This is a genomic window from Pantoea osteomyelitidis, from assembly GCF_044342975.1.
GTDB lineage: Bacteria > Pseudomonadota > Gammaproteobacteria > Enterobacterales > Enterobacteriaceae > Pantoea > Pantoea osteomyelitidis.
Map to the genome: position 1 here is coordinate 451,331 of NZ_JBGFSN010000004.1, position 57,671 is coordinate 509,001.

A 57,671-nucleotide genomic window follows, 5' to 3' on the forward strand; every position below is an offset into this window, starting at 1 on the left:
CGCTTCCACCAGACGTTTCGCTTCGTCCAGCACCGAGCCGATCGGACGGCTGTCGAGATCGCCACGCATCGACGGGATAATGCAGAAGGTGCAGCGATGGTTGCAGCCTTCGGAAATTTTCAGATAAGCGTAATGACGCGGCGTCAGCTTCACGCCCTGTTCCGGCACCAGGCTGAGGAACGGGTTGTGCTGCGGCTTCGGCACATAGTGATGCACGTGCGACAGCACCTGCTCGTAACTATGCGGGCCGGTGATCTCCAGCACTTTCGGATGCACTTCGCGGATCTGGTTCTCTTTCGCGCCGAGGCAGCCGGTGACGATCACCTTGCCGTTTTCATTCAGCGCTTCGCCAATGGCTTCCAGTGATTCCTGCACTGCGCTGTCAATAAAACCACAGGTATTAACGATAACGATTTCCGCATCGTCGTAACGCGGCACGACTTCGTAGCCCTCGGTCCGCAGTTCGGTGAGGATTCGCTCAGAGTCGACGAGATTTTTTGGACAGCCCAGTGAGACAAATCCCACGCGCGGCGCCAGTATTGTATTGGTATCAGACATGGCTCAATTTCCGGTTCTGCACAGCTTTGGCGCGCGATTTTACATGCCTTAAGGTGAAAATTATACCGTTATCTGTGCGGGAAAGAGAGGGTCGCGGGTTCCGCATAACATCAGCCTTCGCATACACTTACAGATTATGCAGCGAAAGGGAGCGAAAAATGAATCCGTTAAGTTGGGCAATTGTGGGACCGGGCGCCATCGCGCAGCAGTTTGCAGAGGCGATGACGGCGATGGGGCGGCAGGTCGCGGCGGTCGGCGCGCGTAACCGGGAAAAGGGGGAAGCCTTCGCGCAGCGTTACGGCATTGGGCGGGTCTATGATGATTTTTCCCTGCTGTTTGCTGATCAAGCGATCGACATCGTCTATATCTCTACGCCCCATGCCAGCCACTACGGCCTGATGAAACAGGCGCTGGAAAACGGCAAGCATCTGCTGGTGGAAAAGGCGATTACCGTCAGCAGCGCGGAGTTAGAGGAGATTAATCAACTGGCGCAGGCGAAAAATCTGATCGTTGCCGAAGCGATGACCCTTTTTCATATGCCGCTGTATCACCAGCTTAAGACGCTGGCTGACAGCGGGTGCCTGGGCAAGCTGAAGATGATTCAGGTCTCCTTTGGTTCGCTGAAAGAGGACGATCCGCAGAATCGTTTCTTTAACCCGGCGCTGGCGGGCGGCGCGCTGCTCGATATCGGCACCTATGCGCTTTCGTTTGCCCGGTTTTTTATGAGCGAGCAGCCCACTGAGATACTGACCACAGCAGAGAGATTCGTTACCGGCGTGGATGAGCAGAGCGGCATTGTATTGAAAAACCGCCGGGGTGAGATCGCGACTCTGGCGCTGGCTTTTCGCGCCAGAATGCCCAAGCGTGGCATTGTTGCCTGGGAGAAAGGGTTTATTACCGTTGACGACTTTCCCCGCGCTCAACAGGCGACGCTTACCTGGGCAAGCGGCGAAACCGAGTTAATCGAAGCGGGGGACACGGCGCGCGCGTTGCAATATGAGATTGCGGCGCTGGAGAGCTGGGTCGCGAATGGCGAAAATCCGCTGCACTACCTGACCAATGATGTTGTCGCCATGATGAGCGAAATCCGCCAGCGTTGGGGGATTCATTTCCCATTTGAAAAGTAACGGGATCGCCGTTTGCACTGCTGCAAACCCGCCCGCAGGTAAAGTAAGGTAAAACGCGGCAGCAGAGCGGGGGTAAACACTAACCTTATGGGCAAAACGCCAAAACAGGAGAGAATTATGTCCCCGTTTCCCGCCGCCCTGTTGCTTAGCGGTTCGCTGCTCGGTTCCTTCCCCCTCCTTGCTGCCGACACCAGCGTGCAGGTATTGCAGGATAAGCTCGATCATCCCTGGTCCGTGGCCTTCCTGCCTGATAACCAGACGCTGCTGATTACCGAACGCTCGGGCCAGCTACGCAGCTGGCAACCGGAGCAAGGGCTGTCGCAGCCCATCGCCGGGGTGCCCAAAGTCTGGGCGCAGCGACAGGGCGGGCTGCTGGATGTGGTGCTGGCTCCCGATTTTGCTCAAAGCCGCCGCGTCTGGCTCAGCTATACCGAAGCGGGATCGGACGGCGCGGTAGGCGCGGTAGTGGGCTATGGCCATCTGAGCGCGGATAACCGTCAGCTCAGCGATTTTAAAGTAGCGATCCGTCAGGAGCCGAAACTCTCCAGCGGCGCGAATATCGGTACCCGGCTGGCTTTCGATCGCGACGGCTTTCTCTGGATCGCCTTTGGCGACAGCTTCCACAGCAGCACGGCGCAGGATCTTAACCAGCTGCAGGGAAAAATCCTGCGCCTGAACGCCGACGGTTCAGTGCCGCAGGACAATCCTTTTGTGGGCCAGAAAAATGCCCGCCCTGAAATCTGGACATCAGGCATGCGCAATCCTCAGGGGCTGACGCTGAATCCCTGGACGCATCAGATGTGGGAGAGCGAGCACGGGCCGCGCGGCGGCGATGAGGTCAATATTCCGGAAAAAGGCAAAAACTATGGCTGGCCGCTGGCGACCTGGGGTATCGACTATAGCGGGGAGAAAGTTCCCGAGTCGAAAGGGGGAAAAGTGGAAGGCACCGAGCAGCCGGTGTTTTACTGGAAAAACTCGCCGGCCATCAGCGGCATGGCGTTCTATAACAGCGCCCGCTTTCCACAGTGGAAAAATTCGCTGTTTATCGGCGCGCTGAAGGAGAAAAGCCTGATTCGTCTCAGCATCAACGGCGAGAAAGTGGTAGAGGAACAGCGGCTGCTGACCGACCGCGCTGAACGCATCCGCGATGTGCGTCAGGGGCCGGATGGTTATCTCTACGTGCTGACCGACGAGGCTAACGGCAAATTGCTGAAAGTAGGATTGAAGGAGGGCGCTGACGCCCCCAGGGTTGATTAACGCACCCAGCGGCAAACTTCCCAGCCGCGCCGGGTCGCCTCCTGATGCAATAACGCGTCCGGGTTAATCACATGCGCATGGTCGGCCTGCTCCAGCAAGGGCAGGTCATTCATGGAGTCGCTGTAGACCCAGGTGCGCTGATACTCTTCGCCATATTGCAGCGCCCGCCAGTCGGCCAGGCGCGATACCTTGCCATCTTTATAGGTCATGGTGCCGTAGGTCATGCCGCTGTAGCGGTCATCAACGATCTCTACGCCAATCGCCAGCGCGCCATGCACGCCGAGACGTTCAGCAATGGGGATCACCAGATGTTCGCCGCTGGCGGAGACAATCATCACCTTGTCGCCACGCTGCTGATGCCAGGCGATACGCTCACGCGCGGCGGGGAAAACGCGCGGCATAATGTCCCGATGAATAAAGCGACGCACCCAGCCGCTGACCGTCAGGGTGCCCATACCGGTTAACGGAGAGAGCGTTTTATTCATGTACTCTTCTATTGAGAGCGTGCCGGCATAATACTGCGTCATCAATGCCTGCTCTTCCGCTATTAAATCTGCCGGAGCAAAACCCTGGGATACCAGCCAGCGCAGCCACAGACTGGTGCTGTCTTCGCAAATCAGGGTTTCATCCAGATCGAAAAGGGCTAAATCCATGGTGATTCTCCTCAACTGACTGAATTCAGATTAGCGGATATTTGTGACGGGCTTAACTGTTCTGCGAAAATTCGGAATTTAACGCAAATTTCTGTGCGCGCCGGTGCGCTAAAAGTGGCGTCAGCATGCGGCGAATGCCAGGGTTACTCTAAGAAAACCTGGATAACTTTACGATTGAACGGTTTTTTTCACCGCGCTTAACGGTTAGCGTCGTAGCTTGTGCGCTTTCTGCGTGTGAAGAGCTGCGTTTTTATAAGGACAATCTGGTCGCCTCCATGACAAACAAACCCATTTCATTCCGCCTGCGGCACGCTGCCGCCTCTGGTGCTCTGCTTCTCCTTGTGCCTGCCACCACGTTAGCCGAACAGGCGCCCGCCGCGCCGCAAATCGAGGCGAAAGCCTGGATTCTGATGGATTACGCCAGCGGTAAAGTCCTGACGGAATCTGCTGCGGATGAGCGGCTGGACCCCGCCAGCCTGACCAAAATGATGACCAGCTACGTGGTGGGTCAGGCGATCAAATCGGGCAAGATCACACGCGACGATATGGTGACGGTGGGGCAGGACGCCTGGGCTACGGGCAATCCGAAACTAAAAGGTTCGTCGCTGATGTTCCTTAAGCCCGGCGATCGCATTCCGGTGTCGGAGCTGAATAAGGGCATTGTGATTCAATCCGGCAACGATGCCTGTATCGCGCTGGCCGATTACGTGGCGGGCAGTCAGGAGTCGTTTATCGGTTTGATGAATAATTATGTGAAAGCGCTGGGGCTGAAAAATACCCATTTTATGACGGTACACGGGCTGGACGCCGAAGGGCAATACAGTACCGCGCGTGATATGGCGCTGATTGGCCAGGCGTTGATCCGCGACGTGCCGGAAGAGTATGCGCTAAACAAAGAGAAAGAGTTTACCTTCAATAATATTCGTCAGCACAACCGTAACCGTCTGCTGTGGAGCACCAATCTTAATGTTGACGGCGTGAAAACCGGCCATACCTCCGGCGCCGGCAATAACTTGGTGGCTTCGGCCACGCAGGGCGATATGCGGCTGATCTCCGTGGTTCTGGGCACCCAGAGCGACGCCATTCGCTTTCGCGAAAGCGAAAAGCTGCTGACCTGGGGCTTCCGCTTTTACGAAACGGTGACGCCGATCAAAGCCAACGCGCCCTTTTCTCAGCAGCGCGTCTGGTTTGGCGACAAGCGGGAAGTGAATCTCGGCGTGGAAAAAGATGCCGCTATCACCATCCCGAAAGGGCAGATGAAGAATCTGAAAGCCAGCTTTACCCTTAATTCGCCGCAGCTGGAAGCGCCGTTGAAGAAAAATCAGGTGGTTGGCACTATCGATTTTCAGCTTGACGGTAAAACCGTTGATCAGCGCCCGCTGGTTGTGCTGGAAGAGGTGCAGGAAGGGGGCTTCTTCAGCCGGATTTGGGATTTTGTGATGATGAAGCTTAACGGCCTGTTCGGGAAATGGTTTTGAGGGAGCGACCCGCCAGCTGCCGGGGCTGAATATTTCTGCTCCGCAGGGTTCCGCCAGGCGACAGTCAGTTTCAGGGGCCCCTTTGCAATCCTTGCGACCGGGAGCCCCTGCGGCCAGCGTACCGCCTACCTTTTAACCCATCCCCGCCGAATCGGCAGGGCAAACAGTGCGCGGTAGAGCGAATGCAGCAGCGTCAGCATGCGCTGGCCGTAAATCTGCCAGGCGAGCTGCGAGGCGAGACAGCCCAGCATCCCCACCAGAAAACCGCCCAGCATATCCAGCGGCCAGTGAACGCCAAGGTAAATGCGTGACCAGGCGATAGCGCTGCCCAGCACCATCAGCAGCACGCCGGACCACAGGCGGTGCCAGAAAATAAACGCCAGCGCAAAGGTAAAAATCGTGGTGCCGTGATCGCTGGGATAAGAATCATCAGCGGCATGGTGAAGGAATTGATGACCAAGCCCCACCGCAAACGGGCGCGGATGAGGAATTAACTGGCCTACGCACCAGGAAATCGCGAGCGCGTAGAGCAGGGCCATGCCGGTTTTCAGAACCAACGTCCGCTGCGAGTGCACACGATCGTGCGGTCCCCAGAACCACAGCGCCACAATCAGTAGCGGCACAATAGCAATCAAATCTTTGGCGATAAAGGTCGCCAGGCTGAGCAGCCATGAGGGCGAGTCGGGCGTGGCATTGATCCACAAAAATAACATACGGTTTAACGCATCCATCACGGCGTTCTGTTCCTCGTCTTGTCAACCCACGTCATCACGCAGGTAAAAATAAACACCTCAGCCACACAAAATAGCGGGCTAAATAAGGCTTCCAGCGTAGAAGCGGCACGGCTATGCGTAAATGGCAGCACTCTTAATCCAGGCCGCAATTGTCGATTTGTTTAACTTTAATATCAGCAGCATGACCGTTGCGCGAAAAAAAACCGCGTACAGCATCGCTGACGACGCTTAAGAAATCCTTAATTAAACCAACGAACAGGCATAAAAAAACCCGTCAGTCAGCGACTAACGGGCTCCACAATTTGGGGATTTCAAAGAAAAGCAGTGGCAATTATTGAGACTGACGCATAAAAAAAAAGTTCTGGACGCCGTCAAAAATATTTTATAAAGGCAACGTTGGCCAGATGATAACGATTAAGGTACCGGCAAGCGTCAGCAAAACGTTAGCGATGGCGTAAGTGCCGGCGTAGCCGAGCGCCGGAATATTGCTACGCGCCGTATCGCTGATGATTTCCATCGCAGGTGCGCAGGTGCGCGCGCCCATGATGGCGCCAAACAGCAGGGCGCGGTTCATGCGCAGCACGTAAGCGCCAAACAGATAGCAGATCACTACCGGCAGCAGGCTAACCAGCAGGCCGCTCAGCAGCATCAGCGCGCCGTCGCTGCCCAGACCCTGATTGATGCCGCTGCCAGCGCTCAGACCTACGCCAGCCATAAAGACCATCAGACCGAACTCTTTTACCATCGTCAGCGCGCCCTGCGGGATGTAACCGAAGGTCGGATGATTAGCCCGTAAAAAGCCGAGCATGATCCCGGCAAACAGCAGGCCCGCCGCGTTGCCCATCCCGAAGCTGAAATTGCTGAACTGGAAGGTGATCATGCCGATCATCAACCCCACGATAAAGAACGCGCAGAAGGCCAGCAGATCGGTCATCTGGCTGTGAATCGCGATGAAGCCGATGCGGTCCGCCACGCTTTTTACGCGCCGGGCCTCGCCGCTGACCTGCAGAACATCGCCTTTGTTCAGCATAATGCTGTCATCGATCGGCATCTCAATCTGGCTGCGGATAACCCGATTGAGAAAGCAGCCGTGATCGGTCAGATTAAGCTGGCTGAGGCGTTTGTTTACCGCGTTATGGTTCTTGACCACAATCTCTTCGGTCACAATGCGCATATCCAGCAGATCGCGATCAAACACCTCTTTGCCGTTACGGAAGCTGGGATCGAGGCGCGCATGGGCATCGGGATAGCCCACCAGCGAGATATCGTCGCCCTGCTGCAGCACCGCATCGCCGTCGGGGCTAGCCAGAATACCGTTACGCCGAATCCGCTCAATATAACAACCGGTTTGCCGATAGATGCCCAGCTCGCGCAAATTCTTGCCGCCGCTCCACTCCACCAGCTCAGGGCCGACGCGGTAGGCGCGGATCACGGGCAGAAAAACTTTACGCTGGCTGTCGGCATCAAGGCCGCGCTCGCGGGCGATTTGCTGCGCACAGGTGGGCAGATCCTGATGTTGCAGACGAGGCAGGTAGCGTGCGCCGAAAATCAGACTCACCAGGCCGATCAGATAGGTCAGGGCGTAACCCAGGCTGAGGTGATCCTGCATCAGACTGAGCTGTTTGCTGTCGATGATGCTCTGGCGTAGCGTATCGCCAGCGCCCACCAGCACCGGGGTAGAGGTCATGGAACCCGCCAGCATGCCGGCAGTCAGGCCGATATCCCAGCCAAAAAGTTTGCCCAGTCCCAGCGCCAGCAACAGCGCGCTGAGCACCATTACCAGCGCCAGGATTAAATAATTTTTACCGTCACGAAAGAAAATAGAAAAAAAGTTGGGACCCGCTTCCACGCCGACACAAAAAATAAACAACATAAAGCCAAGACTCAATGCGGCAGTATTAATGGCGAAATGTTGCTGTCCAAGTAATAACGAAACGACTAATACGCCAATGGAATTTCCTAACTGAACAGAACCCAGGCGAAGCTTTCCTAAACAGAGGCCGAGCGCTAAAACGACAAATAATAACAGAACGTCATTCCCGCTTAACAAATCTGCGACGTTAATATTCACTCTTTAACTTCTTTTTTACCAGTAAGCTGTTGATTGGTGGTCTGTTCTTCGCTATCTTTTGCAGACCGTCTGCATCCATGCCGCCAGCGCAGCATTATCGGAATTTGTAAAGCACGGTTATTCTAATCATAAATTTCTCTCCCAGCTATCCGCCCTTTCCATTTTCATCAGTGGGTTAGCTGTTTCTTTTTATTTCCACTTAAACGCACCAGACAATCTGTTGAGTTTCAATAATGTTAATTTTTGATTAGAGGATTGTTATGTCGCAGCGCGGTAAACGCTGGTCAGCGTTAATTATGGGCATATTGCTCTATAGCCTGGTGTTTATTTTCGCGCATCACGCCTGGAGCGTGACCAGTCAACAAAATATGCGGGGGGAACCGGAGTTGCTGCTGTTTTTGCTGCCCGGAATGCTTATGGCGTTATTACGACCCGACAGCCCGTTAAAAAGCACCTTGCTGATGGCGCTGATCGTGACGCTGCCTGCCGTACTGGTGTTGAGCGACTGGCTGCCGTTGCGGCACAGCTTCTTTCTGCTTTGCGCCTGGAGCGTCAGCGCGCTGTTCTGGGCAGGCTGCGGTGCGCTGGCGATCAGGCTGGTACGTCTGCTCTGCTTTACCCGTCTGGGATAATGGCTGTGATAAAAAACGGGCCAGCAAGGCCCGTTTGTCATTCAGACAGCAACAAAATCAGGCTTCAACGTCGAGATTCGCTTTGGTCCAGGCGGCAAACTCGGTGTAACCGCCAACGTGCTGCTGATCGAGGAAAATTTGCGGCACGGTATTTACCGGTTTGCCGGCGGTTTTTTCCAGATCCGCTTTTGTGATGCCTTCCGCCTGAATATCGACGTAACGGTAGTTAAAATCGTCACGTTCTGCGGTCAGTTTATCCGCCAGCTCTTTCGCGCGTACGCAGTAAGGGCAGCCGGAACGTCCAAAAATAACTGCAAACATCGTTTTCTCCTTGCGGAATTGATTATGTGACCTGCGTCACAAATCAGTGTCAATGATGGACAACATGATGCCCGCTCAGAGTGCTTAAAGGAAGCAGGAAATGCCTGTTACTCTAATGCCCGCCGTCTATGCTTTAGCTGCCATTTGGCTATAACAAACGGTTTATCGAACCGCGTTACGCTGGAGATTGCCCGCATGCGAACCCTTGCCACCTTACCGAAGCCGGTGCTGATTCTGGAGGCTATCGGCGGCATTATGCTGCTGCTTTCGATTCTGCTGCTGAACGGTTGGCTGCCGCTGACGGCAAGCTTCGACAGCAAAACCCTGGCCACGGCGCTGCTTATCATCGGCGTTCTGCTGATGTTGCCGGCCGCCTGGCTTATGATGTGGCGCACCGCCAAAGCGATGGCGCCGCAGCTGTTTGGTAACGCGAACAAAAAGAAATAATTTACCCATTGCCGGAGATTGTCATGACGCCGACCATAGATTTACTGCGCAGCCACCGCTCGATTCGTTCTTTTACCGACCAGCCGATGGGTGAAGAGCAGCGTGAAGCCATTATTGCCGCCGCGCAATCGGCCTCCACCTCCAGCTTTTTACAGTGCTCGTCGATTATTCGCATTACCGATAAGGCGAAGCGCGACAAACTGGTGAACCTGACCGGCGGTCAGCCGTGGGTGGCGCAGGCCGCCGAATTTTGGGTGTTTTGCGCTGACTTCAACCGCCATCTGCAAATCTGTCCTGATGCGCAGCTGGGACGTGCCGAACAGCTGCTGCTGGGCTGTGTGGATACCGCGTTGATGGCGCAAAATGCCATGGTGGCCGCTGAATCCCTTGGTCTGGGCGGCGTGTTTATCGGCGGGATCCGCAACAGCATGGCCGAGGTGACCGAACTGCTGGGCCTGCCGAAGTTTGTGCTGCCGCTGTTTGGTTTCTGTATCGGCTACCCGGATTCCGTGCCGGACGTCAAACCGCGTATCCCGCAGGCGATGCTGGTACATGAAAATCAGTATCAGGCGGTGGATCCGGCGGTGCTGGCCGATTACGATAGTCGCACCAGCATCTATTATCAGCAGCGCGACAGCAACCAGCGTTCCGAAACCTGGAGCGAGCTGATTCAGCGTCTGATCATCAAGGAAACGCGTCCGTTTATGCTCGACTATCTGCATCAGCAGGGCTGGGCGACGCGCTAATCCTTTCATTCAGGAGAGGTCAGGGTGAAGATTGCCATCTTGTCGCGTGACGGTTTGCTTTACTCCTGCAGGCGTCTGCGCGAGGTTGCTGAACAACGCGGCCATGACGTGCAAATTCTCGATCCGCTCTCCTGTTATATGAATATCTATCCCGCCTCGCCGGCGGTGCACTACTGCGGCGAGCCGCTGGGACATTTCCATGCGGTTATCCCGCGTATCGGTCCTGCCATCACCTTTTACGGCACGGCGGTGCTGCGCCAGTTTGAAATGTGCGGCAGCTACCCGCTCAACGAGTCGGTAGCGATTATCCGCGCGCGCGACAAGCTGCGCTCGCTGCAGCTGCTGGCGCGCGAAGGTATCGATATGCCGGTGACCGGCTTCGCCTCTTCGCCGGACGACACCCGCGATCTGATTGAGATGGTAGGCGGCGCACCGCTGGTGGTGAAGCTGGTGGAGGGCACGCAGGGCATCGGCGTGGTGCTGGCGGAGACCCGCCAGGCGGCGGAGAGCGTTATCGACGCCTTTCGCGGCCTCAAGGCCCATATCCTTGTCCAGGAGTTCATCAAAGAGGCGCAGGGGCGGGATATCCGCTGCCTGGTGATAGGCGATAACGTGGTGGCCGCGATGGAACGGGAAGCGAAAGAGGGCGATTTTCGCTCTAATCTGCACCGCGGCGGCAAAGCCCACCCGGTGGAGATTACGCCGCAGGAGCGGGAGATTGCGGTAAAGGCCGCCGCCACGCTGGGGCTGGAAGTGGCGGGCGTCGATATTCTGCGCGCGCGCCGTGGTCCGCTGGTGATGGAAGTCAACGCCTCGCCGGGCCTGGAAGGCATTGAAGCCACTACCGGAGTCAACATCGCCGCAATGATGATCGACTGGATCGAGCAGCATGCGCAACCGGGCTTTCGTCTTAAAACCGGGGGCTGAGCGCGGTTTTGGGGCAGTTTTCGTGGCATTGACGCGGTTTTTTCCGTAAGCTAAGGCGCTTATTTCTTCACCCCACGAGACATCATGATGGATTCTCTTGTCGTTCCGGATATCGACGTACTGCGCCGCTGGCTGGATCAACAAAATATCACCTGGTTTGAGTGCGACGCCTGTCAGGCGCTGCATCTTCCGCATATGCAGAATTTTGAAGGCGTATTCGATGCCAAAATCGATCTGGTGGATAACGTCATTCTGTTTTCTGCTCTGGCGGAGGTGAAACCCACCGCGTTGATTCCGTTAGCTGGCGATCTTTCCCAAATCAACGCCAGTTCGCTGACGGTGAAAGCTTTTCTTGATATTCAGGACGACAATCTGCCGAAGCTGATCGTTTGCCAGTCCCTTAGTACCAGCGCCGGTTTGACCTTTGGCCAGTTCGCCAGCTTTATGAAACAGAGCGAAGAGCAGGTATCGATGGTGATCATGGAAGCTTTCGCCAACAATCTGCTGATGATAGGCGAGGAGGAAGAAGAGCGTCAGCCGCCTTTACTCAGCCATCCTATGCTTCACTGATTTCACACCATCATAACTGCCGCTTTTTGCGGCAGTTTTCATTTTCTGACCACCACTTTTTATTCTGCATTTCGCCCGCTGATGCCAGATATTTGTCGTGCTTTATGCCATGTAAGCCGAACCCCATAGCAGAAACATGCATAAAATATCGCTAAAAGGCGTTTTTTACGCTGAGGTATGGTACAGAGGTATCAGGGCGGCTATTCTTGCGGGGCTGCGTAACACAGGCAACGTCAGCGCAGGCATAGGTTTTTTCTATTAAACTCGCAGTGAATATTGATTCATTGTGTGCCTGTACATTTACAGAAAAGCGCAACGTCCCGATCGCTTATTCTGCCGAGTTGTAATGACCCCGCTCAGGAGGAAGGAAGATGTTCAACCAACGTAAAAAATGGTTGTCAGGTGTGGTTGCTGGCGTGCTGATGGCGGTTTCCGCTGGCGCTATGGCAGAAGAGAAGACGGTGCACGTTTATAACTGGTCCGATTATATTTCGCCGGACACCGTGCCCAACTTCCAGAAGCAGACCGGTATTAAAGTGGTCTACGATGTGTTCGATTCCAACGAAGTGCTGGAAGGCAAACTGATGGCGGGCAGCACTGGCTATGACGTGGTGGTGCCATCCTCCAGCTTCCTGGCGCGTCAGCTGCAGTCCGGCGTGTTCCAGCCGCTCGACAAGAGCAAGCTGCCGAACTACAAAAACCTCGATCCGGCGCTGCTGGCAAAGGTGGCGCAGCACGATCCTGGCAACAAATATGCCATTCCCTACCTGTGGGCGACCACCGGCATCGGCTATAACGTCGATAAAGTGAAAGCGGTGCTGGGCAAAGATGCGCCGGTAGACAGCTGGGATCTGGTGCTGAAGCCGGAAAATCTGGAAAAACTCAAAAGCTGCGGCGTTTCCTTCCTCGATGCCCCGGAAGAGATTTTTGCCACCGTGCTGAACTATCTGGGTAAAGATCCTAACAGTTCCGATGCGAAAGATTATTCCGGTGCCGCCACTGATTTGCTGCTGAAGCTGCGTCCGAATATCCGTTATTTCCACTCGTCACAGTACATTAACGACCTGGCGAACGGTAACACCTGCGTGGCGATTGGCTGGGCGGGCGATGTGCTGCAAGCGAAAAATCGTGCTGACGAAGCGAAAAACGGCGTGCATCTGGCCTACAGCATCCCGAAAGAGGGCGCGCTGGCGTTCTTTGACATGATGGCGATTCCGAAAGATGCGAAAAACCTTGATGAAGCCTACCAGTGGCTGAATTACATCATGGATCCGAAAGTGATGGCGGATATCTCAAATAAAGTGTTCTACGCCAGCGGAAACAAAGCGTCGCTGCCGTTGGTTAACGCCGACGTGCGTAACAACCCCGGTATCTTCCCGAATGCGGAAACCATGGCGAAATTGTTTGTGCTGAAAGTGCAGGATCCGAAACTGGATCGTGTGCGTACCCGTGCATGGACTAAAGTAAAAAGTGGTAAGTAGTTCGTCCTGAACGAATTCGCTTCAACAATACGGCAACAGAGGCGCGGTCATGGCCTCTGTTGTGCCATTTTTAGCGGCTGGCCGCTTAGCGCCGGAGATTAATGTTAGTGAACGACCCGATTCCCCGTCCTCAAAATAAAACCGCAAAGGCGTTAACGCCGCTGCTGGAGATCCGCAACCTGACGAAATCCTTTGATGGCCAGCACGCCGTGGATGATGTCAGCCTCACCATTTATAAAGGGGAGATTTTCGCCCTGCTGGGCGCGTCCGGCTGCGGCAAATCGACCCTGTTGCGTATGCTGGCGGGCTTTGAAGCGCCGACCAGCGGCCAGATAGTGCTGGACGGACAGGATCTTTCCCATGTGCCGCCCTATCAGCGTCCCATCAATATGATGTTCCAGAGCTATGCGCTGTTCCCGCACATGACGGTAGAGCAGAACATCGCTTTTGGCCTCAAGCAGGACAAGCTGCCGAAGGATGAGATCGGCAGCCGCGTGCAGGAGATGCTGACGCTGGTGCATATGCAGGAATTTGCTAAACGCAAGCCGCATCAGCTTTCCGGCGGTCAGCGTCAGCGCGTGGCGCTGGCGCGCAGCCTGGCGAAACGGCCCAAGCTGCTGCTGCTGGATGAGCCTATGGGCGCGCTGGACAAAAAGCTGCGCGATCGTATGCAGCTGGAAGTGGTGGATATTCTTGAGCGTGTCGGCGCGACCTGCGTGATGGTGACCCACGATCAGGAAGAGGCGATGACCATGGCGGGCCGTATCGCCATCATGAATCGCGGCAAGTTCGTACAGATTGGCGAGCCGGAAGAGATCTACGAGCATCCGACCAGCCGTTACAGCGCCGAATTTATCGGCTCGGTGAACGTGTTTGAAGGATTGCTGCGCGAGCGTCAGGAAGATGGTCTGGTGATCGACAGCCCCGGACTGATGCATCCGCTCAAGGTGCAGTCCGATATCTCCATAACGGAAAACGTGCCGGTGCATGTCGCCCTGCGTCCGGAAAAAGTGATGCTGTGCGAAGAGGTGCCGGCGGACGGCTGCAACTTTGCCGTAGGCGAAGTGGTGCACATCGCCTATCTCGGCGATCTCTCTATCTATCACGTACGCCTGCATAGCGGTCAGATGATCAGCGCGCAGCTGCAGAATGCTTACCGTTATCGGAAAGGTACGCCAACCTGGGGTGACGAAGTGCGCCTCTGCTGGGATACCGATAGCTGTGTGGTCCTGACGGTTTAAGGAGGCGTGATGAGCCAGATTTCTGAACGCAGCAGCAAACCACCGGAAACTCAGGTGAAAACGCCGCTGCAGCGCTGGGCAACGCGCATAAAAATGCAGCATGGTCGCAAACTGGTGATTGCCTTTCCTTACCTGTGGCTGATGCTGTTTTTCCTGCTGCCTTTTTTGATCGTGCTGAAGATCAGCTTTGCCGACATTGCCCGGGCGATCCCGCCCTATACCGATCTGGTTAGCTGGGCGGACGATCAGCTCAATATTGTGGTAAATTTTGCCAACTATTTGCAGCTCACGGACGATCCGCTCTATGTGGATGCCTATCTGCAGTCGCTGAAGGTCGCAGCGGTCTCGACAATCATCTGTTTGCTGATCGGCTATCCGCTCGCCTGGGCGGTGGCGCACAGCAAGCCATCGATGCGTAACGTTTTGCTGCTGCTGGTGATCCTGCCTTCCTGGACCTCATTTCTGGTGCGCGTCTATGCCTGGATGGGCTTACTGAACAATAACGGCATTCTCAACCGTTTTCTGATGTGGCTCGGTGTGATCGATCACCCGCTGGTGATCCTTTACACCAATACGGCGGTGTATATCGGCATTGTTTACTGCTATTTGCCTTTTATGGTGCTGCCTATCTATACCGCGCTGACGCGTATCGATTACTCGCTGGTAGAGGCGTCGCTGGATCTTGGCGCGCGTCCGCTGAAAACCTTTTTCAGCGTCATCGTGCCGCTGACGAAAGGCGGCATTATCGCCGGGTCGATGCTGGTCTTTATCCCGGCGGTAGGGGAGTACGTAATCCCGGAACTGCTGGGCGGCCCGGACAGCATTATGATCGGCCGTATTTTGTGGCAGGAGTTCTTTAATAACCGCGACTGGCCAGTCGCCTCGGCGCTGGCGGTGATTATCCTGCTGATCCTAATCCTGCCGATCATCTGGTTTCATAAGCAAAATAATAAAGAGACGGGAGAGAAAGGATGAACAATCTGCCGGCGATCCGTTCGCCCTGGCGCACCGCGATTCTGGTGCTCTGCTTCCTGTTTCTTTATGCGCCGATGCTGCTGCTGGTGGTTTACTCCTTCAACAGTTCGCAGCTGGTCACAGTCTGGGAGAGCTTCTCTTTCCACTGGTATCGGGTGCTGTTCCAGGATAACGCGATGATTGATGCGGTGCTGCTCAGCCTGAGCATCGCCGCGCTTTCCGCCTGTATGGCGGTGGTGCTGGGCACCATTGCGGCGGTGATTATCGTGCGCTTTGGTCGCTTTCGCGGCCATAACGGCTTCGCCTTTATGCTGACCGCGCCGCTGGTGATGCCCGATGTGATCACCGGCCTGTCGCTGCTGCTGCTGTTTGTGGCGATGGGGAACACCCTCGGCTGGCCGAGCGATCGCGGCATGCTGACTATCTGGCTGGCGCACGTCACTTTCTGTACCGCTTACGTGGCGGTGGTGATTAACTCGCGACTGCGCGAGCTGGATCGCTCGATAGAAGAGGCCGCGATGGATCTGGGCGCCACGCCGCTGAAGGTGTTCTTCGTGATCACCGTGCCGATGATCGCACCGGCGCTGGTCACCGGCTGGCTGCTGGCGTTCACGCTGTCGCTGGACGATCTGGTGATCGCCAGCTTCGTCACCGGGCCGGGGGCGACCACCTTGCCGATGGCGATTTTTGCTACTGTGCGCCGTGGGGTGAATCCGGAGATCAACGCGCTCGCCTCGCTGATTCTGTTTGTGGTGGGACTGGTGGGTTTTCTCGCCTGGCGCTTTATGGCGCACGAGGAAAAACAGCGCGTGCGGGATATTCAGAAAGCAAAACGTGGCTGAATTCCGTAACTTTTGCCACTATTGGTATGGGCTGGTATTGCCAGCCCAGGTTACGGAGTCAGACCCATGTCGGAAACCCTCAAAAACGTTACTTCACTGTCAGATACGCCGGTTCCGGTCACGGTTGCCGGCGTAGCCATTATTGCCACGCGCTGCCTGAGCGTGCTGATGCTCGCCAATGAGCTGGGCTACGCCGAAATCGTCAATTTTGTTCACCGCAGCGCGCAGTCCTGGGATTCCACGCTAATTTTTATCGCCAGCCAGCTGATCTTCTTCATTGAGCTGCGCTGCGCCATTATCCTGATGCGCGGCGCTAACCGGGGACGCTGGGGCTACGTGATCACCCAGATTCTGGTGTTGGGCTATATGCTGATGGCCTCCATGGGCTGGATCTATCCTGAGATCTTCAGTATCAGCGGCGAAAGCAGCGCGCAGGTGGTGCATCATACGCTGTTGCAGAAACTGCCTGACGCGCTGGTTCTGCTGCTGTTGTTTGTTCCCGCCAGCAGCCGCGCATTTTTTCGGGGGCAATGATACAATCGCCCTCCGCTTGACCCTTCCATCGTTAATACAGGCTCTACCATGCACTGCGCGCTTTATGACGCTAACCGTTGCCGCTCCTGTCAGTGGCTGGAAAAACCCTATTCACAACAGCTCAGCGAGAAGCAGGCGCAGCTGGCGCAGCTTTTAGCAGCGCAGCCGGTAAGCGAATGGCTGCCGCCGGTGACCTCAGTGCCGCAGGCGTTTCGCAACAAGGCCAAGATGGTGGTCAGCGGCAGCGTGGAGCGACCGCTATTCGGCATGGTGCAGCGCGACGGCAGTGCGGTTGATCTCACGGATTGCCCGCTTTATCCCGATTCGTTTGCACCGGTGTTCGCGCAGCTGAAACCTTTTATCGCCCGCGCGGGCCTGACGCCCTACAACATCGAACGCAGGCGCGGCGAACTGAAATTCCTTCTGCTTACCGAAAGCACCCAGGGCGGCATGATGCTGCGTTTTGTGCTGCGCTCCACACAGAAGCTGGAGCAGCTGCGCGCCGCGTTGCCCTGGCTGCAACAACAGCTGCCGCAGCTCAGAGTGATCTCTGTGAATATCCAGCCGGTCCATATGGCGATTCTGGAGGGAGATGAAGAGATTATGCTCACTACAGAGCAGGCGCTGGCAGAAAATTTTAACCATGTGCCGCTCTGGATCCGCCCGCAGAGTTTTTTCCAGACCAACCCGCAGGTCGCTTCCGCGCTCTATGCCACGGCGCGCGACTGGGTGCGGGCGCTGCCGGTGAGCAGCATGTGGGATCTCTTTTGCGGCGTCGGAGGTTTTGGCCTGCATTGCGCAACGCCGGAGATGAGCTTAACCGGCATTGAGATCAGCGCTGAGGCGATTGCCTGCGCCAGCCGTTCGGCGGAGATGCTGGGTCTGACCGACGTGCGCTTTGCCGCGCTGGACTCGACGCAATTCGCCACTTCACGCAGCGATATTCCACAGCTGGTGCTGGTGAATCCGCCACGTCGCGGCATTGGCGAAGCGCTTTGTGATTATCTGAGCCGCATGGCGCCGGATTATATTCTCTATTCCAGCTGCAATGCGCAGACCATGGCGCAGGACATTGCCAGACTACCGGATTACGCTGTGACGCGCGTACAACTGTTCGATATGTTTCCCCATACCGCGCATTTTGAAGTGCTGACGTTGCTGACGCGACGTTAAAAAGGGGTGGGCCAGAAAACCGGCGTTTGAACTGAGGACAGTGCAGAACCAATCAAACGCGGAGATTTCCCGGCCCATTATGCTTATTCAGGAAACCACTTCTGATTGAGCTGCTGCCAGGTGCCGTCAGCCTTGATGGCCGCCAGCGCCGTATTCAGTTGATTACGCAGCGCATCATTGCCCTGACGCACCGCAATGCCGAGGCCGGTGCCGAAATAAGCCGCATCGGTAACGTGCTCACCCACGGCAGCGAGATCGCTGTTGCTTTTCAGCCACTGCGAAACCACTGCGCTGTCGCCAAATACGCCATCCAGACGACCATTTTTCAGATCGAGAATCGCATTCTGGTAGCTGTCATAGGCCACGGCGGTGATCTCCGGGTGCTTCTCCATCAGGTATTTCTGATGAGTGGTGCCGTTTTCCATGCCGATACGCTTGCCTTTCAGCTGCGACAGATCGCTGAATTTGCCTTTGCGGGCTATCACAATCGCCGAGTTGGCGTAGTAGGGCCGGGTAAAATCAACCTGCTTGCTGCGCTCTGCGGTGATATCCATGCCGGAGATAATGGCGTCATAGCGACGAAATTTCAGCGACGGAATCAGGCTGTCAAAGGCGTTATTGGTAAAGGTGCATTCGGCTTTTATCTGCTGGCATAACGCTTTCGCCAGGTCGATGTCGAAGCCGATAATTTGATTTTCGCGATCCAGTGATTCAAAAGGGGGATAAGTGGCGGAGGTGGCGAAACGGATTTTTTCCGCAGCCTGGGCACTCATTGCCAGGGTCGCCACAACGGCGGCAACAATCCATTTTTTCATCGGTAAGGCTCCTGTAGTACGTCATTATTACATCGGTAAGACGCGCAACAAGATGCCAGTAAATGAATCTTTATGCAATATATATGGATAAATAAGTAAAAAGGCGGGAATTACCCGCCTGGATATTAACTTCTGCGTTCAAACGCCAGCGCACGTCTTTCCACCAGGCGCATCAGCAAAGTCAGCAGGCCGTTCACGCACAGATAAATCAGCCCGGCGGCGGCAAAGACCGTGACATCGTAGCTGCGGCCATAGAGCAGTTGACCATGTCCCATCACTTCCATCAGGGTAATGGTGTAGGCCAGCGAGGTGCTTTTAAACACCAGCACTACCTCGTTGGAATAAGAGGAGAGGGCGCGCTTAAAGGCATAGGGCAGCAAAATGCGCAGGGTATGCGCCCGGTTCATGCCCAGCGCCGCGCAGGATTGCCACTGACCCTGCGGAATGGCACGCACCGCTCCGTAAAACAGCTGGGTGGTGTAGGCAGCGCTGTTAAGCGACAGCGCCAGCATGGCGCAGAGCCAGGGCTGCGACAGCAGATGCCAGAGCCACGGGATCTGTTGTATGCTTGGAAATTGTCCCGGTCCGTAATAGATCAGGAAAATCTGTACCAGCAGCGGCGTGCCGGTAAACAGCGTGATATAGCCTTTAACCAGCGCGTTCAGCACCGGCAGCTTCAGCGCCAGCACCACGGTAAACAGCAGCGAGAAAATCAGCGCGGCGATCAGCGAGGCGACAGTCAACGTCAGGCTGGTATGCAATCCTTTCAGCAGCTCAGGTAAATAATCCAGCATCAGCCTTACCCCCGTTCAAAGCGCGTGGTGCGCAGCTCAATGCGTTTTAACACCGCCTGGCTGAACAACGTGATCACCAGATAGATCGCCGCCGCCACCAGATACCAGGTGAAAGGCTCTTGGGTGCGCGCGGCAATGCCTTTGGTTTGCAGCATCACGTCGTTCACGCTAATCAGCGACACCAGCGCAGTATCTTTCAGCAGTACCAGCCACTGATTGCCGAGGCCCGGCAAGGCGTGACGCCACATCTGCGGCATAATCAGGCGCAGGAAAATCGCTGATTTCTTCATGCCCAGCGCCTGACCCGATTCCCACTGGCCAGCCGGCACCGCCTGCAGGGCGCCGCGCAGCGTTTGTGAGGCGTAGGCGGAATAGAGCATCGCCAGCGCGATTACGCCGCAGAGGAACGGGCTGACATCGAAGTTTTCAATATCCACCTGCACCGGCAGGCGAAACAGGCCAAAGTTGATGCTGAAGCCATCCGACAGAATCAACAGCAGCTGCGATGCGCCAAAATAGATAAACAGCACCACCAGAATTTCCGGCAGACCGCGGATCAGCGTTACCAGCCCGGTGCCGATCCACGCCAGGGGTTTCCAGCGCAGCGACTCCCAGCCAGCAAAAATCATCGCCAGCGCAAGGCCGGCGATCAGTGCACAAACAGCAAGGCCGACGGTCATCCCGGCGGCGCTTGCGAGCGGTATCAGTTCATTCATCACAAATTACTGCTGGAACCATTTGTTGTAGATGGTTTTGTAGGTGCCGTCAGCCTTCACTTTATCAAGCGCGGCGTTGAATTTGTTTTGCAAATCGCTATTGCCCATGCGAACGGCGATGCCCAGACCGGTGCCGAAGTAGGCTTTGTCCGTGACTTTTTCTCCTATCGGCGCCAGGCTGGCATTCTGTTTCAGCCACTCATTCACCACCGCCGTATCGCCAAATACCGCATCGATGCGGCCATTTTTCAGATCGAGAATCGCGTTCTGGTAGCTGTCGTAAGAAACGGTAGTGATTTCGCTGTGCTGCTCAGTAAGGTATTTCTGGTGCGTGGTGCCGTTCTGCACCCCGACGCGTTTGCCTTTCAGCGCGGCGGCATCGGCCACTTTGCCTTTCTGCGCGATAAACAGCGCCGAGTTATCATAGTAGGGCTTGCTGAACAGCACCTGCTTTTCACGCTCCGGCGTGATATCCATGCCCGCCATCACCGCATCGAAGCGGCGGAATTTCAGGCTGGGAATCAGACTGTCGAACGCCTGGTTGGTAAAGGTGCAGGTCGCGTCCATCTCTTTACACAGCGCATTCGCCAGATCGACGTCGAAGCCCTGAATTTTGTTGTCAGAATCCACAAACTCAAACGGAGGATAAGAGGCTTCGGTAGCAAAACGGATGGTTTGCGCGGCGGAGGCGCTCAGGCTCAGGCCGGCAAGCAGTGCAGCAAGTACGACTTTTTTCATTAGGGACATCCTGACTTAGTGCGAAAGATAATGTGCAAACGCCTCGGTTTGCGGCTGTGTAAAACGGCTGGCGTCGCCCTGTTCCACGATATGACCGTTTTCCATGTAGACCACGCGGCTGGCGGTCTTGCGCGCCACTTCCACCTCGTGCGTCACGATCACCTGGGTTATCTGCGTCTGCGCCAGCTCGCGAATAATGCTGACAATCTGCGCGGTGATTTCCGGATCGAGCGCCGCGGTGGGTTCGTCGAACAGCAGCACCTGCGGCTCCATCATCAGTGCGCGGGCAATGGCCACGCGCTGCTGTTGGCCGCCGGAAAGATGCAGCGGAAAGCGATCGGCGTAAGGTGTCAGGCGCAGGCGCTCCAGCAGCTTATCGGCGCGAGCCAGCGCTTCCGCTTTGCTCAGACCCAGCACGCGACAGGGCGCTTCAATCAGGTTCTGCGCCACCGTAAGGTGCGGCCAGAGATTATATTGCTGAAACACCATGCCAACGTTCTGTCGCAGCTCGCGAATCGCCGTGTCGGAGGGCGTTTTGCTGAAGTCGAACTGGTTTCCGGCGATCTGCAACGTGCCGGAACGCGGCTTCTCAAGCAGGTTCAGCACGCGCAAGAGTGAGCTTTTTCCGGCTCCGCTGGGACCCAGCAGCACCAGCGTTTCCCCTTGCGGGCACGCCAGATTAATATCGAACAGCGCCTGATGCGCGCCGTAAAAGCAGTTAATAGCGTTTAGTTGAATACTCATGCGCAAAAAATGAATAGCAATTGATGTGGCAAATGGTAACGTGACCAGAATAGTTATGCAATTGAGGTGCGTTAAAATTTATTAATAGTCGGAGAAACAGCTAAAGCGTAGCACAATATCATGCTTTGCCCGGCAGGCCGGAAACGGAAAGACGGATTTTAGACGCGGCTAATAACAGAAACGCGCCGCAATAGCGCGGCGCGTTTCTTAATGCAAATCAACTGCCTGAATCGCGTTCCCGCTTATTTTTCCAGCGTCTGACCCAGGCTGCCGCCAGCCGGATGCGACCAGTCGGCAACGTAACGCACATCATCCACTACCCAGCAGGTGCCCTCATGGATCATCAGCACCTCATCGTGCCACTGTTTGCCGTCGCGGCTCAGGTCAACGCGCAGCGGGATATTGCGTGCGTCACGATTAGGAATCGTTGATGCATCGTACACGCTCGCTTGTGCCGGACCCTGCGGCAGACTGGTAAAGAGGTCGCCGGTGCGCCATTCCGTGGGTTTATCGCTGCGCGTGCTGGCCTTCAACAGGTTCTGATAGAGTTTGTCGCTTAAGTAAGGACGATATTGCGCCAGCGTCTGGCTGTCCGGGATTCCCTGGGTCGGATGGGCAATGCGCAGATCGTAGAACTGCTGCGCTACGCTGTCCGGGCCGCCTTCCACACAGGACGCGGTACGCGGGCCATTATCCTTGATCACCGGCTCAACGGTGGTACAGGCGCTGAGCAGCAACGCGGCGGGAACAAGCAGCGCAAAGGCTTTGTTATTCATCTCGATTTCCTTATTGTTCACTGGCAAAGCGTCATTTTTAGCATAGAGTATAGTCCTGGTTTTTAATCGTACGAGCTAAACCCGTTTTCAGAACAAGGAGATCGGTATGAAATTTTCCACTACCCCCACGCTGGAAGGGCACACCATCACCGACTATTGTGGCGTGGTGACCGGCGAAGCGATCCTTGGCGCCAATATATTCCGCGATTTTTTTGCCGGTATCCGCGATATCGTCGGCGGCCGCTCCGGCGCCTATGAAAAGGAGCTGCGCAAGGCGCGCCAGCTTGCGTTTGAAGAGCTGGAACAGCAGGCAAAAGCGCTGGGTGCCAATGCGGTGGTGGGTATCGATATTGATTACGAAACCGTAGGCAAGGACAGCAGCATGTTGATGGTCAGCGTAAGCGGCACGGCGGTAATCGTTCGCTGATGCGTGGGCTGGTTTTTCTTGTTGCGCTGCTGCTGGCGGGTTGTCAGAACCACGACCCGGAGCGGCGCGACGGCTACCAGGTCGATCATCGCTATACGGCGCAGGGCGCAAGACCGCGCGTCAAGGTGCTGGTGATCCACTATACCGCTGAGGATTTTCCTTCGTCGCTCTCGACCCTGACCGATCGTGACGTCAGCGCGCACTATCTGATTCCCCGACGGCCACACAAGAATACAATCCTGCAGCTGGTGCCGGAAAGCGAGCTGGCCTGGCATGCCGGACCGAGCTTCTGGCGCGGCGCGACGCGCATCAACGATACCTCTATCGGCATTGAGCTGGTTAATCCGGGCTATCGCCGTACCCTGACCGGCCTGCGCTGGACGCCATTCAGCCGCGAACAGATCGGCGTGCTGGAGGCGTTACTCAGGGATGTGACGCAACGCTATCGCATTGCGCCGGAAAATATTGTCGGGCACAGCGATATTGCGCCGCAGCGTAAACAGGATCCGGGACCCCTGTTTCCCTGGCGGCAGCTGGCGCAGGCGGGATTCGGGGCGTGGCCTGACGCGCAGCGGGTGCGGCAGCTGCTGGCGGGGCGTAAACCCGATCAGCCGGTCGCCGTGGAGAAATTACTGACGCTGCTCTGGCGCTACGGCTACGGGGTGACACCAGAAATGACGCTGCAACAACAACAAAAGACAATCGCCGCCTTTCAGATGCATTTTCGACCCACAGATTACCGTGGCCTGGCCGATGCGGAAACCGAAGCGATTGCGCAGGCGCTGCTGGATAAATATGGCGCGGCGTTTTAACGCCGCCCCGTTTTTACTGATTCAGAAAGGCGTTCCAGTGCGTCACCACCTTCTCCAGCGCCGCACGATCCACATCCAGATGAGTGACCAGACGCGTCTGCGGCCCGGCGCTAATCAGTACGCCGCGCGCTTTCATCCAGGCCTGTAACGCTTCGACCTGCTGCGCAGGCACCTTCACAAACAGCATGTTGGTTTGTCGATCCGCGATCTCAACGCCGATTTCAGCCAGCTGCTGCGCCAGCCAGGCGGCGTTATCGTGATCGTCCTGCAGCCGCGTCACGTTGTGCTCCAGCGCATAAAGACCGGCCGCCGCCAGAATGCCGGACTGGCGCATTCCGCCGCCGGTCATTTTGCGCCAGCGACGCGCGCGTTCGATATAGGCCGCATCACCGCACAGCAGCGAACCCACCGGCGTGCCCAGCCCTTTCGACAGGCAGATGGTCAGGGTGTCGCAGTAGCGCGCGATCTCCTCCAGTGTCACCTGCTGCGCCACCACGGCGTTGAAGATGCGCGCGCCGTCAATGTGCAGCCCCAGCTTACGCTCGCGGGTGAATTGCCAGGCGGCAGCGAGGTATTCCAGCGGCAACACTTTGCCGTGATGGGTGTTTTCCAGGCTCAGCAGGCGGGTGCGGGCAAAGTGGATATCGTCCGGTTTGATCGCCGCAGCGACAAGATCGAGCGGTAGCGTACCGTCGTCAGCGGCCTGAATCGGCTGCGGCTGAATACTGCCCAGCACCGCCGCGCCACCCGCTTCGTACTTATAGTTATGCGCCTGCTGACCGACAATGTATTCGTCGCCGCGCTCGCAGTGGCTGAGCAGCGCGACCAGATTCGCCTGGGTGCCGGTCGGAAAGAACATCGCCGCCTGCTTGCCGCTCAGGCGCGCCGCTTCTGCCTCTAGTGCGTTGACTGTGGGATCGTCGCGATAGACATCATCGCCCGTCCTGGCGGCCATCATGGCCTCGAGCATGGCGGCACTTGGCCGGGTTACGGTATCACTGCGTAAATCGATCACGTCGCTCTCCTGAAAAAGAAGCGGGCTGCCTGAGCCCGCATAATGGTTGAGTCAGCGCGACAGCGGCTATTTCTTCTGTCTGCTATGAACGTTTTACCGCAGCCAGTTGGTTTTCGCCAGCTCGACCACTTCATTGCCACGTCCATTCAGAACAGCACGCAGCATATAGAGGCTGAAACCTCTGGCCTGTTCCATTTTGATTTGCGGCGGCATCGCCAGCTCTTCTTTCGCCGTGATCACATCCACCAGCACCGGGCCGTCATGGGCAAACGCCTGCTCCAGCGCGCCAGGCAGCCCGGAGGCTGTTTCCACGCGGATGCCCTTGATGCCGCAGGCTTGCGCAATAGCGGCAAAATCGGGATTCTCCAGCTCGGTGCCGTCGGTAAGGTAGCCGCCCGCCTTCATCTCCATCGCCACAAAGCCCAGCACGCTGTTGTTGAAGATCACCAGCTTCACCGGCAGCTTCAGCTGCGCCAACGAAATAAAATCGCCCATCAGCATACTGAAACCGCCGTCTCCGCACAGCGCCACCACCTGACGCTGGCGATTAAGCGCCTGCGCGCCCAACGCCTGCGGCATGGCGTTCGCCATCGAACCGTGGTTAAACGAACCCAGCAGGCGGCGCTTGCCGTTCATTTTCAGATAGCGCGCGGCCCAGACGGTCGGTGTGCCGACATCACAGGTAAAAATGGCATCCTCGTCAGCCAGCTGGCTGATCTGCTGCGCCACATATTGCGGATGGATCGCCTGCCTGTCATTGGGCCTGGCGAGATCGTCAAGATCCTTGCGCGCATCCGCATAGTGCGCCAGCGCGCTGTCGAGGTGATGGCGATCGCCGCTCTGTTCCAGCCGCGGCAACAGCGCGCGTATCGTGGCTTTGACGTCGCCGATCAGCGCCATGTCCACATGAGAATGGGCGCCCAGGCTGCCGGGATTAATATCGATTTGAATGATTTTTGCCTGCGCCGGATAGAAGGCGCGATAGGGGAACTGCGTGCCCAGCAGCACCAGGGTATCAGCGTTCATCATCGCATGATAACCGGATGAAAAGCCGATCAGGCCGGTCATGCCGACATCATAGGGGTTGTCATACTCCAGATGCTCTTTGCCGCGCAGGGCATGCACGATGGGGGCATTCAGCGTCGCGGCCAGCTGCACCACTTCGTCATGCGCCCCCGCGCAGCCGCTGCCGCACAGCAGGGTGATATTGCTGGCGTCATTGAGCACGCTGGCAAGCTGCGTCAGCTCAGCCTCGCCCGGCTGGATTTGCGGCGGCTGCGGCGGATACCAGTTTGCAAGGGCCGTTTCCGGCGCGGGCTTCAGCGCCACGTCGCCCGGCAGCACGATTACCGATACGCCGCGGTTCAGAATCGCTTTGCGCATCGCAATACCCAGCACCTGCGGCAGCTGCTCCGGATTCGATACCAGTTCGCAATAGTGGCTACATTCGCGAAAAAGCTCCTGCGGATGGGTTTCCTGAAAATAGCCGCTGCCGATTTCGCTGGAGGGAATATGCGCAGCAATCGCCAGCACCGGCACATGGTTGCGATGACAGTCAAACAGGCCGTTGATCAAATGCAGGTTGCCGGGTCCGCAGGAGCCGGCGCAGACCGCCAGCTCGCCACTGATTTGCGCTTCGGCGCCAGCAGCGAAGGCCGCCACTTCCTCATGACGCGTCGGCATCCACTGAATAGTGCCCATACGATTCAGGCTGTCGCTCAGACCGTTAAGAGAATCGCCGGTAACGCCCCAGATTCGTTTCACGCCGGCATTTTCCAGCGTTTTCGCCAGCAGCGCCGCTACGGTTTGCTTCATCCTTTTCTCCTCGCCGTTATCAGGTTATTCTCCCGTTGCCGGGAAGGTAAACTGCCAGAAGCTTAGACGATGAGCACAGAACGCAGCCGTGAAAAAATGCGCTGCGTCTGGCCGGAGAGGATGTTCAGGCGGAAAACAGGGCGATCAGAATCGGCGCCAGCAGGCTCATGATAAAGCCGTGGACGATAGCTGCCGGGACGATTTCCACGCCGCCAGCGCGTTGCAATACCGGCAGGGTAAAATCCATTGAAGTGGCGCCGCACAGTCCCAACGCACTGGAGCGGTGGCGGGCGATCAACACCGGGATCAGCATAATGGCGATCAGCTCGCGCAGCAGGTCGTTAAAAAAGGCCGCGCTGCCGATGACCGGGCCGTACGCCTCGGTCATAAGAATACCGGAGAGCGAATACCAGCCGAAGCCACTGGCGAGCGCCAGTCCGGTTTTCAGCGGCATACCGAGGAGCAGCGCGGCGAGAATGCCGCCCGCCAGCGCGCTGATCAGCACCACGCTGGCGACTACCATGCCGCGACGGTTCAGCATAATCTGGCGCAGCGTCATGCCGCTGCCGCGCAGCTGAAGCCCCACCAGAAACAGCAGGAAAAGCAGCGCATATTCGCTCGCTTCCGAGGCATGGCGCAGCAGCGTCCATTGCGTTAGCCCTAACACAAAACCCAGCACCACCACGCCGCACAGCTTCAGTGACTCCAGCGCCATATGCAGACGCGACGGTAATTTTTCCTGCTTATGCAGATGCTGCCACGGCAGGCGCTTTTCCAGCAGGCGCAGCGCCAGCAGGTTACAGACCAGGATGCAGAACACGCTCACCGCCGCTGTCAGAAAAATCGTCGCCAGGTTGCTGCTCAGGTTATCGAGAAAAGCCAGGCTGATGCCCATAAAGAACAGAATGACATAAACCATCCAGCTGAGTAATTTATTGACCATACGCAGCAGAGCGGGACGGCGCAGCGGCAGCAGCCAGCCGATAATCAGCGGCAGAAGAATGATAAGGAGTCCGGAATACATCGGTAACGAGGCCATCCATGCGGAAAAGTGGCGACACGCTAGCGAAAAAAGCACGTTCTGTAAACCCTGCCCGACTTGACCAACCCGTTGCGGGCACCCATGCTCAGGCAAAGAGCAGAACAGGTAGCGCTATGATTCTGGAAAACATTGAGATTACCGGCTTCCGCGGGATTCGCCATCTTGACCTGGCGCTGAACCACACCAACGTCTTGATTGGGGAAAACGCCTGGGGGAAATCAACCCTGCTGGATGCCCTGACGCTTTTGCTGTCGCCGCAGGCGGAATTTTATCAGTTTACCCCGCAGGATTTTCATTTTACCCCAGGCAACGCCGGGGCGCGTGTGCAGCAGCTGCAAATTATTTTTACCTTTCGCGCGGATGAAACGCCTGACGATCCGCTGTTCGCGCCTTTTTGGCAGCGCGGCGGACAGAGCGCGCGCTATCTTTACTACTGCGTTCGCGCCAGGGAGAATAAAGGTCAGGTTGTCACCAGCCGAGAGTTTCTCGATGCCCGGGGTGCAGCGTTGCAACAGGATGATGCGGATGAGGCGGCGCGCAGCCTGATTCGTCAGCATCCGGTACTACGTTTGCGCGACGCCCGTTTCAGCCGACGTGGTCAGCACGATGAACTGGCGCAGTCGGCGCGCGCCAGCACGCTGGACGCACTGGCTGGTGAAGTGGTGAAGTTGACACGCGATCTGGAGACGCGGCCGCAGCAGATGAGCGATGCGCTGCTGCGCCAGGGATTACGCACTATGCAGCAGTTGCTGGAACACTACTTTTTGGTGCACAACCCGGCCAGCACAGCGCAGACGGCGCGCGTTGCGCCCGAAGCGCGCGACGGCGGCCAGGGCTGGCGCTATCTCGATAAGCTCAACCGGCTGATTGCCGACAACGATTCGCGCAGTCGGCAGATGATCCTGATCCGCATGTTTGCGCTGCTGATTCAGGCGCGCGGCAGCAAGATGGCACCCGGCGCGCGTCCCATCTTGCTGATTGAGGATCCTGAAACCCGTCTGCATCCGATCATGCTTTCCGTCGCCTGGGATTTTTTGGCGCTGCTGCCGCTGCAAAAAATCGCCACAACCAACTCCGGCGAACTGCTTTCTCAGGTGCCGCTGGAGAATGTTTGTCGGCTGGTGCGCGAAACGCCAGGCGTTATGGCCTGGCGCATCGGCCCGGAAGGCATGAGCGCAGAGGAGAGCCGCCGCATCACTTTTCATATTCGCGTTAACCGTCCGTCAGCGCTGTTTGCCCGCTGCTGGCTGCTGGTGGAAGGGGAAACTGAAATCTGGATCATTAACGAGCTGGCGCGTCAGGCGGGCTACCATTTCGCTGCCGAAGGGGTAAAAGTAATTGAATTCGCTCAGGCTGGCCTGAAACCATTGCTGAAGTTTGCCCGACGGATGGGCATCGCCTGCTATGTATTAACGGACGGTGACGATGCCGGGAAAAAATATGCTTCTACCACGCGCAGCCAGCTGCTGCGCAATGAGGCAGAAGAAGATTATCTGACTCAGCTGCCTGCGCCGGATATGGAACACTTTCTCTACCGTGCAGGCTTCAGCGATATTTATCATCAGGCTGCGCACCTGCCGTTAAACGTGCCGATGAATACCCGGCGTATTATTAGCAAAGCAATACAGCGATCGTCGAAGCCTGAACTGGCTATTGCCGTGGCGTTAGCGGCGGCGGAACGCGGTTCTCAGGCGATTCCGGCGTTGTTCAGCAAGATGTTTGCGCGAGTCATCTGGCTGGCGCGTGGCAAAGCGGATTAATGATGCCGCTTGAAAAATGCGCAGGCGTCCCCATCTTAAGAAGGACGAGAAAAATGCCAGCGCCGCTGGCTGGCATTTTTTTACGGGGTTGTTCAGAATGAAGGAAAGCTCAGGCGTGCACCGTTGCTTCCAGCGGGACGATCAGACTGGCGTGATTGCCTTTTGGTCCCTCGTGGACATCAAACTGAACTTGTTGGCCGGCTTTTAGCGTTCTGTAACCCTCCATCTGAATAGTGGAGTAGTGTGCGAAGATGTCATCGCCGCCGCCGACTGGACAGATAAAGCCGAAGCCCTTGGCGTTGTTGAACCATTTAACAGTACCCGTCTCCATGCTTTTACTTCCCTCGCAAGACATTTTGATAAGTTGGTGAGGTCATTGAAGCTGTGGGTCGAGTTTGTTTAAAACTCAATCAGCTTGTGTCTGTAGAATGTAGAGAAACAGACCGCATCGTCAAGCAAACCCCCAGGGCGTCAGGGGAGAAATTCATCAAAATTTGAGGCAGTTAACGCTATTGCCAATTTTGTGATGCAGGTCGCGCATGAGGAATATCGGATAGTATCCATTCGAGCGGAGCCGCTTGACAGGCGTGTTAAACTCTTAGTGAAGGCGTCAAGAAACGTCCTCATGGGTCATGCAGAATTTCAACGGATCATTATGGCAAACACTAACGACTGGCTTAATTTTGAACATCTTGCCGAAGAGAAAGTTAAAGAGGGACTGAAACCGCCTTCGATGTATAAAGTCATTCTGAATAATGACGATTATACACCTATGGAATTTGTTATTGACGTTCTGCAAAAGTTCTTTTCTTATGATATTGAACGTGCAACGCAACTGATGCTTAAAGTTCACTACCAGGGAAAGGCGATCTGCGGTGTCTATACTGCAGAAGTGGCGGAGACCAAAGTCGCCCAGGTGAACAAGTATGCGAAGGAAAATGAGCATCCGTTGCTGTGTACGCTGGAAAAAGCCTGAACCCGTCTCCATCTGGAGTCAGGTCGTCAGAGCGATAATTGGGGGAGGTGCCTAATGCTCAATCAAGAACTGGAACTCAGTTTAAATATGGCTTTCGCCAGAGCGCGTGAGCACCGTCATGAGTTTATGACCGTCGAGCATCTGTTGCTGGCTCTGCTCAGTAACCCGTCGGCCAGAGAGGCACTGGAAGCCTGTACGGTGGATATCGTGGCTCTGCGACAGGAACTCGAAGCCTTCATCGAACAAACCACGCCGGTGTTGCCCGCCAGTGAAGAGGAGCGTGATACTCAACCTACGCTCAGCTTCCAGCGCGTGTTGCAACGTGCGGTATTCCACGTTCAGTCATCCGGTCGCAGCGAAGTGTCTGGTGCGAATGTGCTGGTCGCCATTTTTAGCGAGCAGGAGTCACAAGCGGCTTACCTGCTGCGGAAACATGAAGTCAGCCGCCTCGATGTGGTGAACTTTATCTCCCACGGTACGCGTAAAGACGAGCCTAATCAGGCGCAAAATTCGGAACATCCGGTTAACGAAGAGCAAGCAGGCGGGGAGGAACGTATGGAAAACTTCACCACCAATCTTAACCAGCTTGCTCGCGTAGGCGGTATCGATCCGCTGATCGGCCGCGATAAAGAGCTGGAACGCGCTATTCAGGTTCTCTGCCGTCGTCGTAAAAACAACCCGCTGCTGGTGGGGGAATCGGGCGTCGGCAAAACCGCCATTGCTGAAGGGCTTGCCTGGCGCATTGTGCAGGGCGATGTGCCGGAAGTGATGAAGGATTGCACCATCTACTCGCTGGATATCGGTTCGCTGCTGGCGGGCACCAAATATCGCGGTGATTTTGAGAAGCGCTTCAAAGCGTTGCTGAAGCAGCTGGAGCAGGACAACAGCAGCATTCTGTTTATCGATGAAATTCACACCATCATCGGTGCCGGTGCCGCCTCCGGTGGACAGGTGGATGCCGCTAACCTGATCAAGCCGCTGCTGTCGAGCGGTAAGATCCGCGTGATGGGATCGACCACCTATCAGGAATTCAGCAATATTTTCGAGAAAGACCGTGCGCTGGCGCGTCGCTTCCAGAAGATCGATATCACCGAGCCTTCTGTTGAAGAAACGGTACAGATTCTTAACGGCCTGAAACCGAAATATGAAGCTCATCACGACGTGCGCTATACCGCCAAAGCGGTGCGTGCTGCGGTGGAGCTGGCGGTGAAATATATCAACGATCGTCATTTGCCGGACAAGGCCATCGACGTGATTGATGAAGCGGGGGCGAGAGCGCGCCTGCAGCCGGCCAGCAAGCGTAAGAAAACGGTGAACGTCGCTGATATCGAAACCGTGGTGGCGCGTATTGCGCGTATTCCTGAGAAGAGCGTTTCGGCAACCGATCGCGATACGCTGAAAAATCTCGGCGAGCGCCTGAAAATGCTGGTGTTTGGCCAGGATAACGCCATCGAAGCGCTGACCGAAGCGATCAAGATGAGCCGCGCCGGGCTGGGCCAGGATCGTAAACCGGTAGGTTCGTTCCTGTTTGCCGGTCCTACCGGGGTCGGGAAAACCGAGGTAACCGTTCAGCTGGCAAAAGCGCTGGGCATTGAGCTGCTGCGTTTCGATATGTCGGAATATATGGAAAGGCATACCGTGAGCCGCCTGATTGGCGCGCCTCCGGGCTACGTGGGCTTCGATCAGGGCGGTCTGCTCACGGATGCGGTGATCAAACATCCGCATGCGGTTGTGCTGCTTGATGAAATTGAAAAAGCGCACCCGGATGTCTTTAACCTGCTACTGCAGGTGATGGACAACGGCATGCTGACCGACAATAACGGACGCAAAGCGGATTTTCGCAACGTGGTGCTGGTGATGACCACCAACGCCGGTGTGCGCGAAACCGAGCGTAAGTCTATCGGCCTGATCCATCAGGATAACAGCACCGATGCGATGGAAGAGATCAAGAAGATCTTTACGCCGGAGTTCCGTAACCGTCTCGACAACATTATCTGGTTCCAGCATCTCTCTCCTGAGGTGATTCATCTGGTCGTGGATAAATTTATTGTCGAGCTGCAGGCACAGCTGGATGCGAAAGGCGTTTCACTGGAAGTGAGCGACGAAGCGCGCGACTGGCTGGCGGAGAAAGGTTACGACAAAGCGATGGGCGCGCGCCCGATGGCGCGTACGGTACAGGAAAGCCTGAAAAAACCGCTGGCAAACGAGCTGCTGTTTGGTTCGCTGGTGGACGGGGGGTCTGTTTCCGTAGGGCTGGATAAAGAGAAAAACCAGCTTACCTATCACTTCCTGAGCGCGGAGAAACGCAAAACGGAAGGCACGGTGCATTAAGCCTGTATTGCCGATATAAGAAAGGCCGGATAATCATCCGGCCTTTTTTTTCGTGTCGCTTCAGTTAACTAACGACAGAGTCAGGGAGCAACTTAGCGACTACGGAAGACAATGCGGCCTTTGCTCAGGTCATACGGGGTCAGCTCGACAGTCACTTTGTCGCCCGTCAGGATGCGGATGTAGTTTTTACGCATTTTACCGGAGATATGAGCGGTAACCACGTGTCCGTTCTCAAGTTCTACGCGGAACATGGTGTTAGGTAACGTATCCAGTACGGTACCTTGCATTTCAATATTGTCTTCTTTGGCCATCGAATCCTCTGGGTGGACTACCTAACAGTTGAACCGGCAAGATAATGCCGAATTCCATGATTTATGTAAAGAAACGTTGGCGCATGCGCCAACGCTTCGCCGTGCGTCGCGCAGATACGCGAGCATCTCGGTTAAATTCGGGTGTTTTTTGACGTCTGCGGGGGATTAGCGGGCTAAGAATCTGAATCAACCGGTTACACGCGCACGATTGAAACAGTTCCGAGAGTGCGATGAGATTCCCAGCCTGGCAATTCCGGTTCGCCGGGGGCGAAGCGCGAACGACATACCAAACGAAATCATTATATCACTTTTGCCACGCGGTGTGTGCAAAACATCAACGCCCTGTTAAAAAAGGGTCTGCGTGCGCCAGCAACCGGGCGAAAGTTTCTGCCAGGCAAGCGACTGAACATACTGTAAATAATCAACACGCGGAATTTCGACCGCGCCGAGCGAGGCGGTATGGGGATTCAGTACCTGACAATCAATCAGCCGTCCCTGATGCTTAAGGAAGTGCTGGCAGAAAACCCAGAGCGCCGTTTTCGAGGCGTTTTCCATGCGGCTGAACATCGATTCGCCGCAAAAAATCTTGCCCAGCGCCAGGCCATACATGCCGCCCACCAGCTTATGATCGTGCCAGACCTCTACGGAGTGAGCATGACCCAATTCAAAAAGCCGTAGCCAGGCGCGTTTTACCTCAAAGGTAATCCAGGTGCCTTCCTGACGGCCCGTGGCGCACCCCTGCAACACTTCAGAAAAGGCCTGATTCATGGTTACCCGATAGGGCGACTGGTTATGGAAGCGTTTCATGCTGCGGCTGAGGTGAAAGGATTCCGGCAGCAGAACGGCGCGCGGATCGGGCGACCACCAGAGAATCGGATCTCCCGGCGAAAACCACGGGAATATACCGCGCTGATAGGCGTTCAACAAACGGGCAGGGGAGAGATCGCCGCCCATCGCCAGTAAGCCGTTGGGTTCGCGCAGCGCCATTTCCGGCGGCGGGAAATGCAGGGACTCTCGTGACAATTGTACCAGTCTCATCGCGTCGCTCTACCTCGCAGGAACAGGCTATGACTATAGCGCAAAGCGTTGTTGTAAACGCCAGTAGCGCCCGCGTTTTGAGATTAATTCCTGATGGCTACCCTGCTCGATGATCGTGCCGGCATCCATCACGCAAATGCGCGCCATCTTTTCCAGTCCGGTCAGCCGATGCGTCACCATAATCACCGTTTTATTCTGCGTGAGGCGCTGCAGTAAGCTCAGAATTTGCTGCTCAGTGGCCGCATCCAGCGCCTCGGTGGGTTCATCCAGCAGCCAGAGATCACCATTATGAAGCAGCGCGCGGGCGATGGCGAGACGACGCAATTCGCCGCCGGAAAGCGGCCTGCCGCCTTCGCCCAGCCAGGCGTTCAGCCCCTCGTCATTGTCCAGCAGTGAAGCAAGCCCTGCCTGCTGCAGCGCGGCAACCAATCTAGCGTCCGAGGCGTCTGGCGCGGCGAGCAACAGGTTATCACGCAGCGTCTGGCTGAAGAGATGAACGCGTTGCGTCACCACGCTGATGCGCTTACGCAGGCTGGCTTCGTCCCATTGTGCCAGCGGCACGCCGTTCAGCATAATATTGCCCTGTCGCGCCTCCTGCGCACGCGTGAGCAGCGCAAGCAGGGTAGTTTTGCCGCAGCCGGTGGGACCGAGCAGGGCGATATGATCGCCTGCTGCGACGGATAAAGAGAGATTGTCCAATACCGGGTCGGGGCGGGCTGGATAATAAAAACTCAGCGACGCTATCTCAATCGTCATACCTGCCTCGCTCTGAACCGGCTGCGTCGGAAAAGTGATATCAGGCTGCTGCGAGATAATATCATTGACGCGCTGCGCGGACGCGATCACCTGAGAGAGGTGCAAAAACGCTCCGGCCACGGGTCCCAGCGCTTCAAACGCCGCCAGCGCGCAAAACACAAACAGCGCGATGAGCGGCCCGGCAGCTGTCACCCTTGCCGGGTCAGCCGCGCCCAGCCATAACATGGCGCAAACGGCGATGCCGCTGAGCAAAATCATCAGGCTTTGCGCCAGCGCAACCAGCCGGTGCTGCTGCTGCTGCGCCTGCTGCCACAGCGCCTCGCCCTGATCCAGCTGATGACGCCAGCGGGTTTCCGCGCCGAAAATCCTTAACTCAGCCTGACCTTCCAGCCAGCGGGTCAGCTGCAGACGCCAGATCGCACGCCGCCGGGTTATCGCCTGCCCCGCAGGCTGACCGAGACGATAAAACAGCGGCGGTACAATCAGCAGTGTCGCCATCATCAAACCGCCGAGCGTTAACGCCAGCGTGACGTCGTACCAGCTCAGTCCGAGCGTGACGACGACGATCACCACAAAAGCGCCCGCCAGCGGAGAAAGCACGCGCAGATAGAGGTGATCCAGAGTATCGACATCGCTGACAAAACGATTAAGCAGTTCTCCCTGGCGAAATTGCGCCAGCTGTCCCGGCGAGAGCGCGATCAGCCTGGAGAAGGTAAACACGCGTAGATGCTGCAGCACGCGGAAAGTGGCATCGTGGCTGACCAGACGCTCAAAATAGCGCGCGGCGGTGCGTATAATCGCCGCGCCCCGCACGCCGGCCGCAGGCAGCATGTAGTTGAAGCTGTAAAGTCCGGCCGCGCCCGCCAGCGAGGCGGCGGCAAGGAACCAGCCTGAGAGCGCAAGCAAACCCACGCTCGCCAGCAACGTCAGAATCGCCAGCGCCAGGCTGAGCGCTAATCGCCAGGGATGGCGGCGCCAGAGGCGCAGAAAAGGCCGTAAAGTTTTTATCACACGACTTCCTTCTGACGATGGCGCAGCAACTGGCTGAAGGGACCATCCTGCTGCGTTAACGCTTTCCACGGGCCGCGCTGTACGATTTGTCCGGCCTGCATTACCCAGATCTCATCCCACTGCTGTAAGCCATCCAGCCGGTGGGTAATCATCAGCGTCGACTGGCGATGCGCGGCCTGTTCCAGTGATTGCATCACCTGCTCTTCGCTGTGCGCATCCAGACTGGCGCCAGGCTCATCCAGCAGCAGCAGGCTCGCCTGTTTATAGAGCGCACGCGCCACGGCGATACGCTGTGCCTGACCAACCGAAAGCCCCAGCGCCTGATCGCCCGTTTCGCTCTCCAGACCCTGCGGCAGCTGAGCAAGAAATTCATTCACGCCGGAAGCCTGCAGCACCGCCTCAAGCCGCCGGGCATCCAGGTCGCTCTCCAGCAAAATGTTTTCCCGCAAGGTGGCGGCAGGTAAATGCGGATTCTGTCCAACCCACGCCAGATGGCGCTGCCAGTGGGTCAGCTCAAGCTCGCGCAGTTCCGTACCGTTGATTTTGAGCGATCCGGTATAGGGCAAGAAGCCCAGCAGCAGGTTCAGCAGAGAGGTTTTACCCGCACCGCTTGGGCCAACCACCGCGACGCGCGCGCCGGGCAAAAGGGTAAAGGTGAGCGGGGCAGAGAGCGCTTTGCCCGTAGGGGTACAAATCACCAGCTCATGCGCTTCAAGGGTGAGCATGTTGCTGTCGGCCAGCATTTTGCTGCCGTCGCGTAGCGGTGCCTCTGCGCTGGCGTTCATAAAGCGCTCCAGCGCTTCCGCGCCGCCGGTAGCCTGCGCTTTGGCATGATAGAAAGCGCCGAGATCGCGCAGCGGCTGAAAGAATTCTGGCGCCAGGATAAGCGCCAGGAAACCGGCAAACAGCGTGATTTGCCGATCGTAGTGGCCGAAATCAAGCTCGCCCAGGTAAGAGAAGCCAAAATAAACCGCCACAATAGCGATAGAGAGCGAGGCGAAAAACTCCAGTACCGCAGAGGAGAGAAAGGCGAGGCGCAGCACTTCCATGGTGCGCTGGCGAAAATTTTCGCTGTTGACGGCGATAGCCTGCTGTTCGGCCTGCCCGCGGTGGAACAGCCGTAACGTTTCCCGGCCGCGCAGACGATCGAGGAAATCGCCGCTGAGGCGCGCCAGGGCGAGGAAGTTGCGGCGGTTGGCGTCAGCGGCACCCATGCCGACCAGCGCCATAAACAGCGGGATCAGTGGTGCGGTCGCCAGCAAAATCAGACCGGCTGCCCAGTTAACGGGAAAAATCGTCAGCAAAATGCAACAGGGGATCAGCAGGGCGAGCGTCATTTGCGGCAGGTAGCGGGCGTAATAATCCTGCATTTCCTCAATTTGCTCCAGCAGCAGCGTCGCCCAGCTGCCGGCAGGTTTTCCCTGAATCCAGGCCGGGCCAAGCTCGCGCAGGCGATCCAGCACCTGCTTGCGTAACGCCTGTCGGATTGCCTGCCCGGCGCGGAATCCTGCCTGTTCACGCCAGAAATGTAAGCCAGCGCGCAGGATAAAACAGAAAAACAGCAGCAGAAGCAGGGTAACAAGCTGGCCAGGGGAGCGGTGTTCGACAATGAGCGACTGAAGCAGCGTGGCGAGCAGCCATGCCTGAGCAATCATCACTATCGCACTGCCTGTACCTGACAGCGAGGCGAGAGATAACCAGCGGCTGCCATGACGACGCTGCTCGCGTAACCAACGGGTGAGGTGTTGTTGCCGGGTCTTATTCATGCGATGCCGATCAATTATCAGAAAACAGGGTTAAAACGGAGCAGAAAACCCGTCTGTTAAAAGCGCATGAACTGTAGCAAGGAGCAATAAAAAAGGCGACTAATAAACCGTCGCCTTGCGTAAATAAGATCAGAAGATTAACAACTTATCGATCGTTCTTAACCAGACCGTCAAGATAGCGCTCAGCATCCAGCGCGGCCATACAGCCGGTTCCGGCAGAAGTAATTGCCTGGCGATAAATATGATCCATCACGTCGCCTGCGGCGAACACGCCCGGAATGCTGGTCTGCGTGGCATTGCCATGAATACCCGACTGAACCTTGATGTAGCCGTTTTCCAACTCCAGCTGACCATTGAAGATCGCGGTGTTCGGGCTGTGGCCAATAGCGATAAACAGGCCCGCTACGTCCAGCTCTTCCTGCAAACTTTCCTGTTCGGTAGAGCGTAAACGTACCCCGGTGACGCCCATCTGATCGCCCAGAACCACATCCAGCTCACGATGAGTATGCAGAACGATGTTGCCGTTGCGCACTTTATCCATCAGACGATTGATCAGGATTTTTTCGGCGCGGAAGCTGTCGCGGCGATGAATCAGATGCACTTCAGAAGCGATATTCGCCAGATAAAGCGCTTCTTCCACCGCAGTATTGCCGCCGCCAACCACCGCCACCTTTTGGTTGCGATAGAAAAAGCCGTCGCAGGTAGCGCAGGCGGAAACCCCTTTGCCCTTAAACGCTTCTTCTGAAGGCAGGCCGAGATAACGGGCTGACGCGCCGGTAGCGATAATCAGGGCGTCGGAGGTGTATTCGCCGCTGTCGCCGATCAGACGGAATGGGCGGCTTTGCAGATCCACCGTATGGATATGGTCGAAAATGATTTCGGTATTAAATTTTTCCGCATGCTCATGCATACGTTCCATCAGCGACGGACCGGTCAGGTCGTGCGGGTCGCCCGGCCAGTTTTCTACTTCGGTTGTGGTGGTCAGCTGGCCACCTTTTTCCAGTCCGGTGATCAGCACCGGGTTCAGGTTGGCGCGTGCGGCATAGACTGCAGCGGTATAACCGGCTGGGCCCGAGCCCAGAATAAGTAGCTTACTGTGTTTGGCCGTACTCATGCGTTCCTCAATTTCATTCGGCTGACAACATAGCTAGCGATTGTAGGGAAATTACCGAAGCAAAAAAAGGCTTCAGCGATTTTGTTAACGATAGCTGCAAACGGTGTAGACGATGAGCGGAGTTTTTGCCTGTGCTTTGCGCCAAAAAGGGGCAATAATCGGTTTTTTATGGTGCAGACGCCTGGAAATACTCATTTAAAAACAGTAACCCAGCGTGCTATCTGGCATCTTGTACTGAATTTGGATGTTTTACTTTGACAATCGCCTGCGCTTTTGCGAAAACAGTGTAGGAAGCAGAGAATATTTAGCGAACAAAACAGGGTTTCCTCCCTCATTTTGTCATCTATGCCAAATAAACTCAGCCTGACATTGGTCATGACGCATGATGTGGACAGACAACATGCGTCATACGGATGGGCGCGTTAACGCACAGGCTCTAAGTCTTCACTTCAGTAAGACCTGAACAATGAATGATTTCAGGTCGTGGCAGGTAAAGGGAAGGATTTAAGAGAGACAATAATAATGGTAGACAATAAGAAACGCCCCGGAAAAGATCTCGATCGAATCGACAGAAATATTCTGAATGAACTTCAGAAAGATGGTCGTATTTCTAACGTAGAACTTTCCAAACGCGTGGGGTTATCGCCTACGCCGTGTCTTGAGCGTGTGCGTCGTCTGGAGCGTCAGGGTTTTATTCTTGGCTACACAGCGCAGCTAAACCCACACTATCTTGATGCTTCACTGCTGGTTTTCGTTGAGATTACTCTGAATCGTGGTGCGCCGGATGTGTTTGAGCAATTTAACGCCGCTGTGCAAAAACTTGAGGAAACTCAAGAATGTCACCTCGTTTCCGGTGATTTTGACTATCTCCTGAAAACCCGTGTGCCGGATATGTCCGCTTACCGTAAGCTGCTCGGGGAAACCCTGTTGCGTCTGCCAGGCGTGAACGATACCCGCACCTATGTGGTGATGGAAGAAGTCAAACAGAGTAACCGGTTAGTTATTAAGACTCGGTAACGCAGGGCAGGTGCAAAACTTGCAGGATTTCGGTACACTCCTGTGAATTCATACAGGACCAGCGTCGGGCTTGCCCCGGCGCTGTTGCCTTCATAATTTACAGGCACCTGGAGAGTTCTCTTGAGCCAGGAATACACAGAAGACAAAGACGTTTCGTTACAGCCGCTCAGCAGTGGTCGTCGACTGCTGGAAGCATTGCTTATTCTCGTTGCCCTTTTCGCCATCTACCTGATGGTCTCCCTGGTCAGCTTCAATCCTTCTGATCCCAGTTGGTCGCAAACCGCCTGGCATGAACCTATCCACAACATTGGCGGCAGCGTTGGCGCCTGGCTGGCGGATACGCTGTTATTTATCTTCGGCATCATGGCTTATGCGATTCCACCCGTTATTCTCGGGCTCTGCTGGATTACCTTCCGTCAGCGCGATCGTCAGGACTATATCGATTACTTCGCCGTGGGTCTGCGGCTGATTGGCGTGCTGGCTCTGGTGGTAACCACCTGCGGGCTGGCGGCGCTCAACGCGGATGATATCTGGTATTTCGCCTCGGGCGGCGTGATTGGCAGTCTGGTGAGCAATGCGATGGCGCCCTGGTTCAGCTCTGCCGGCGGCACGCTGACGCTGCTGTGCGTATGGGCGGCGGGCATTACGCTCTATACCGGCTGGTCCTGGCTGACCATTGCCGAAAAGATTGGCGGCGCGGTGATGAGCATTCTGACCTTCGCCAGCAACCGCTCCCGTCATGATGAACCCTGGGAAGAGGAATACGATGAAGAAGAAGATATCGTTGAATCCCGACCGGTAAGAAAGGTTGCGGTTGATGAGGTGGAAGAGGATGTGCTGTTAGCCGCGCCGCGTAAACATGACGTTATTGAGGTTGAACAGCAAGAGGATCAGGATCCGCTGCTGGCAAAAGAGGCTACGCCTGTGACAACGCTTGCGGCGCAGCCCGTCGCACCCTCCACCGTCGCGCCGGTTGCTCCTGCTGTAACGCCATCTCCTGCGGCCGCTTTTGCCGCACCGGCGAGCCAGACGGCACCGGATCTCTCTGCTGCTGCAACCCCAGCTTTTAAAGAAGCGAGTGAGCAGCCGCAACCGCCACTCTATCGTTTCGAGATCCCTGAAGCACAGCCTGCTGCCGCAACAGAGCAGGATGAGGGGCCGCAGATGGGCAACTGGCGCGAAGCGACGCAATTTCCTGAGATGGCGGGCGGCGTCGCGTCGGCCGCTGCTGCTGTCACGGCAACGCAGATGCCATCCGGCTCCTCGCCGTTTGTGCCGGTCTTCGGCGCCGCGCCGGAAGGGGATTACAATCCTCAGGTGAAGCAGGGAATCGGTCCGGAGCTGCCGCGCCCCAATCCGGTAAAAATTCCGACACGCCGTGAACTCGCCTCGTTCGGCATCAAGCTGCCTTCGCAGCGCATGGCGGAAGAAAAAGCCAAAGAGACGGAGCCGAAAGAGCCAGCTGCGCCTGAGATTTCGCAGGACTTTTACCCCGCAGAAGAGGAAACGGCGCAGCAGGAGGCGCAGTTGCGCGAAGCGTTCCAGACGCAACAGCAGCAGCGCTACGGCGAAAGCTGGCAGCAGCATGAGGATGATGAAGAGGCGCACCATCAGGCGGCCCTTGCACGCCAGTTTGCTGAGCAGCAGCAAACCCGCTATACACAACCGGAAAGCGCGCAGGATGATGGCCCGACCTTTAGCCTGGATCCGGCTGCCGCCTTCGATTTCTCTCCGATGAAAGATCTGGTGGATGATGGCCCGGTTGAGCCGCTGTTCACCATTACGGCCGCCCCGGCGGCAGAACCTGAGCAGGCACTGGATACTCACTGGCAGCCAGCCGAACCGCAGGCAGGCCCGGCGACGCAGGCGCCTGTCAGCCAGACCAGCCACTGGGCGGCTGAAACCGTGCAGCCGCCTGCGCCTGTGCCCGCGCCGCAGCCCGCTCAACCGGAACCTGCGCCTGCGATGCAGGAGAGTTTGATTCATCCGTTCCTGATGCGCCATGAGCAGCCGCTGCATAAACCCACCACGCCGCTGCCTACGCTCGATCTGCTTACGCCGCCGCCAGCAGAGGAGGAGCCGGTTGATATGTTTGCGCTTGAGCAAACGGCTCGTCTGGTCGAAGCGCGCCTGGCAGACTATCGCGTTAAAGCGGAAGTGGTTGGTATCTCGCCCGGCCCGGTGATTACCCGCTTCGAACTTGATCTGGCGCCCGGCGTAAAAGCATCGCGTATTTCCAACCTCTCTCGTGATTTAGCGCGCTCGCTCTCTGCCGTCGCGGTGCGTGTGGTCGAGGTAATTCCGGGCAAACCTTATGTGGGTCTGGAGTTGCCGAACAGACATCGTCAGACCGTTTATCTGCGTGAAGTGCTCGACTGCGCCAAGTTCCGCGACAATCCATCGCCGCTCGCCGTGGTGTTGGGTAAGGATATCGCCGGTCAGCCGGTAGTAGCCGATCTGGCGAAAATGCCTCACCTGCTGGTTGCTGGTACCACCGGCTCCGGTAAGTCGGTGGGCGTCAATGCGATGATCATCAGCATGCTCTATAAAGCGACGCCGGAAGAGGTGCGCTTTATTATGATTGACCCGAAAATGCTGGAGCTGTCGGTTTATGAGGGTATCCCGCATCTGTTGACCGAGGTGGTCACCGACATGAAAGATGCCGCCAACGCCCTGCGCTGGAGCGTGGGCGAGATGGAGCGTCGTTATAAGCTGATGTCGGCGTTGGGCGTGCGTAATCTGGCCGGTTACAACGAAAAAGTTGAGCAGGCGGAAGCGATGGGTCGTCCGATACCGGATCCGTTCTGGAAACCGGGCGACAGCATGGATATCACGCCGCCGGTGCTGGAGAAGCTGCCTTACATCGTGGTGATGGTGGATGAGTTCGCCGATCTGATGATGGCCGTAGGTAAAAAAGTGGAAGAGCTGATTGCCCGCCTGGCGCAAAAAGCGCGTGCGGCAGGTATTCACCTGGTGCTGGCTACGCAGCGTCCGTCGGTGGATGTCATCACCGGTTTGATCAAAGCGAACATCCCGACGCGTATCGCCTTTACCGTTTCCAGCAAAATCGACTCGCGCACCATCCTCGATCAGGGCGGCGCTGAGTCGCTGCTGGGCATGGGCGATATGCTTTATATGCCGCCTAACTCCTCTATTCCGGTGCGTGTTCACGGCGCCTTTGTGCGCGATCAGGAAGTGCATGCGGTGGTTTCAGACTGGAAAGCACGGGGCCGTCCGCAGTACATCGACAGCATCACTGCTGGCGAAGAGAGCGAGGGTGGAGGTTTAACTCTGGATGGCGGTGAAGAGCTGGATCCGCTGTTTGATCAGGCCGTCGCCTTTGTAGTTGAAAAGCGTCGCGCTTCGATTTCCGGCGTACAGCGGCAGTTCCGCATCGGTTACAACCGCGCTGCGCGCATTATCGAACAGATGGAAGCGCAGGGGATCGTCTCGGAGCCAGGACATAACGGCAACCGCGAAGTGTTGTCGCCGCCACCACATGAAATGTGATAATTGTTCAAACGCGTTGTCATAGTAGCAAATGGGCCAGTGTAAGCTGGCCCATTGTTTATGCGACGATTGTCCCCATATCTGTGAATAGTTTCGGTTTTTTCTGCTGTCTAATCGGGAACAGAACAGCCAGGTTTAACGCTGTCACCGTTGGGAAATAGATGAATAAGGATTGGAATGACATGAAAAAACAGATTATTGCCTGCAGCCTGTTAAGCGCCTTTCTTACTGCTAACGCACTGGCGGATGCCACCAGCGATTTGCAACAGCGTCTGAATAAGGTCAACAGTTTCCACGCCAGCTTTACACAGAAAGTGACCGACAGCGGCGGGGCGAATGTGCAGGATGGCGAAGGAGAGTTATGGGTAAAACGCCCCAGTCTGTTTAACTGGCATATGACCGCCCCGGATGAAAGCGTGATTGTTTCCGATGGGAAAACGCTCTGGTTTTATAACCCGTTCGTTGAGCAGGCCAGCGCAACCTGGCTGAAAGATGCCACCAGCAATACGCCTTTTATGCTGATCGCCCGCAACCAGCCGAGCGACTGGCAGCAGTATAATATCAAACAGCAGGGCGATAATTTCGAACTGACCCCGAAGAGCAGCGACGGCAATCTGAAGCAGTTCACCATCAATGTCTCCTCTAACGGCACCATCAACCAGTTCAGCGCTATTGAGCAGGATGGCCAGCGCAGCAATTATCAGCTGAAAAGCCAGAAGAATGGCGCGATCAGCCCGGATAAGTTCACGTTCACTCCGCCAAAAGGCGTGACGGTGGACGACCAACGTCAGTGAGGTCGCGGTGAGTAATCTCTCTCTGGATTTTTCCACCAATGAATTTCAACCGCTGGCCGCGCGTATGCGGCCAGCCACGCTAAAGCAATATATCGGCCAGCAGCATCTGCTGGCGCCCGGTAAACCGCTGCCACGCGCCATCGAAGCAGGCCATCTGCATTCGATGATTCTTTGGGGACCGCCAGGAACAGGGAAAACCACGCTGGCCGAAATCATTGGCCGTTACGGTAATGCTGATGTGGAGCGCATCTCCGCCGTCACCTCGGGTGTGAAAGAGATTCGTGAAGCCATTGAGCGGGCGCGTCAAAACCGCCAGGCGGGACGGCGCACGATTCTGTTTGTTGATGAGGTGCATCGCTTTAATAAAAGCCAGCAGGATGCTTTTTTACCGCACATTGAAGACGGCACCATTACCTTTATCGGCGCCACCACGGAAAACCCTTCTTTCGAGCTTAACTCTGCTTTGCTCTCCCGCGCGCGCGTCTACCTGCTGAAATCTCTGACCACGGAAGATATTGGGCAGGTGCTGGATCAGGCGATGCAGGATAAAGAGCGCGGCTATGGCAACAGTGAAATTGTGCTGCCGGAAAACACCCGCCGCATGATCGCCGAACTGGTGAATGGCGACGCCCGGCGCGCGCTCAATACGCTGGAAATGATGGCGGACATGGCGGAAACCAACGCGCAGGGCAAACGGGAACTTTCCCCGCAGCTGCTCAATGAGGTTTCCGGCGAGCGCGCCGCCCGCTTCGATAACAAAGGCGATCGCTATTACGATTTGATTTCGGCGCTGCATAAGTCAGTACGCGGTTCTGCGCCAGATGCGGCGCTCTACTGGTATGCGCGTATTATTACCGCAGGCGGCGATCCGCTTTACGTGGCGCGCCGCCTGCTGGCTATCGCCTCAGAAGATGTTGGCAACGCCGATCCGCGGGCGATGCAGGTCGCCATTGCCGCCTGGGATTGCTTCACGCGCGTGGGTCCGGCGGAAGGAGAGCGTGCTATCGCGCAGGCCATTGTTTACCTCGCCTGCGCGCCAAAAAGCAATGCGGTTTACAGCGCGTTCAAAGCCGCCATGCGCGACGCGCGCGAATATCCCGATTACGACGTGCCTGAACATCTGCGCAATGCGCCGACCCGCTTAATGAAAGATATGGGACTGGGGAAAGAGTACCGTTACGCGCATGATGAAACCCACGCTTATGCCGCCGGTGAGGTCTATTTTCCGCCGGAAATGGCACAAACTCACTACTATGTTCCCACTAACCGCGGCCTTGAAGGCAAAATTGGCGAAAAGCTAGCCTGGCTGGCTGAACAGGATCAAAATAGCCCGATAAAACGCTACCGCTAAATTTGGCGTTGCGGTAAGGTGAGTAAGGAATTCAACGCATTCCATGCAGGAAGGCGTCTCTTCGTTCAAACAATCAACTTATAAAGCACAGGATAAGCATGCTCGATCCCAATCTGCTGCGTAACGAGCCAGACGCAGTCGCAGAAAAACTGGCACGCCGAGGATTTAAGCTGGATGTGGAAACGCTGACCTCTCTTGAAGAGCGTCGTAAAGTCCTGCAGGTCGAAACTGAAAACCTGCAGGCTGAGCGCAACTCCCGATCCAAATCCATCGGTCAGGCCAAAGCACGTGGGGAAGACATCGAGCCGCTGCGTCAGGAAGTGAACGCGCTGGGCGAACGTCTGGATGCGGCCAAAGCGGAACTGGATGCTCTGCAAAACGAAATTCGTGATTTTGCTCTGGCGCTGCCTAACCTGCCGGCGGACGAAGTGCCGTTGGGGAAAGATGACAGCGAAAATCTGGAAGTCAGCCGCTGGGGCGAACCGCGCCAGTTCGATTTCCAGGTAAAAGATCATGTTGAGCTGGGTGAGATGGCCAAAGGGCTGGATTTCGCCTCAGCGGTGAAACTGACCGGCTCGCGCTTTGTGGTGATGCAAGGTCAGATTGCCCGTCTGCATCGTGCGCTGAGCCAGTTTATGATCGACCTGCACAGCGAGCAGCACGGTTATCTGGAAACCTACGTGCCTTATCTGGTTAACCACGCCACGCTTTACGGCACCGGCCAGTTACCTAAGTTCGGCGAAGATCTTTTCCACACCCGACCGCTGGAAGAGGAGTCAGAAAGCAGCAACTATGCGCTGATCCCGACCGCTGAAGTTCCGCTAACCAACCTGGTGCGTGACGAGATTGTGGAAGAAGAGAGCTTACCGATTAAGCTGACGGCCCATACCCCTTGTTTCCGCTCTGAAGCGGGTTCCTACGGGCGCGACACCCGTGGCCTGATCCGTATGCACCAGTTCGATAAGGTCGAGATGGTGCAAATCGTTCGTCCGGAAGAGTCCATGCAGGCGCTGGAAGAGCTGGTAGGCCATGCGGAAAAAGTCTTGCAGCTACTGAATCTGCCTTATCGCAAGGTATTGCTCTGCACCGGCGATATGGGTTTTGGCGCGACGAAAACTTACGATCTGGAGGTATGGCTGCCGGCGCAGAATACTTATCGTGAAATCTCCTCCTGTTCCAATATGTGGGATTTCCAGGCGCGTCGTATGCAGGCTCGCTGCCGCAGCAAGAACGAGAAAAAACCGCGCCTGGTGCATACCCTGAATGGCTCCGGCCTGGCGGTAGGCCGTACGCTGGTTGCCGTGCTGGAAAACTACCAGCAGGCGGACGGTCGTATCGCCGTTCCTGAGGTGCTACGTCCTTATATGAAAGGCCTCGACTATATCGGCTGATAGCATGAGCCATAAAAGAACCCGGCAATGCCGGGTTTTTTATTTCTTAACCTGCTCCGTGATTAATCCTGACTTCAAATTTTGCAGAAATAATCGTTATCGACTTTTTGCCCGCTTGCATCCCTAAAAGTCCAGTTTTTCATAAAGATAGATTGCCGTCAGTCTGCCGTTTACAGTGCTGTAACCTACTGAAGATAAAAAAATTAAATTGTTGAGCAGCAAAATGTGCTGCGCCTGATTTTCCTCCGTTGACTTTAAAAAACGCAGTGGCAAACTGCGCGCAAATTCTCTTGTTTCCTTTTGGTTTTACTCACTATGTCCACATGGTCTCGCCCCGTGTTGCTGCTGCTGTGCGGCTTGCTGTTATTGACGGTCTCCATTGCCGTTTTAAATACGTTAGTCCCGTTGTGGCTGACGCACGACGCGTTGCCAACATGGCAGGTCGGAATGGTGAGTTCCTCTTATTATACCGGCAACCTGGCAGGAACCTTACTGGCAGGCTGGCTCATCAAACGTTACGGTTTTAATCGCAGCTACTATCTGGCTACCGTGCTGTTCGCCGTTGCTACACTCGGTTTGCTGCTGACCGGCGGTTTTTGGGCATGGACTTCATGGCGCTTTGTCGCCGGTATCGGTTGCGCATTGATGTGGGTAGTGGTGGAAAGCGCAATGCTATGTAGCGGAACGGTGCGCAATCGTGGTCAGCTGCTGGCGGCTTATATGATCGTTTATTACCTGGGCACCGTGGCGGGACAGCTGCTGGTCAGCAAGGTATCCACTGAGCTGCTGCATGTGATTCCCTGGGTCACGGCATTGGTGATGGCCGCAATTCTGCCATTGGCCTTTACCCGCTTTTCTGCACACGACGAGTCAGCGGAAGCGGCGCCGGGCGCAATCTGGCCGATGCTGCGTCGCCGCAGCTCACGTCTGGGCATTAACGGCTGCATTATTTCCGGCATTCTTCTCGGCTCGCTTTATGGCCTGATGCCGCTTTATCTTTCACATCAGGGTATGAGCGACGCCACTGTCGGCTACTGGATGGCGCTGCTGGTTAGCTCGGGCATCGTAGGACAGTGGCCTGTTGGCCGTCTCGCTGACCGCTTCGGGCGTCTGCTGGTATTACGCGTACAGGTTTTTGTGGTGATCCTCGGCGCAGGCGCCATGCTGAGCAATGCCGCGATGGCGCCAGCGCTGTTTGTGCTGGGTCTGGCAGGCTTTACGCTCTATCCGGTAGCCATGTCATGGGCCTGCGAGACGGTGCCACATCATCAGCTGGTGGCAATGAATCAGGCGCTGCTGCTCAGCTATACCATTGGCAGCCTGGTCGGCCCCGGTATGACATCAATGCTGATGCAGAACTACTCTGATCGTCTGTTATTCGTCATGATCGCCGCCGTTGCGCTGGTATATCTGGTAATGCTGCTGCGCAAGGCCGATCATCAGGCTACGCCGGTGGCTCACGCCTGAACGCATTTATAAACAAAAAAGGGAGCCATAAGCGGCTCCCTTTTTTATCTCTGCGAGTTAATACATTACTTTATGCCCGTAACTGGCAAGAATATTTTTTACCCGATCCATCGTCTGTTTATCGGGCGGGCTTACGCCGTCGAGTTTGTATTCTTCGCCCATCGCTATCCATTTGTGTTTACCCAGTTCGTGATAGGGCAGCAGCTCTATTTTTTCGATATTGTCCATGTTCTGAGTAAATTTACCCAGCCGATGAGCAGAATCATCATCATCGGTGTAACCCGGCACTACAACGTAGCGAATCCAGGTGCGCTTGCCTTTTTTCTCCAGATAACGCGCAAAGTCGAGGGTGCGGTTATTCGATACGCCAACCAGGATTTGATGGATATCGTCATTGATTTGTTTCAAATCCAGCATCACCAGATCGGTAACTTCAAGCAGTTCATCGATTACCGGATCGTAACGACGAACGAATCCATTAGTGTCCAGACAGGTATGAATGCCTTGCTCTCTGCAGGCACGGAACCAGTCGCGGACAAACTCTGCCTGTAAAATCGCTTCACCGCCGGATGCGGTGACCCCGCCGCCTGAAGCATTCATAAAGTGGCGATAGGAGAGCACATCCTTCATTAACTCCTCCACCGTTACCTCTTTACCGCCATGCATATTCCAGGTATCGCGATTATGGCAGTAAAGACATCGCATCAGGCAGCCCTGAAAAAAAGTGATAAAACGGATCCCCGGACCATCGACGGTGCCGCAGGATTCAAAGGAGTGAATACGTCCGGTAACTGACATAGCGATCTGTTCTCCACGGTTAACCATACAGGCTGCACAATCTCTGTTGTGTTGGTCAGAAGGAAAGTCTGTTTTGGCTGTTACCCGAACAGAGATATCAGACAAAACGGGCTTGCGGATGAAAAGGCCCGCAAGGGGCCTTTTCAGATTACGGCTTACAGGGAGCGGGTAAAGGTGCGGGTGATCACATCCTGCTGCTGCTCTTTGGTTAACGAATTGAAGCGCACGGCATAACCTGAAACCCTGATCGTTAGCTGCGGATATTTTTCCGGGTGCTCCATGGCTTCCAGCAGCATCTCGCGGTTCATGACGTTGACATTAAGGTGCTGGCCGCCCTCGATATGTGCTTCATGATGGAAATAACCATCCATCAAACCGGCAAGATTGGCTTTTCTCACTTCATCATCTTTACCCAGCGCATTGGGAACGATGGAGAAAGTGTAAGAGATACCATCTTTGGCATAGGCAAAGGGCAGCTTAGCGACCGAGGTCAATGAGGCAACGGCACCTTTCTGATCGCGACCGTGCATAGGATTCGCACCCGGACCGAAAGGCGCGCCGGCACGACGACCGTCTGGCGTATTACCGGTTTTTTTACCGTAAACCACGTTTGAGGTGATGGTTAGCACAGATTGCGTCGGCACCGCATGACGATAAGTGTTGAGCTGCTGAATTTTCTTCATGAAACGTTCGACAAGGTCACACGCCAGATCGTCCACACGCGCATCGTTATTACCGAACTGTGGATATTCACCCTCAATCTCAAAGTCGATAGCCATCCCGTCTTCATCGCGAATCGGTTTTACTTTGGCATACTTAATGGCGGAGAGTGAGTCAGCCGCGACCGACAAACCGGCGATACCGCAAGCCATAGTGCGGTAAACGTCACGATCGTGCAGCGCCATCAGTGACGCTTCGTAGCTGTACTTATCATGCATGTAATGAATGATGTTCAGCGCAGTGACGTACTGTTTCGCCAACCAGTCCATGAAGTAGTCCAGGCGCGCCATCACGGTGTCGAAATCCAGCACCTCATCCTGAATAGGCGCTTCTTTCGGACCCACCTGCATTTTCATTTTTTCATCCATGCCGCCGTTGATCGCATAGAGCAGCGTTTTCGCCAGGTTGGCGCGCGCACCGAAGAACTGCATCTGTTTGCCGACGATCATCGGGCTGACGCAGCAGGCAATGGCGTAATCGTCATTATCAAAGTCCGGGCGCATCAGATCATCATTCTCATACTGCAAAGAAGAAGTATCAATGGAGACTTTGGCTGCGTATTTTTTGAAATTAATCGGCAGATTTTCTGACCACAGGATGGTCATGTTGGGTTCTGGCGACGGGCCCATGGTGTAGAGCGTATTCAGAAAGCGGAAAGTGGTTTTGGTGACCAGCGTGCGGCCATCAACGCCCATACCGGCCAGTGATTCCGTTGCCCAAATCGGGTCGCCGGAAAAGAGCTCGTCATATTCCGGGGTACGCAAAAAACGCACCATACGCAGCTTCATCACCAGATGGTCAATCAGCTCCTGAGCCTCTTCTTCGCTGAGCTTGCCCGCTTGCATATCGCGTTCGATATAAACATCAAGGAAGGTGGAGACGCGTCCGAAGGACATAGCGGCGCCATTTTGTGACTTCACGGCGGCCAGATAGCCGAAATAAGTCCACTGAACGGCTTCCTGTGCGTTGGTTGCCGGACCAGAAATGTCGCAGCCATATTTCGCCGCCATCTCTTTTATCTGTGCCAGCGCGTGATGCTGATCGGCAATCTCTTCGCGCAGACGGATCGTGGCGTCCAGATCGACGCCGTTCTCCAGATCGCTCTGCAGCGAGGCGAACTGGGCAAATTTATCCTGCATCAGAAAATCGATGCCATACAGCGCGACGCGGCGGTAGTCGCCGATGATACGGCCGCGACCATAGGCATCGGGCAGGCCGGTCAATACGCCCGATTTACGGCAGCGCAGGATATCTGGCGTATAGACATCAAATACGCCCTGATTATGGGTTTTACGGTATTCGGTGAAGATTTTTTTCAGGGCAGGATCGAGTTCGCGGCCATAAACTTTACAGGAGCCTTCCACCATCTTGATACCGCCAAACGGGATAATGGCTCGTTTCAGCGGGGCTTCAGTTTGCAGGCCGACAATTTTTTCCAGCGGCTTATTGATATAGCCCGCTTCGTGTGAAGTAATGGTTGACGCGAGATCGGTATCAAAATCCACCGGCGCGTGGGTATGGTTTTCAATTTTGATACTCTCCAGAACGTTGTTCCAGAGTGCGGTAGTGGCAGGCGTCGCCCCTGCAAGAAACGACTCGTCACCTTCATAAGGCGTATAGTTTTTTTGAATGAAGTTGCGCACATTGACGCTGCTCTGCCATTCACCTGCCGCAAACCCTTCCCAGGCTGCAGCCACTTTTTCATTAAGTATGGTCATAATATACCTACCTTTATAGATGGATTCTTTCTTCGTTCCGGTGAGCGTCAACGCGACTCACCGGTCCAGATTCTGTTCAGTGCACCGGATCGTCGCCGCGTAAATAGATAACCCAGTACGTTAAGCCCACCAATAATCCGCCGCCGATGATGTTACCCAGCGTAACGGGAATCAGGTTGTCGAAAATAAAGTTGCCGGGCGTCAGCGCTGAAAACTGCGCTGCTGTTGCGCCATTTGCCTGCCAGAATTCCGGGCTGGCAAAATCCCGAATTACAATCGCCATGGGAATCAGAAACATGTTAGCGATACTGTGTTCAAAACCGCTGGCGACAAACATCGCGACCGGCAGAATCATGGCTGCCATTTTGTCGACCAGGGTGCGGCCCGAGTAACTCATCCATACCGCCAGACAAACCATCAGATTGGCCAGCGTACCCAGACAAACGGCTTCGATAAATGTGTGGTGCATCTTGTGTTCTGCGGTTTGCAGCAGGTTTAAACCCCATGCGCCGTTTGCTACCATGTGTTCACCAGCAAACCAGATCAGCGCGACAAAAAACAGCGCGCCCACCAGATTACCCAAATAAACATTGATCCAGTTGCGTCCCAGCTGCCGCCAGGTAATGCGCCCGCTTGCTTTGGCAACCACGATCAGTACCGTCGAGGTAAAAAGATCGGCACCGCAAACCACCACTAATATCAGGCCGAGTGAAAAACAGATGCCGCCAATTAATTTTGCGATGCCATAAGGCATTGTCCCAGCGCCGGTTGTTGCGGTGATATAAAAAACAAAGGCTACAGAAATAAAAATGCCTGCGGTAATGGCAAGGAAAAAGGTGGTGAGAGGATGTTTAGTCGCTTTATAAACACCCGTATCCTCAGCAACTTTTGCCATCGCAGCGGGTAATAAGGAATTGAAAGGATTGTCAGTTCTCACACTAACGCTCTCCTGAAGAAGTCTAAAAAAATACTAACAAAGGAGTAGGAGGGGATAATTGATATGGATCATGTTTGGCAAACAGGAGAAAAGGAGAGGAGGCTATTTTCAGGCTTGGTCTGATTTAATCAATTGATTTTAAATGTGAAAAATTATTTTAAAAATACAATTATTTTTTTAATGGAAGAGTTTTCTCAACGTGGGATGTAAATCTGAATAATCATTTTTGCTTTATTTGTTAAATAAATCATTGCGCCTCCTTTAGTTTAACCTGAGCGCAACATTTCTTGATTGAAAATATAAAAAATGGCGCTTAACAGGTAAGCGCCATTTTGTGTTTATTCACAGACAGGTTATTAAATTACCGGTCTCGTTTAGCGTTACTTCCAGTAACGACGTTTGGCCGCCTGAAGCTTCTCATAAGCTTGCAGCAGAGCCTGATGTGCCGGGAAAGCTTTCAGATCGGCATCCACCGTTTGCAATCCATAGAAAGGCGCTTCTCCGCTCAGGGCCGCCGAGGCCGCTTCAACCGCGTCGCTGCCATACATACGGATAAAGGCATGATGGTATTGCACAGGATCGCGGTCCTCTTCCATCGCCAGTAACAGCAGCGTTTGCAGGCAGCGGTAGTAGTTGGCTCGCTCGGGCGTGAAAATGGAGCCGTTAAATTCCATTGTCCATTCGGTCCAGATCAGAGCCTGCTCAAGATCACCGCCAGCTAATGCCAGCATGGCTTTCAGCTCACCGATACGCAGCGTGTACCAGCCGTTATCCTTGCCGGTCGCCAGGCCCAGCAGCTCGCGCACGCGGGTAAAGTCATCATGGCCTTCTTCATCCAGCTGTGAAATCAGATCGAGATATTCTTCCGGATTCCAGTTGCTGCCGGGCAAGGCGAGCAGCGTTTCACGCAGGCCTGCGCCCATGCTGTTGTTAGCCAGCAGCAAATCTTCCGCCGGATAGATGTCAGACATACCCGGAACCAGAATGCGGCAGGCATATACGCCAAGATGCTCATAATCAGCAATATAAACTTCTTTATCTTCCGCGTGGAAAATGGCCATCAGGGTGTCAAATTCCTGCTGCGTGGTGCCGTCAAATTTCCAGTCAACGAAAGGATAATCCGCAGTCTCTTTAAAGAGATCCCAAGAGATCAGACCGCTGGAGTCGATAAAGTGAGTTTCCAGATTGGCATGTTCGGCCACTTCTTCATCGTCGAAGGTTGGCGGCGTAAACACATCCAGATCTTTCAGGCTGCGGCCCTGCAGCAGTTCAGTAACGGTACGCTCCAGCGCCACGCCAAAGTCAGGATGAGCGCCAAAAGAAGCGAAGCAGGTTCCGTTAGCTGGATTAAACAGCACAACGCAGATGACCGGATATTTTCCACCCAGAGAAGCATCGTAAGCGAAGATCGGGAAGCCTTCTGCTTCCAGACGCGCAATCGCTTCCACCACGCCCGGATAACGCTGCATGACGGCATCCGGGATCGTCGGCAGGCTAATCGACTCGGCGATAATACGATTTTTAATATAGCGTTCGAAAACTTCAGACAGACCCTGAACACGCGCTTCATTCGCGGTGTTGCCGGCCGACATGCCGTTAGACACGTAAAGGTTGCCGATGATGTTCATCGGGATATAAACGGTCTGCTGATCGGACTGACGGCTAAACGGCAGCGCGCAAATGCCGCGCTCGCTGTTGCCAGACTGCAGATCGATCAGGTCGCTGGCGGAGAGTTCATTTTCCGGATCGTAAAACGCACGCAGTCGCGCGTCGAGGATACCTTCCGGCAGGCTCTCGTCAGCAGGTAAAGGAAACCATTTTTCGTTGGGGTAATGGACAAAATCGCCGTTGGCGATGGATTTGCCTAACCAGAAATCCGCAAAAAAGTAGTTGGTGGAGAGACGCTCGAAATATTCTCCCAACGCGGAAGCCAGCGCCGCTTTTTTGCTGGCGCCTTTACCATTGGTAAAACAGAGAGGGCAGTCACGATCGCGAATATGTACTGACCAGACATGAGGGACGGGATTGAGCCAGGAAGCTTCTTCGATATGAAAGCCAAGATCCTGAAGCTTTTGCTGGAAGCGGGCGATGGAATCTTCCAACGCGGCGTCTTTGCCTGGAATAAAAGTTTGCGTCATAGTGCCGCTCTCTCTGTAAAGGGGGTGTTTATAAAGCGCGCCATAATACGTTTTTTGTCTCATGGACGCTATCAAGCCGGCATAAATTTCTGTTAATCAGCCTGCACTTTATCGCCGCGTTGCGCTTTCATTTTTCCATCAGGCGGGAAGCCGCCTCACAAAATACCGTCTCGCTTTACATTTATGAGATAAGCTGCGGGGCGACAAATTCCAAAAATGTGATCGACCACGGATAAAAGATTGCAGCCGTCTGGGCGCAGTGATAAAACCGGTAAGGTATTCATAACCGTTCGATATGACAGTGGTGAGGGGAAATGACACAGGTTTATAATTTTAGCTCCGGACCAGCAATGCTGCCGGTTGAAGTGCTCCGTCGCGCAGAACAAGAATTGACAAACTGGCACGGGCTGGGCACTTCGGTGATGGAGATTAGCCATCGCAGCAAAGAGTTTATTCAGGTGGCCGAAGAGGCAGAGCGGGATTTTCGTGATCTTCTGAAAATACCATCCAATTATAAAGTTTTATTCTGTCACGGCGGCGCGCGCGCTCAGTTTGCGGCGGTACCGGGAAATTTGTTAGGAAGCGCCACCACAGCTGATTACATTGACGGCGGTTACTGGGCGCACAGCGCAATAAAAGAAGCGGAAAAATATTGCCGCCCGAATGCAATCGACGTAAAAACTACGCTGGAAGGCAAACGCGCTATTCTGCCGATGCGTGAATGGCAGCTGAACGACGAGGCAGCCTATGTCCACTTCTGCCCAAACGAAACCATTGATGGCATCGCTATTGATGAACAGCCCGATTTCGGCGACAAAATCGTGGTTGCAGATTACTCCTCCACCATTCTGTCACGCGCTATTGATATCAATCGCTACGGCGTGATTTATGCGGGCGCTCAGAAAAATATCGGCCCGGCAGGCCTGACGCTGGTCATTGTGCGTGAAGATCTGTTGGGACAGGCGCAGCAACATGTGCCGTCCATTCTCGATTACAAAGTGCTGGCGGAAAATGACTCCATGTTCAATACCCCGCCGACCTTCGCCTGGTATCTCTCCGGTCTGGTGTTTAAGTGGCTGAAAGAGAAGGGCGGTATCGGTGAAATGGACAGAATCAATCAGGCTAAAGCCGATCTGCTGTATGGCGTTATCGATAACAGCGATTTTTACCGTAACGATGTCGCCACAGCGAACCGCTCACGCATGAACGTGCCTTTCCAACTGGCGGACGCTGGGCTGGATAAGCTCTTTCTGGAAGAGTCGTTCAGTGCTGGCCTGCATGCGCTGAAAGGACACCGCGTGGTAGGCGGCATGCGCGCCTCCATTTATAATGCGATGCCGCTGGAAGGGGTAAAAACGCTTACCGACTTTATGATCGACTTTGAACGTCGTCACGGCTGATAATCATTAACTCGCCAGTGCTGTGCTGGTATCAGACCCCGTTATAAAAACGGGGTTTCGTCTTTTTTGGAGATTTGGTTTCGCATGCAGGACTCTTTAACATTACAACCTATTGCGCGCGTCGACGGCACCGTTAATCTGCCCGGTTCCAAGAGCGTTTCTAACCGTGCGCTGCTGCTGGCTGCGTTAGCAAGCGGCACAACGCGGTTAACGAACCTGCTCAATAGCGATGACGTCAAACATATGCTTAACGCGCTAACAGCGCTGGGCGTGCCTTTTACGCTTTCTGCCGATCGTACCGTCTGCGAAGTAACAGGTCTTGGCGGTCCGCTTCACAGCAAACAGGCGATTGAACTCTTCTTGGGTAACGCCGGTACGGCGATGCGGCCGCTGGCTGCCGCGCTCTGTCTCGGTCAGCATGAGATAACGCTCACGGGCGAACCGCGCATGAAAGAGCGTCCTATCGGTCACCTTGTTGATGCTTTGCGTCAGGGCGGGGCTGAGATTGACTATCTGGAGCAGACCGACTATCCGCCTTTGCGCCTTCGCGGCGGCTTTCGTGGCGGCGAAGTCAGCGTGGATGGCAGCGTATCGAGTCAGTTTCTTACCGCGTTATTGATGACTGCGCCTCTGGCGGAGCAGGATACGGCGATTACCATTAAGGGCGAGCTGGTCTCTAAACCTTATATTGATATCACGCTGCATCTGATGAAATGCTTCGGGGTTGAGGTTGAGAATCAGGACTATCAGCGTTTTGTGATTAAGGGCCAGCAGACCTATCGCTCGCCGGGCGACTATCTGGTTGAAGGCGATGCCTCTTCCGCCTCTTACTTTTTGGCGGCCGCCGCTATCAAAGGCGGCACCGTTCGCGTAACCGGCATCGGCCGCAACAGCGTACAGGGCGATATCCATTTTGCCGATGTGCTGGAAAAAATGGGCGCATGCATTGAGTGGGGCGATGACTATATCGCCTGTACGCGCGGCGCGCTCAATGCTATCGACATGGACATGAATCATATCCCGGACGCGGCGATGACCATCGCCACCGCCGCCCTGTTTGCGCAAGGCACCACTGTTATGCGCAACATCTACAACTGGCGTGTGAAAGAGACCGATCGCCTGGCGGCCATGGCCACGGAGTTGCGTAAAGTCGGAGCCGAGGTCGAAGAGGGGCATGATTACATTCGCGTGACGCCGCCAGCTCAGCTGCGCCATGCCGATATCGGCACCTACAACGATCACCGTATGGCCATGTGCTTCTCGCTGGTTGCGCTCTCAGATACGCCGGTCACTATCCTTGACCCTGGTTGTACGGCTAAAACCTTCCCTGATTATTTCCAACAGCTGGCGAAAATCAGCCATAACGAATAAGTTGCCCGACCCGGTCTCTTCTCACCGGGTCACTTCGCCTTCAACTGGCCTTATCCGCAAAGAAATCCTCTGAATCTACTGAAATTTTTAACGCTGTCTATGCTTAAAGATAACAGACCGCTCCTGAGCAGCGTATAATGCCCTCATTCCCATTGGCCTGGACAGGCTAAAAACGAGAGTGCAGCAACAGGAGAGAATGATGACGGCAACAGCCCCGGTAATAACCATTGATGGCCCAAGCGGTGCGGGGAAAGGCACCCTTTGTAAAGCCATGGCTGAGGCTCTGCAATGGCATTTGCTGGATTCAGGAGCTATTTATCGCGTACTGGCGCTGGCCGCGCTGCATCATCAGGTTGATATCGAATCGGAAGAGGCGCTGGTGCCCATCGCGGCGCATCTGGACGTGCGTTTTATTTCTGAAAACGGCGAGATGCAGGTCATCCTGGAGGGAGAAGAGGTAACCGGCGAGATACGCACGCAGGATGTGAGTAATACCGCATCACGCGTGGCGGCGTTCCCGCGGGTGCGTGAAGCG

51 protein-coding genes and 2 pseudogenes (2 of these 53 running past the window's edge) are annotated in these 57,671 nt (G+C 55.5%); 29 read left to right on the forward strand and 24 right to left on the reverse strand.

The genetic code is table 11. The features are described from left to right. Positions 1-558, reverse strand: partial view of a 30S ribosomal protein S12 methylthiotransferase RimO gene (rimO, locus tag ABU178_RS07105; protein ID WP_397213324.1) — the start only. Its footprint begins 774 nt before the window's first position; only the first 558 of its 1,332 coding nucleotides appear in the window; the start codon lies at positions 556-558; the stop codon falls past the left edge of the window. A gap of 158 nt (positions 559-716) precedes the next feature. Between rimO and ABU178_RS07110 the strand changes: the two genes are divergently transcribed. After that, positions 717-1,685, forward strand: coding sequence for a Gfo/Idh/MocA family protein (locus ABU178_RS07110; protein WP_397213326.1), 969 nt, complete (start codon positions 717-719; stop codon positions 1,683-1,685). A gap of 117 nt (positions 1,686-1,802) precedes the next feature. Next, positions 1,803-2,942 carry a PQQ-dependent sugar dehydrogenase gene (locus ABU178_RS07115; RefSeq protein WP_397213328.1) on the forward strand — a complete coding sequence of 380 codons (1,140 nt, stop codon included), beginning with the start codon at positions 1,803-1,805 and terminating at the stop codon, positions 2,940-2,942. Here ABU178_RS07115 and ABU178_RS07120 read toward each other — a convergent pair. Beyond that, entirely contained in the window at positions 2,939-3,595 is a 657-nt protein-coding gene (locus ABU178_RS07120) for an HAD family hydrolase (protein ID WP_397213330.1), read from the reverse strand. The two genes, ABU178_RS07115 and ABU178_RS07120, sit on opposite strands and share 4 nt — an antisense overlap. 275 nt (positions 3,596-3,870) lie before the next feature. Here ABU178_RS07120 and ABU178_RS07125 point away from each other — a divergent pair, with 275 nt between their 5' ends. Continuing rightward, the gene (locus tag ABU178_RS07125; protein ID WP_397213332.1) at positions 3,871-5,073 is read left to right on the forward strand and encodes a serine hydrolase; all 1,203 of its coding nucleotides are present in this window, start codon (positions 3,871-3,873) and stop codon (positions 5,071-5,073) included. 125 nt (positions 5,074-5,198) lie between these two features. Here the strand turns inward: ABU178_RS07125 and ybjG are convergent, their stop codons facing one another. After that, positions 5,199-5,804, reverse strand: a complete 606-nt coding sequence (gene ybjG / locus ABU178_RS07130) for an undecaprenyl-diphosphate phosphatase (protein WP_397215725.1) — start codon at positions 5,802-5,804, stop codon at positions 5,199-5,201. Between the two features lie 385 nt (positions 5,805-6,189). Next, a complete protein-coding gene (locus tag ABU178_RS07135; protein ID WP_397213334.1) occupies positions 6,190-7,878 on the reverse strand; it encodes an aspartate:alanine antiporter in 1,689 nt (562 codons plus the stop codon). 260 nt (positions 7,879-8,138) lie between these two features. Between ABU178_RS07135 and ybjM the strand changes: the two genes are divergently transcribed. Next, on the forward strand, positions 8,139-8,510 hold the full coding sequence (ybjM, locus tag ABU178_RS07140; RefSeq protein WP_397213336.1) for an inner membrane protein YbjM: 372 nt from the start codon (positions 8,139-8,141) through the stop codon (positions 8,508-8,510). Positions 8,511-8,567: 57 nt separating this feature from the next. On the opposite strand, the gene ABU178_RS07145 is transcribed toward ybjM, so the two are convergent. Further along, positions 8,568-8,831, reverse strand: coding sequence for a GrxA family glutaredoxin (locus ABU178_RS07145; RefSeq protein WP_397213338.1), 264 nt, complete (start codon positions 8,829-8,831; stop codon positions 8,568-8,570). A 195-nt stretch (positions 8,832-9,026) separates the two neighbouring features. On the opposite strand from ABU178_RS07145, the gene ABU178_RS07150 reads away from it, so the two are divergent. The 10 genes from ABU178_RS07150 (at position 9,027) to rlmC (ending at position 17,767) form a co-directional block, all read left to right on the forward strand. Continuing rightward, entirely contained in the window at positions 9,027-9,278 is a 252-nt protein-coding gene (locus ABU178_RS07150) for a DUF1418 family protein (protein ID WP_397213340.1), read from the forward strand. Between the two features lie 23 nt (positions 9,279-9,301). Then, complete coding sequence (gene nfsA / locus ABU178_RS07155; RefSeq protein ID WP_397213342.1) at positions 9,302-10,024, forward strand: oxygen-insensitive NADPH nitroreductase; 723 nt, start codon at positions 9,302-9,304, stop codon at positions 10,022-10,024. Between the two features lie 24 nt (positions 10,025-10,048). Beyond that, positions 10,049-10,951 (forward strand): 30S ribosomal protein S6--L-glutamate ligase, encoded by a 903-nt coding sequence (gene rimK, locus ABU178_RS07160; RefSeq protein WP_397213344.1) that lies wholly within the window; start codon positions 10,049-10,051, stop codon positions 10,949-10,951. 87 nt (positions 10,952-11,038) lie between these two features. Beyond that, entirely contained in the window at positions 11,039-11,521 is a 483-nt protein-coding gene (locus ABU178_RS07165) for a YbjN domain-containing protein (protein ID WP_397215727.1), read from the forward strand. Positions 11,522-11,892: 371 nt separating this feature from the next. Continuing rightward, on the forward strand, positions 11,893-13,002 hold the full coding sequence (gene potF, locus ABU178_RS07170) for a spermidine/putrescine ABC transporter substrate-binding protein PotF (RefSeq protein WP_397213346.1): 1,110 nt from the start codon (positions 11,893-11,895) through the stop codon (positions 13,000-13,002). 107 nt (positions 13,003-13,109) lie between these two features. Next, a complete protein-coding gene (potG, locus tag ABU178_RS07175; protein ID WP_397215728.1) occupies positions 13,110-14,243 on the forward strand; it encodes a putrescine ABC transporter ATP-binding subunit PotG in 1,134 nt (377 codons plus the stop codon). Between the two features lie 9 nt (positions 14,244-14,252). Continuing rightward, positions 14,253-15,218 carry a putrescine ABC transporter permease PotH gene (gene potH, locus ABU178_RS07180; protein WP_397213348.1) on the forward strand — a complete coding sequence of 322 codons (966 nt, stop codon included), beginning with the start codon at positions 14,253-14,255 and terminating at the stop codon, positions 15,216-15,218. Beyond that, positions 15,215-16,060, forward strand: a complete 846-nt coding sequence (gene potI / locus ABU178_RS07185; RefSeq protein ID WP_397213350.1) for a putrescine ABC transporter permease PotI — start codon at positions 15,215-15,217, stop codon at positions 16,058-16,060. Before potH ends, potI begins: the two co-directional genes overlap by 4 nt. A gap of 66 nt (positions 16,061-16,126) precedes the next feature. Continuing rightward, entirely contained in the window at positions 16,127-16,594 is a 468-nt protein-coding gene (locus tag ABU178_RS07190; RefSeq protein WP_397213352.1) for a YbjO family protein, read from the forward strand. Between the two features lie 48 nt (positions 16,595-16,642). After that, positions 16,643-17,767 (forward strand): 23S rRNA (uracil(747)-C(5))-methyltransferase RlmC, encoded by a 1,125-nt coding sequence (rlmC, locus tag ABU178_RS07195; protein ID WP_397213354.1) that lies wholly within the window; start codon positions 16,643-16,645, stop codon positions 17,765-17,767. Between the two features lie 83 nt (positions 17,768-17,850). Here rlmC and artJ (ABU178_RS07200) read toward each other — a convergent pair whose 3' ends face one another. From artJ (ABU178_RS07200) to ABU178_RS07225, 6 genes are all read right to left on the reverse strand, one after another. Then, positions 17,851-18,582: an arginine ABC transporter substrate-binding protein gene (artJ, locus tag ABU178_RS07200; RefSeq protein WP_397213356.1), complete on the reverse strand. Its 732-nt coding sequence runs from the start codon at positions 18,580-18,582 to the stop codon at positions 17,851-17,853. Positions 18,583-18,707: 125 nt separating this feature from the next. Next, positions 18,708-19,376, reverse strand: coding sequence for an arginine ABC transporter permease ArtM (artM, locus tag ABU178_RS07205; RefSeq protein ID WP_397213358.1), 669 nt, complete (start codon positions 19,374-19,376; stop codon positions 18,708-18,710). A 5-nt stretch (positions 19,377-19,381) separates the two neighbouring features. Then, on the reverse strand, positions 19,382-20,092 hold the full coding sequence (artQ, locus tag ABU178_RS07210) for an arginine ABC transporter permease ArtQ (protein WP_397213360.1): 711 nt from the start codon (positions 20,090-20,092) through the stop codon (positions 19,382-19,384). A gap of 6 nt (positions 20,093-20,098) precedes the next feature. Next, positions 20,099-20,830 carry an arginine ABC transporter substrate-binding protein gene (gene artJ, locus ABU178_RS07215; RefSeq protein WP_397213362.1) on the reverse strand — a complete coding sequence of 244 codons (732 nt, stop codon included), beginning with the start codon at positions 20,828-20,830 and terminating at the stop codon, positions 20,099-20,101. Between the two features lie 15 nt (positions 20,831-20,845). Next, entirely contained in the window at positions 20,846-21,574 is a 729-nt protein-coding gene (gene artP / locus ABU178_RS07220) for an arginine ABC transporter ATP-binding protein ArtP (RefSeq protein WP_397213364.1), read from the reverse strand. Between the two features lie 242 nt (positions 21,575-21,816). After that, the gene (locus ABU178_RS07225) at positions 21,817-22,350 is read right to left on the reverse strand and encodes a lipoprotein (RefSeq protein ID WP_397213366.1); all 534 of its coding nucleotides are present in this window, start codon (positions 22,348-22,350) and stop codon (positions 21,817-21,819) included. Between the two features lie 106 nt (positions 22,351-22,456). Here ABU178_RS07225 and ABU178_RS07230 point away from each other — a divergent pair, with 106 nt between their 5' ends. Both ABU178_RS07230 and ABU178_RS07235 read left to right on the forward strand, forming a co-directional pair. After that, a complete protein-coding gene (locus ABU178_RS07230; protein WP_397213368.1) occupies positions 22,457-22,777 on the forward strand; it encodes a heavy metal-binding domain-containing protein in 321 nt (106 codons plus the stop codon). After that, positions 22,777-23,589: an N-acetylmuramoyl-L-alanine amidase gene (locus ABU178_RS07235; RefSeq protein ID WP_397213370.1), complete on the forward strand. Its 813-nt coding sequence runs from the start codon at positions 22,777-22,779 to the stop codon at positions 23,587-23,589. The genes ABU178_RS07230 and ABU178_RS07235 overlap by 1 nt, the downstream gene beginning before the upstream one ends. A 13-nt stretch (positions 23,590-23,602) precedes the next feature. On the opposite strand, the gene ltaE is transcribed toward ABU178_RS07235, so the two are convergent. From ltaE to ABU178_RS07250, 3 genes are all read right to left on the reverse strand, one after another. Continuing rightward, positions 23,603-24,604: a low-specificity L-threonine aldolase gene (gene ltaE, locus ABU178_RS07240; protein WP_397213372.1), complete on the reverse strand. Its 1,002-nt coding sequence runs from the start codon at positions 24,602-24,604 to the stop codon at positions 23,603-23,605. 93 nt (positions 24,605-24,697) lie between these two features. Continuing rightward, positions 24,698-26,419: a ubiquinone-dependent pyruvate dehydrogenase gene (gene poxB, locus ABU178_RS07245; protein ID WP_397213374.1), complete on the reverse strand. Its 1,722-nt coding sequence runs from the start codon at positions 26,417-26,419 to the stop codon at positions 24,698-24,700. A 124-nt stretch (positions 26,420-26,543) separates the two neighbouring features. Continuing rightward, positions 26,544-27,443, reverse strand: a complete 900-nt coding sequence (locus ABU178_RS07250) for a lysine exporter LysO family protein (protein WP_397213376.1) — start codon at positions 27,441-27,443, stop codon at positions 26,544-26,546. 131 nt (positions 27,444-27,574) lie between these two features. Between ABU178_RS07250 and ABU178_RS07255 the strand changes: the two genes are divergently transcribed. Then, a complete protein-coding gene (locus ABU178_RS07255) occupies positions 27,575-29,221 on the forward strand; it encodes a DUF2813 domain-containing protein (protein ID WP_397213378.1) in 1,647 nt (548 codons plus the stop codon). Between the two features lie 109 nt (positions 29,222-29,330). Here the strand turns inward: ABU178_RS07255 and cspD are convergent, their stop codons facing one another. Further along, a complete protein-coding gene (gene cspD / locus ABU178_RS07260; protein WP_397213380.1) occupies positions 29,331-29,552 on the reverse strand; it encodes a cold shock-like protein CspD in 222 nt (73 codons plus the stop codon). Between the two features lie 324 nt (positions 29,553-29,876). Here cspD and clpS point away from each other — a divergent pair, with 324 nt between their 5' ends. After that, a complete protein-coding gene (clpS, locus tag ABU178_RS07265) occupies positions 29,877-30,197 on the forward strand; it encodes an ATP-dependent Clp protease adapter ClpS (RefSeq protein ID WP_397213382.1) in 321 nt (106 codons plus the stop codon). Between the two features lie 54 nt (positions 30,198-30,251). After that, positions 30,252-32,528, forward strand: a complete 2,277-nt coding sequence (gene clpA, locus ABU178_RS07270; protein ID WP_397213384.1) for an ATP-dependent Clp protease ATP-binding subunit ClpA — start codon at positions 30,252-30,254, stop codon at positions 32,526-32,528. A gap of 92 nt (positions 32,529-32,620) precedes the next feature. Here the strand turns inward: clpA and infA are convergent, their stop codons facing one another. From infA to trxB, 5 genes are all read right to left on the reverse strand, one after another. Continuing rightward, a complete protein-coding gene (gene infA / locus ABU178_RS07275) occupies positions 32,621-32,839 on the reverse strand; it encodes a translation initiation factor IF-1 (protein WP_002211347.1) in 219 nt (72 codons plus the stop codon). Between the two features lie 345 nt (positions 32,840-33,184). Next, positions 33,185-33,877 (reverse strand): leucyl/phenylalanyl-tRNA--protein transferase, encoded by a 693-nt coding sequence (aat, locus tag ABU178_RS07280; RefSeq protein WP_397213389.1) that lies wholly within the window; start codon positions 33,875-33,877, stop codon positions 33,185-33,187. 33 nt (positions 33,878-33,910) lie between these two features. Continuing rightward, complete coding sequence (gene cydC, locus ABU178_RS07285; protein ID WP_397215730.1) at positions 33,911-35,641, reverse strand: heme ABC transporter ATP-binding protein/permease CydC; 1,731 nt, start codon at positions 35,639-35,641, stop codon at positions 33,911-33,913. Then, positions 35,641-37,410: a heme ABC transporter permease/ATP-binding protein CydD gene (cydD, locus tag ABU178_RS07290; protein WP_397213391.1), complete on the reverse strand. Its 1,770-nt coding sequence runs from the start codon at positions 37,408-37,410 to the stop codon at positions 35,641-35,643. Before cydD ends, cydC begins: the two co-directional genes overlap by 1 nt. A gap of 145 nt (positions 37,411-37,555) precedes the next feature. Beyond that, complete coding sequence (gene trxB, locus ABU178_RS07295; protein WP_397213393.1) at positions 37,556-38,524, reverse strand: thioredoxin-disulfide reductase; 969 nt, start codon at positions 38,522-38,524, stop codon at positions 37,556-37,558. Positions 38,525-39,046: 522 nt separating this feature from the next. Between trxB and lrp the strand changes: the two genes are divergently transcribed. The 7 genes and pseudogenes from lrp to ABU178_RS07325 all read left to right on the forward strand — a co-directional run bounded on the left by lrp (position 39,047) and on the right by ABU178_RS07325 (position 48,054). Next, on the forward strand, positions 39,047-39,541 hold the full coding sequence (gene lrp / locus ABU178_RS07300) for a leucine-responsive transcriptional regulator Lrp (protein WP_006118610.1): 495 nt from the start codon (positions 39,047-39,049) through the stop codon (positions 39,539-39,541). 120 nt (positions 39,542-39,661) lie between these two features. Continuing rightward, positions 39,662-41,336 (forward strand): annotated as a pseudogene (locus ABU178_RS20355) (DNA translocase FtsK 4TM domain-containing protein); the annotation flags it as partial. 113 nt (positions 41,337-41,449) lie between these two features. Beyond that, a pseudogene (gene ftsK, locus ABU178_RS20360) lies at positions 41,450-43,051 on the forward strand (DNA translocase FtsK); the annotation flags it as partial. A gap of 182 nt (positions 43,052-43,233) precedes the next feature. Next, a complete protein-coding gene (gene lolA / locus ABU178_RS07310; protein WP_397213397.1) occupies positions 43,234-43,845 on the forward strand; it encodes an outer membrane lipoprotein chaperone LolA in 612 nt (203 codons plus the stop codon). 7 nt (positions 43,846-43,852) lie between these two features. After that, positions 43,853-45,196 (forward strand): replication-associated recombination protein A, encoded by a 1,344-nt coding sequence (locus ABU178_RS07315; RefSeq protein WP_397213399.1) that lies wholly within the window; start codon positions 43,853-43,855, stop codon positions 45,194-45,196. Between the two features lie 98 nt (positions 45,197-45,294). Beyond that, positions 45,295-46,587, forward strand: a complete 1,293-nt coding sequence (serS, locus tag ABU178_RS07320) for a serine--tRNA ligase (RefSeq protein ID WP_397213400.1) — start codon at positions 45,295-45,297, stop codon at positions 46,585-46,587. A gap of 315 nt (positions 46,588-46,902) precedes the next feature. Next, positions 46,903-48,054: an MFS transporter gene (locus ABU178_RS07325; RefSeq protein ID WP_397213402.1), complete on the forward strand. Its 1,152-nt coding sequence runs from the start codon at positions 46,903-46,905 to the stop codon at positions 48,052-48,054. Between the two features lie 57 nt (positions 48,055-48,111). Here the strand turns inward: ABU178_RS07325 and pflA are convergent, their stop codons facing one another. The 4 genes from pflA to ycaO form a co-directional block, all read right to left on the reverse strand. After that, positions 48,112-48,852, reverse strand: a complete 741-nt coding sequence (gene pflA, locus ABU178_RS07330) for a pyruvate formate lyase 1-activating protein (protein ID WP_397215732.1) — start codon at positions 48,850-48,852, stop codon at positions 48,112-48,114. A gap of 155 nt (positions 48,853-49,007) precedes the next feature. Next, a complete protein-coding gene (gene pflB, locus ABU178_RS07335; protein WP_397213404.1) occupies positions 49,008-51,290 on the reverse strand; it encodes a formate C-acetyltransferase in 2,283 nt (760 codons plus the stop codon). A gap of 76 nt (positions 51,291-51,366) precedes the next feature. Continuing rightward, positions 51,367-52,227, reverse strand: a complete 861-nt coding sequence (gene focA, locus ABU178_RS07340; protein WP_397213406.1) for a formate transporter FocA — start codon at positions 52,225-52,227, stop codon at positions 51,367-51,369. A 380-nt stretch (positions 52,228-52,607) separates the two neighbouring features. Further along, positions 52,608-54,365: a 30S ribosomal protein S12 methylthiotransferase accessory factor YcaO gene (gene ycaO, locus ABU178_RS07345; RefSeq protein WP_397213408.1), complete on the reverse strand. Its 1,758-nt coding sequence runs from the start codon at positions 54,363-54,365 to the stop codon at positions 52,608-52,610. Positions 54,366-54,679: 314 nt separating this feature from the next. On the opposite strand from ycaO, the gene serC reads away from it, so the two are divergent. The 3 genes from serC to cmk form a co-directional block, all read left to right on the forward strand. Next, a complete protein-coding gene (gene serC, locus ABU178_RS07350; RefSeq protein WP_397213410.1) occupies positions 54,680-55,765 on the forward strand; it encodes a 3-phosphoserine/phosphohydroxythreonine transaminase in 1,086 nt (361 codons plus the stop codon). An 84-nt stretch (positions 55,766-55,849) separates the two neighbouring features. After that, the gene (aroA, locus tag ABU178_RS07355) at positions 55,850-57,136 is read left to right on the forward strand and encodes a 3-phosphoshikimate 1-carboxyvinyltransferase (protein WP_397213412.1); all 1,287 of its coding nucleotides are present in this window, start codon (positions 55,850-55,852) and stop codon (positions 57,134-57,136) included. A 199-nt stretch (positions 57,137-57,335) separates the two neighbouring features. Then, a protein-coding gene (gene cmk, locus ABU178_RS07360) for a (d)CMP kinase (protein WP_397213414.1) crosses the window boundary here: on the forward strand, positions 57,336-57,671 show its beginning. The gene runs 345 nt beyond the window's last position; only the first 336 of its 681 coding nucleotides appear in the window; its start codon is at positions 57,336-57,338; the stop codon falls past the right edge of the window.

Coding starts and splice junctions, on each gene's coding strand:
- ABU178_RS07110 (WP_397213326.1), top strand. CDS start 717: ATGAATCCGTTAAGTTGGGCAATTGTGGGACCGGGCGCCATCGCGCAG.
- ABU178_RS07115 (WP_397213328.1), top strand. CDS start 1,803: ATGTCCCCGTTTCCCGCCGCCCTGTTGCTTAGCGGTTCGCTGCTCGGT.
- ABU178_RS07120 (WP_397213330.1), bottom strand. CDS start 3,595: ATGGATTTAGCCCTTTTCGATCTGGATGAAACCCTGATTTGCGAAGAC.
- ABU178_RS07125 (WP_397213332.1), top strand. CDS start 3,871: ATGACAAACAAACCCATTTCATTCCGCCTGCGGCACGCTGCCGCCTCT.
- ybjG (WP_397215725.1), bottom strand. CDS start 5,804: ATGGATGCGTTAAACCGTATGTTATTTTTGTGGATCAATGCCACGCCC.
- ybjM (WP_397213336.1), top strand. CDS start 8,139: ATGTCGCAGCGCGGTAAACGCTGGTCAGCGTTAATTATGGGCATATTG.
- ABU178_RS07145 (WP_397213338.1), bottom strand. CDS start 8,831: ATGTTTGCAGTTATTTTTGGACGTTCCGGCTGCCCTTACTGCGTACGC.
- ABU178_RS07150 (WP_397213340.1), top strand. CDS start 9,027: ATGCGAACCCTTGCCACCTTACCGAAGCCGGTGCTGATTCTGGAGGCT.
- nfsA (WP_397213342.1), top strand. CDS start 9,302: ATGACGCCGACCATAGATTTACTGCGCAGCCACCGCTCGATTCGTTCT.
- ABU178_RS07165 (WP_397215727.1), top strand. CDS start 11,039: ATGGATTCTCTTGTCGTTCCGGATATCGACGTACTGCGCCGCTGGCTG.
- potF (WP_397213346.1), top strand. CDS start 11,893: ATGTTCAACCAACGTAAAAAATGGTTGTCAGGTGTGGTTGCTGGCGTG.
- potH (WP_397213348.1), top strand. CDS start 14,253: ATGAGCCAGATTTCTGAACGCAGCAGCAAACCACCGGAAACTCAGGTG.
- potI (WP_397213350.1), top strand. CDS start 15,215: ATGAACAATCTGCCGGCGATCCGTTCGCCCTGGCGCACCGCGATTCTG.
- ABU178_RS07190 (WP_397213352.1), top strand. CDS start 16,127: ATGTCGGAAACCCTCAAAAACGTTACTTCACTGTCAGATACGCCGGTT.
- rlmC (WP_397213354.1), top strand. CDS start 16,643: ATGCACTGCGCGCTTTATGACGCTAACCGTTGCCGCTCCTGTCAGTGG.
- artJ (WP_397213356.1), bottom strand. CDS start 18,582: ATGAAAAAATGGATTGTTGCCGCCGTTGTGGCGACCCTGGCAATGAGT.
- artM (WP_397213358.1), bottom strand. CDS start 19,376: ATGCTGGATTATTTACCTGAGCTGCTGAAAGGATTGCATACCAGCCTG.
- artQ (WP_397213360.1), bottom strand. CDS start 20,092: ATGAATGAACTGATACCGCTCGCAAGCGCCGCCGGGATGACCGTCGGC.
- artJ (WP_397213362.1), bottom strand. CDS start 20,830: ATGAAAAAAGTCGTACTTGCTGCACTGCTTGCCGGCCTGAGCCTGAGC.
- artP (WP_397213364.1), bottom strand. CDS start 21,574: ATGAGTATTCAACTAAACGCTATTAACTGCTTTTACGGCGCGCATCAG.
- ABU178_RS07225 (WP_397213366.1), bottom strand. CDS start 22,350: ATGAATAACAAAGCCTTTGCGCTGCTTGTTCCCGCCGCGTTGCTGCTC.
- ABU178_RS07230 (WP_397213368.1), top strand. CDS start 22,457: ATGAAATTTTCCACTACCCCCACGCTGGAAGGGCACACCATCACCGAC.
- ABU178_RS07235 (WP_397213370.1), top strand. CDS start 22,777: ATGCGTGGGCTGGTTTTTCTTGTTGCGCTGCTGCTGGCGGGTTGTCAG.
- poxB (WP_397213374.1), bottom strand. CDS start 26,419: ATGAAGCAAACCGTAGCGGCGCTGCTGGCGAAAACGCTGGAAAATGCC.
- ABU178_RS07250 (WP_397213376.1), bottom strand. CDS start 27,443: ATGTATTCCGGACTCCTTATCATTCTTCTGCCGCTGATTATCGGCTGG.
- ABU178_RS07255 (WP_397213378.1), top strand. CDS start 27,575: ATGATTCTGGAAAACATTGAGATTACCGGCTTCCGCGGGATTCGCCAT.
- cspD (WP_397213380.1), bottom strand. CDS start 29,552: ATGGAGACGGGTACTGTTAAATGGTTCAACAACGCCAAGGGCTTCGGC.
- clpS (WP_397213382.1), top strand. CDS start 29,877: ATGGCAAACACTAACGACTGGCTTAATTTTGAACATCTTGCCGAAGAG.
- clpA (WP_397213384.1), top strand. CDS start 30,252: ATGCTCAATCAAGAACTGGAACTCAGTTTAAATATGGCTTTCGCCAGA.
- infA (WP_002211347.1), bottom strand. CDS start 32,839: ATGGCCAAAGAAGACAATATTGAAATGCAAGGTACCGTACTGGATACG.
- aat (WP_397213389.1), bottom strand. CDS start 33,877: ATGAGACTGGTACAATTGTCACGAGAGTCCCTGCATTTCCCGCCGCCG.
- cydD (WP_397213391.1), bottom strand. CDS start 37,410: ATGAATAAGACCCGGCAACAACACCTCACCCGTTGGTTACGCGAGCAG.
- trxB (WP_397213393.1), bottom strand. CDS start 38,524: ATGAGTACGGCCAAACACAGTAAGCTACTTATTCTGGGCTCGGGCCCA.
- lrp (WP_006118610.1), top strand. CDS start 39,047: ATGGTAGACAATAAGAAACGCCCCGGAAAAGATCTCGATCGAATCGAC.
- lolA (WP_397213397.1), top strand. CDS start 43,234: ATGAAAAAACAGATTATTGCCTGCAGCCTGTTAAGCGCCTTTCTTACT.
- serS (WP_397213400.1), top strand. CDS start 45,295: ATGCTCGATCCCAATCTGCTGCGTAACGAGCCAGACGCAGTCGCAGAA.
- ABU178_RS07325 (WP_397213402.1), top strand. CDS start 46,903: ATGTCCACATGGTCTCGCCCCGTGTTGCTGCTGCTGTGCGGCTTGCTG.
- pflA (WP_397215732.1), bottom strand. CDS start 48,852: ATGTCAGTTACCGGACGTATTCACTCCTTTGAATCCTGCGGCACCGTC.
- pflB (WP_397213404.1), bottom strand. CDS start 51,290: ATGACCATACTTAATGAAAAAGTGGCTGCAGCCTGGGAAGGGTTTGCG.
- ycaO (WP_397213408.1), bottom strand. CDS start 54,365: ATGACGCAAACTTTTATTCCAGGCAAAGACGCCGCGTTGGAAGATTCC.
- serC (WP_397213410.1), top strand. CDS start 54,680: ATGACACAGGTTTATAATTTTAGCTCCGGACCAGCAATGCTGCCGGTT.
- aroA (WP_397213412.1), top strand. CDS start 55,850: ATGCAGGACTCTTTAACATTACAACCTATTGCGCGCGTCGACGGCACC.